Origin of the sequence: Neptuniibacter caesariensis, from assembly GCF_000153345.1 — a bacterium.
Lineage (GTDB): Bacteria > Pseudomonadota > Gammaproteobacteria > Pseudomonadales > Balneatricaceae > Neptuniibacter > Neptuniibacter caesariensis.
In genome coordinates this window covers 249,728-303,760 of record NZ_CH724127.1, presented here as the reverse complement: position 1 = coordinate 303,760, position 54,033 = coordinate 249,728, and the positions used below count along the sequence as shown (strand labels likewise).

46 protein-coding genes (1 of these 46 running past the window's edge) are annotated in these 54,033 nt (G+C 46.0%); 13 read left to right on the top strand and 33 right to left on the bottom strand.

What is annotated here, in order from left to right; translation table 11 throughout:
• The 4 genes from MED92_RS19095 to MED92_RS15195 all read right to left on the bottom strand — a co-directional run.
• A partial coding sequence (locus MED92_RS19095; protein ID WP_007022464.1) for a hypothetical protein occupies window positions 1-356 on the bottom strand: 356 nt, incomplete at its 3' end.
• 426 nt (window positions 357-782) lie between these two features.
• Window positions 783-2,240 carry an NAD-dependent succinate-semialdehyde dehydrogenase gene (locus MED92_RS15205; RefSeq protein ID WP_007022462.1) on the bottom strand — a complete coding sequence of 486 codons (1,458 nt, stop codon included), beginning with the start codon at window positions 2,238-2,240 and terminating at the stop codon, window positions 783-785.
• Between the two features lie 124 nt (window positions 2,241-2,364).
• Window positions 2,365-3,306 carry an AEC family transporter gene (locus tag MED92_RS15200; protein WP_007022461.1) on the bottom strand — a complete coding sequence of 314 codons (942 nt, stop codon included), beginning with the start codon at window positions 3,304-3,306 and terminating at the stop codon, window positions 2,365-2,367.
• A gap of 186 nt (window positions 3,307-3,492) precedes the next feature.
• Window positions 3,493-4,668, bottom strand: a complete 1,176-nt coding sequence (locus tag MED92_RS15195) for a p-hydroxyphenylacetate 3-hydroxylase oxygenase component (RefSeq protein WP_007022460.1) — start codon at window positions 4,666-4,668, stop codon at window positions 3,493-3,495.
• Between the two features lie 350 nt (window positions 4,669-5,018).
• Between MED92_RS15195 and hpaA the strand changes: the two genes are divergently transcribed.
• Both hpaA and MED92_RS15185 read left to right on the top strand, forming a co-directional pair.
• Window positions 5,019-5,945: a 4-hydroxyphenylacetate catabolism regulatory protein HpaA gene (gene hpaA, locus MED92_RS15190; RefSeq protein WP_007022459.1), complete on the top strand. Its 927-nt coding sequence runs from the start codon at window positions 5,019-5,021 to the stop codon at window positions 5,943-5,945.
• A 199-nt stretch (window positions 5,946-6,144) separates the two neighbouring features.
• Window positions 6,145-7,083 carry a flavin reductase gene (locus MED92_RS15185; RefSeq protein WP_007022458.1) on the top strand — a complete coding sequence of 313 codons (939 nt, stop codon included), beginning with the start codon at window positions 6,145-6,147 and terminating at the stop codon, window positions 7,081-7,083.
• 144 nt (window positions 7,084-7,227) lie between these two features.
• Here MED92_RS15185 and MED92_RS15180 read toward each other — a convergent pair whose 3' ends face one another.
• From MED92_RS15180 to MED92_RS15140, 9 genes are all read right to left on the bottom strand, one after another.
• Window positions 7,228-7,668, bottom strand: a complete 441-nt coding sequence (locus tag MED92_RS15180; protein WP_007022457.1) for a MaoC family dehydratase — start codon at window positions 7,666-7,668, stop codon at window positions 7,228-7,230.
• Window positions 7,668-8,894, bottom strand: coding sequence for a multidrug effflux MFS transporter (locus tag MED92_RS15175; RefSeq protein WP_007022456.1), 1,227 nt, complete (start codon window positions 8,892-8,894; stop codon window positions 7,668-7,670). The genes MED92_RS15180 and MED92_RS15175 overlap by 1 nt, the downstream gene beginning before the upstream one ends.
• 98 nt (window positions 8,895-8,992) lie before the next feature.
• Entirely contained in the window at window positions 8,993-9,838 is an 846-nt protein-coding gene (locus tag MED92_RS15170) for a YitT family protein (protein WP_007022455.1), read from the bottom strand.
• Between the two features lie 30 nt (window positions 9,839-9,868).
• Entirely contained in the window at window positions 9,869-11,539 is a 1,671-nt protein-coding gene (locus tag MED92_RS15165) for an AMP-binding protein (RefSeq protein ID WP_007022454.1), read from the bottom strand.
• A 33-nt stretch (window positions 11,540-11,572) separates the two neighbouring features.
• Window positions 11,573-12,340, bottom strand: coding sequence for a class II glutamine amidotransferase (locus MED92_RS15160; protein WP_007022453.1), 768 nt, complete (start codon window positions 12,338-12,340; stop codon window positions 11,573-11,575).
• A 45-nt stretch (window positions 12,341-12,385) separates the two neighbouring features.
• Window positions 12,386-12,748, bottom strand: a complete 363-nt coding sequence (locus MED92_RS15155) for a bactofilin family protein (RefSeq protein WP_007022452.1) — start codon at window positions 12,746-12,748, stop codon at window positions 12,386-12,388.
• A gap of 29 nt (window positions 12,749-12,777) precedes the next feature.
• The gene (locus MED92_RS15150) at window positions 12,778-13,731 is read right to left on the bottom strand and encodes a M23 family metallopeptidase (RefSeq protein ID WP_007022451.1); all 954 of its coding nucleotides are present in this window, start codon (window positions 13,729-13,731) and stop codon (window positions 12,778-12,780) included.
• A gap of 117 nt (window positions 13,732-13,848) precedes the next feature.
• The gene (locus tag MED92_RS15145; protein ID WP_007022450.1) at window positions 13,849-14,637 is read right to left on the bottom strand and encodes a TIGR00266 family protein; all 789 of its coding nucleotides are present in this window, start codon (window positions 14,635-14,637) and stop codon (window positions 13,849-13,851) included.
• A 1-nt stretch (window position 14,638) separates the two neighbouring features.
• Window positions 14,639-15,874, bottom strand: coding sequence for a cation:proton antiporter (locus tag MED92_RS15140; RefSeq protein WP_007022449.1), 1,236 nt, complete (start codon window positions 15,872-15,874; stop codon window positions 14,639-14,641).
• A gap of 430 nt (window positions 15,875-16,304) precedes the next feature.
• Here MED92_RS15140 and putA point away from each other — a divergent pair, with 430 nt between their 5' ends.
• A complete protein-coding gene (gene putA, locus MED92_RS15135) occupies window positions 16,305-19,424 on the top strand; it encodes a bifunctional proline dehydrogenase/L-glutamate gamma-semialdehyde dehydrogenase PutA (protein ID WP_007022448.1) in 3,120 nt (1,039 codons plus the stop codon).
• Here putA and MED92_RS15130 read toward each other — a convergent pair.
• Complete coding sequence (locus MED92_RS15130) at window positions 19,404-20,144, bottom strand: substrate-binding periplasmic protein (RefSeq protein ID WP_007022447.1); 741 nt, start codon at window positions 20,142-20,144, stop codon at window positions 19,404-19,406. The genes putA and MED92_RS15130 overlap by 21 nt on opposite strands.
• A gap of 184 nt (window positions 20,145-20,328) precedes the next feature.
• Between MED92_RS15130 and MED92_RS15125 the strand changes: the two genes are divergently transcribed.
• Complete coding sequence (locus MED92_RS15125) at window positions 20,329-21,621, top strand: sensor domain-containing diguanylate cyclase (protein ID WP_007022446.1); 1,293 nt, start codon at window positions 20,329-20,331, stop codon at window positions 21,619-21,621.
• Window positions 21,622-21,655: 34 nt separating this feature from the next.
• Here the strand turns inward: MED92_RS15125 and ppnN are convergent, their stop codons facing one another.
• Together ppnN and cobB are read right to left on the bottom strand one after the other, a co-directional pair.
• Complete coding sequence (ppnN, locus tag MED92_RS15120) at window positions 21,656-23,047, bottom strand: nucleotide 5'-monophosphate nucleosidase PpnN (protein WP_040663108.1); 1,392 nt, start codon at window positions 23,045-23,047, stop codon at window positions 21,656-21,658.
• Window positions 23,048-23,282: 235 nt separating this feature from the next.
• Window positions 23,283-23,993: a Sir2 family NAD+-dependent deacetylase gene (cobB, locus tag MED92_RS15115; RefSeq protein ID WP_007022444.1), complete on the bottom strand. Its 711-nt coding sequence runs from the start codon at window positions 23,991-23,993 to the stop codon at window positions 23,283-23,285.
• 283 nt (window positions 23,994-24,276) lie between these two features.
• Here cobB and MED92_RS15110 point away from each other — a divergent pair, with 283 nt between their 5' ends.
• The 3 genes from MED92_RS15110 (at window position 24,277) to MED92_RS15105 (ending at window position 28,615) form a co-directional block, all read left to right on the top strand.
• On the top strand, window positions 24,277-25,671 hold the full coding sequence (locus MED92_RS15110; RefSeq protein ID WP_007022443.1) for a PhoH family protein: 1,395 nt from the start codon (window positions 24,277-24,279) through the stop codon (window positions 25,669-25,671).
• Window positions 25,672-25,954: 283 nt separating this feature from the next.
• On the top strand, window positions 25,955-26,260 hold the full coding sequence (gene yidD / locus MED92_RS18890; RefSeq protein ID WP_083774958.1) for a membrane protein insertion efficiency factor YidD: 306 nt from the start codon (window positions 25,955-25,957) through the stop codon (window positions 26,258-26,260).
• Between the two features lie 138 nt (window positions 26,261-26,398).
• Window positions 26,399-28,615, top strand: a complete 2,217-nt coding sequence (locus tag MED92_RS15105; protein WP_007022441.1) for a sodium:solute symporter family protein — start codon at window positions 26,399-26,401, stop codon at window positions 28,613-28,615.
• Window positions 28,616-28,682: 67 nt separating this feature from the next.
• On the opposite strand, the gene MED92_RS15100 is transcribed toward MED92_RS15105, so the two are convergent.
• Window positions 28,683-29,492 carry a mechanosensitive ion channel family protein gene (locus MED92_RS15100; protein ID WP_007022440.1) on the bottom strand — a complete coding sequence of 270 codons (810 nt, stop codon included), beginning with the start codon at window positions 29,490-29,492 and terminating at the stop codon, window positions 28,683-28,685.
• Between the two features lie 223 nt (window positions 29,493-29,715).
• Between MED92_RS15100 and MED92_RS15095 the strand changes: the two genes are divergently transcribed.
• The 3 genes from MED92_RS15095 to MED92_RS19045 all read left to right on the top strand — a co-directional run bounded on the left by MED92_RS15095 (window position 29,716) and on the right by MED92_RS19045 (window position 31,270).
• Window positions 29,716-30,285 (top strand): TIGR04211 family SH3 domain-containing protein, encoded by a 570-nt coding sequence (locus MED92_RS15095; RefSeq protein WP_007022439.1) that lies wholly within the window; start codon window positions 29,716-29,718, stop codon window positions 30,283-30,285.
• Window positions 30,286-30,757: 472 nt separating this feature from the next.
• Window positions 30,758-31,000, top strand: coding sequence for a GrxA family glutaredoxin (locus MED92_RS15090; RefSeq protein WP_007022438.1), 243 nt, complete (start codon window positions 30,758-30,760; stop codon window positions 30,998-31,000).
• Window positions 31,001-31,129: 129 nt separating this feature from the next.
• A complete protein-coding gene (locus MED92_RS19045; RefSeq protein ID WP_007022437.1) occupies window positions 31,130-31,270 on the top strand; it encodes a hypothetical protein in 141 nt (46 codons plus the stop codon).
• 88 nt (window positions 31,271-31,358) lie between these two features.
• On the opposite strand, the gene recD is transcribed toward MED92_RS19045, so the two are convergent.
• From recD to recC, 3 genes are read right to left on the bottom strand one after another with little or no spacing between them, the layout of a single operon-like run.
• A complete protein-coding gene (gene recD / locus MED92_RS15085) occupies window positions 31,359-33,203 on the bottom strand; it encodes an exodeoxyribonuclease V subunit alpha (protein WP_007022436.1) in 1,845 nt (614 codons plus the stop codon).
• Entirely contained in the window at window positions 33,196-36,735 is a 3,540-nt protein-coding gene (gene recB / locus MED92_RS15080) for an exodeoxyribonuclease V subunit beta (protein ID WP_007022435.1), read from the bottom strand. Before recB ends, recD begins: the two co-directional genes overlap by 8 nt.
• Window positions 36,728-40,006: an exodeoxyribonuclease V subunit gamma gene (recC, locus tag MED92_RS15075; RefSeq protein ID WP_007022434.1), complete on the bottom strand. Its 3,279-nt coding sequence runs from the start codon at window positions 40,004-40,006 to the stop codon at window positions 36,728-36,730. Before recC ends, recB begins: the two co-directional genes overlap by 8 nt.
• Window positions 40,007-40,169: 163 nt before the next feature.
• On the opposite strand from recC, the gene MED92_RS19040 reads away from it, so the two are divergent.
• Complete coding sequence (locus MED92_RS19040; RefSeq protein WP_007022433.1) at window positions 40,170-40,340, top strand: hypothetical protein; 171 nt, start codon at window positions 40,170-40,172, stop codon at window positions 40,338-40,340.
• A gap of 3 nt (window positions 40,341-40,343) precedes the next feature.
• On the opposite strand, the gene MED92_RS15070 is transcribed toward MED92_RS19040, so the two are convergent.
• The 6 genes from MED92_RS15070 to ttcA form a co-directional block, all read right to left on the bottom strand.
• Window positions 40,344-40,577, bottom strand: a complete 234-nt coding sequence (locus MED92_RS15070; protein ID WP_007022432.1) for a hypothetical protein — start codon at window positions 40,575-40,577, stop codon at window positions 40,344-40,346.
• An 87-nt stretch (window positions 40,578-40,664) separates the two neighbouring features.
• Window positions 40,665-41,630, bottom strand: a complete 966-nt coding sequence (locus MED92_RS15065) for a sensor domain-containing diguanylate cyclase (protein ID WP_162010873.1) — start codon at window positions 41,628-41,630, stop codon at window positions 40,665-40,667.
• 235 nt (window positions 41,631-41,865) lie between these two features.
• Window positions 41,866-42,648, bottom strand: a complete 783-nt coding sequence (locus MED92_RS15060) for a class II glutamine amidotransferase (protein ID WP_007022430.1) — start codon at window positions 42,646-42,648, stop codon at window positions 41,866-41,868.
• 13 nt (window positions 42,649-42,661) lie between these two features.
• Window positions 42,662-43,831, bottom strand: a complete 1,170-nt coding sequence (locus tag MED92_RS15055; protein WP_007022429.1) for an MFS transporter — start codon at window positions 43,829-43,831, stop codon at window positions 42,662-42,664.
• Complete coding sequence (locus MED92_RS15050; RefSeq protein WP_007022428.1) at window positions 43,828-44,802, bottom strand: GlxA family transcriptional regulator; 975 nt, start codon at window positions 44,800-44,802, stop codon at window positions 43,828-43,830. Before MED92_RS15050 ends, MED92_RS15055 begins: the two co-directional genes overlap by 4 nt.
• 111 nt (window positions 44,803-44,913) lie before the next feature.
• A complete protein-coding gene (gene ttcA, locus MED92_RS15045) occupies window positions 44,914-45,876 on the bottom strand; it encodes a tRNA 2-thiocytidine(32) synthetase TtcA (RefSeq protein WP_007022427.1) in 963 nt (320 codons plus the stop codon).
• A gap of 120 nt (window positions 45,877-45,996) precedes the next feature.
• Between ttcA and MED92_RS15040 the strand changes: the two genes are divergently transcribed.
• On the top strand, window positions 45,997-46,467 hold the full coding sequence (locus MED92_RS15040; protein ID WP_007022426.1) for a DUF302 domain-containing protein: 471 nt from the start codon (window positions 45,997-45,999) through the stop codon (window positions 46,465-46,467).
• On the opposite strand, the gene MED92_RS15035 is transcribed toward MED92_RS15040, so the two are convergent.
• Genes MED92_RS15035 through recQ form a run of 3 tightly spaced genes read right to left on the bottom strand, consistent with a single transcriptional unit; the run spans window position 46,464 to window position 49,803 of the window.
• Window positions 46,464-47,252: a hypothetical protein gene (locus MED92_RS15035; protein ID WP_007022425.1), complete on the bottom strand. Its 789-nt coding sequence runs from the start codon at window positions 47,250-47,252 to the stop codon at window positions 46,464-46,466. The two genes, MED92_RS15040 and MED92_RS15035, sit on opposite strands and share 4 nt — an antisense overlap.
• 11 nt (window positions 47,253-47,263) lie before the next feature.
• Window positions 47,264-47,683 carry a YqaA family protein gene (locus tag MED92_RS15030; RefSeq protein WP_007022424.1) on the bottom strand — a complete coding sequence of 140 codons (420 nt, stop codon included), beginning with the start codon at window positions 47,681-47,683 and terminating at the stop codon, window positions 47,264-47,266.
• Complete coding sequence (gene recQ / locus MED92_RS15025) at window positions 47,680-49,803, bottom strand: DNA helicase RecQ (RefSeq protein ID WP_007022423.1); 2,124 nt, start codon at window positions 49,801-49,803, stop codon at window positions 47,680-47,682. Before recQ ends, MED92_RS15030 begins: the two co-directional genes overlap by 4 nt.
• Window positions 49,804-49,919: 116 nt before the next feature.
• Here recQ and MED92_RS15020 point away from each other — a divergent pair, with 116 nt between their 5' ends.
• The gene (locus MED92_RS15020) at window positions 49,920-50,504 is read left to right on the top strand and encodes a YecA/YgfB family protein (RefSeq protein WP_007022422.1); all 585 of its coding nucleotides are present in this window, start codon (window positions 49,920-49,922) and stop codon (window positions 50,502-50,504) included.
• Between the two features lie 50 nt (window positions 50,505-50,554).
• Here the strand turns inward: MED92_RS15020 and MED92_RS15015 are convergent, their stop codons facing one another.
• The 4 genes from MED92_RS15015 to MED92_RS15000 form a co-directional block, all read right to left on the bottom strand.
• Window positions 50,555-51,217 (bottom strand): haloacid dehalogenase type II, encoded by a 663-nt coding sequence (locus MED92_RS15015; RefSeq protein WP_007022421.1) that lies wholly within the window; start codon window positions 51,215-51,217, stop codon window positions 50,555-50,557.
• Between the two features lie 166 nt (window positions 51,218-51,383).
• A complete protein-coding gene (locus MED92_RS15010; RefSeq protein ID WP_007022420.1) occupies window positions 51,384-51,842 on the bottom strand; it encodes an outer membrane lipoprotein in 459 nt (152 codons plus the stop codon).
• 14 nt (window positions 51,843-51,856) lie between these two features.
• Window positions 51,857-52,972, bottom strand: a complete 1,116-nt coding sequence (locus MED92_RS15005) for a phospholipase D-like domain-containing protein (protein ID WP_007022419.1) — start codon at window positions 52,970-52,972, stop codon at window positions 51,857-51,859.
• Between the two features lie 20 nt (window positions 52,973-52,992).
• Window positions 52,993-54,033 carry the 3' portion of an ABC transporter ATP-binding protein gene (locus MED92_RS15000; RefSeq protein WP_007022418.1) on the bottom strand. The gene runs 738 nt beyond the window's last position, so the window shows 1,041 of its 1,779 coding nt (coding positions 739-1,779); the start codon falls outside the window, past its right edge; it ends in the stop codon at window positions 52,993-52,995.

Sequence of the window (54,033 nt, the reverse complement as noted above, 5' to 3'; positions counted from 1 at the left end):
GATAGAAGGCGGATCTGCCCATAGTGCTTATGACTAAGTGCAAAGTTACTGAAAAATGAATCCAGATAAACTTTTCTCCCCTGTGTTGGAGAGATCAAATACTCTCGAACCAAACGGCTTTGCGAAATAAAATCCAGATCAACTACAGCTTCCCTGAGATCGTTCTGAAGTTGCGCCTGCACCAAACGTGCAGACGACTCGATGCTTGCATCAAGTCGCTCAGCAACCACTTTCTCGAGCAGCACAAAGGCAAGGTATACAGCGATAAGACCTACAAAGGTCAGAGGTAACCAGAAAATCCAGAAGCGCTTACTTGCGCCAGACATCAACTTTCGGGTTTTAGTCAGGTATTTCATTAAACATTTACATCGATACAACCACAAAAAATGCACGGCTATTTTAACAATCGTTCAATAAAAATACCATCCATCAGAAACTACTAATAGATGTAGATCGAATTCGCATCTACTATCATCGTTTAATTGGCGTTTTTCTAATTTATGGTTAACTAAAGCAAAGACTTCAAATACAAGGATACATATGTCTAGCCAAACTGATGAGCCAACGTCCTGCTCAAAGTGCCTGAAACGTTTTTTGGACTTTTCTGGTAGAGATAAAAAAGATTGGGAGCAATTGGGAAGAGGAAAAGCACACTGTGATGCATGCATCGAAGCTCTTAAAAACAACCTTTGTGATGATCAAGCAACTCACCTCAAAAGCTCTGGAAACTAAAAAAGGCGCCTCATGGCGCCTTTTAAAAGCAAGGTTAAGCGATAACCTTTTTATAACCCGCCCATACAGATGTACTTCGTTTCCAGGTAATCTTCCAAGCCGTACTTAGAACCTTCACGGCCCTGACCAGACTCTTTCACACCGCCAAATGGGATCACTTCTGAGCTAATTGCTGTTTCATTAACCCCAACCATACCGTACTCGATCCCTTCAGATACGCGCCAGATACGGCCAAGATTCTGAGTAAATACGTAGGAAGCCAGGCCAAATTCGGTATCATTTGCCATTGCGATTGCTTCCTCTTCAGTACTGAACTTGAAGACAGGCGCAACCGGGCCAAAGATCTCTTCACCAAAGATGCTCATTTTGTCATTCACATCTGTCAGAATAGTCGGCTCATAGAAGCAGTTGCCCAGCTCAGATGGCTTACCACCAGCGACAACATTCGCTCCCTGCTCTACTGCATTCTGAACGATCGCATCGATATCAGACAACGCTTTCTTAGATACCACAGGACCATGCGTCGCTTCTTCATCAAAACCGTGGCCCAGTTTGAATTCTTTAACTGCAGCAGCAAACTTCTCAACAAACTGGTCGTAAATGCCTTCCTGAACCAGTAGACGGTTTGCACAGATACATGTCTGCCCAGAGTTACGGTACTTTGATGCCAGCGCACCTTTTACCGCCAGATCCAGATCAGCATCATCAAATACAATAACTGGCGCATTACCACCCAGCTCCATAGAGGTACGCTTAACGGTATCCGCGCACTGCTTGATCAGCAGCTTGCCGATCGGTGTAGAACCGGTGAAAGTCAGCTTCTTAACTTTAGTGTTTGAGGTCATTTCACCACCCACAGTCGAAGAGGACTTAGTCGGCAGTACATTGAACAGACCCGCTGGCACACCAGCGCGCTTAGACAATTCTGCCAACGCCAATGCAGATAGAGGAGTTTCCGCTGCTGGCTTAAGAAGAATTGAACAACCGGCTGCGAGTGCAGGCGCAGCCTTACGAGTGATCATTGCATTTGGGAAGTTCCAAGGCGTAATCGCTGCAACTACACCCACAGGCTGCTTGATAACGATGCTACGGCGATCACCTGGAGAAGGCAGAACATCACCATAAATGCGCTTACCTTCTTCAGCAAACCATTTCAGATAAGACGCGCCGTACATCACTTCGCCTTTCGCTTCAAACAGCGGCTTACCCTGCTCTAAAGTCATGATCGCTGCCAGATCATCAGTATTTTCAATGATCAAATCATACCAACGCTCCAGGATGCCAGAACGCTCAGCCGGCGCCAGTTTCTTCCATGCGCTCATTGCGGCTTCAGCCAGATCGATAGTGCGCGCAGTTTCTTCTGCACCAACACTGGCTACTTCGGCAATCACTTCGCCTGTTGCTGGGTTAGATACTGGGAATGTCTCACCGGCATCACCATTCACCCATTCACCGTTAATAAACGCTTGTGTCTGTAACAGACTGGAATCATTTAACTGTAGTTTCATAGCCTTCTCTTCTCACAAGGTAGGTCGTTTTGACTTCTACTGAATTGCATTAAGCCTACCTTATTTCAATTTAGTTAACAAGTTAAGTAATTTTATATTTCTTTATTTGCGCGTTAGTTCAGCCTTACTGAACACCCAGTATCCAAATAACCAGATTTATCGTGACAAAAGCCATAAGCGTTGCAGGCAGCAATACAGCAGAGCAAAGCCCACCCATGTTGTAACGCATTCCAATGACCGCATAGATACTGAACATCGGCATACAAGCCAAAATGATTGCAACATTCTGAAACAGCGGTTGCATAGGTGGAAAAAGCATCATCATCGCAAACACAGATAGAGGATGAATAATCAGTTTACCGAGTACGATACTAGAAATATCAGTTAGCATCCCTTTCGGCTTCAATCCGACTAACATGCCACCTATCGCAAACAAGGCGACACCGCCGACGGTAACTGACAACATATCAATCACCCTTCCCACAAATTCCGGCGGTTGCCAGTTGAGCGCTGAACTACAAAGCCCTAGCGCTATAGAGGCAATAATCGGGTTTTTCGCTAATTGCGGTAATGACTTCAGAAGCGCTTTAGTAAAGCTGCTCCCTTGATGCTGTCCGGTATCAGCAAGCGCCAATGCCAAAGGAAGTATGAAAAGGTTTTCAACGATCAGCGTCAAAGCAAAGGGCACCAACGCAGCATCACCAAAAAGCTGCATGATGATAGGAAATCCCACCATAAGGCTATTCGAAATACTCCCCCCCAAACCAAACAGCGCACATTCGGTCAGAGTCTTATTCTTGAATTTTGCTAAAAAGAACAACAGCAAAAAAGAGATCAACGAGCCCAAACCAAAGATCAGAAGATAATCGTAATGCAGAATATCCTGAAACGAACGAGAGCTAAGCGCTTTAAACATGGCGGCTGGCAAGCCGAAGTTCACCACAAACCATGCCAGAGTCCGGACATTTTCCTTTTCCAGAAAACCAAATCTAACCGCGATAAAGCCCAGCAGAATGAGAATAAAGGTTGGACTGGTTAAAGACAGAATATATGTAAAGTCCTGCATGCGGCTCAATTCACCCGAGTAAAGACAAGAAAAGTATCCGTAAAAGATATGAATAAGCTGTTTCAAGCAATTCCAAAGAAACTGTTAATACGAAACAACTTAATTAATATGTTAATTATTATTCTAGCGTAATACGATACAAATAAAAAACCCGCGATAAACGCGGGTTTTTATCAAATCAGAAAGTTAAACCATCGTTGGATCTGCTTCCATTCCCATCAGAGAGCGACCCAGAATCTGCTTACATACGTCGTAATCAGTATATGCATGGGCAGCTGTCATGTTGCAGTCACGCCATAGACGCTGGATTTCATTATCGTGAATCCAGGTGCTTCCGCCCGATACTTCGAACAAGCGGTTAACCGCTTCACAGCACATCTTAACTGCATAAGCCTGATTAGTACGCCAGAACGCCAGCTCATCATCCGTTGGATAACGCTTCTGCTCACCGAATGCTTTGTGCTCATCCCAGGTTTTTTCCATCAGAGCGCGCGCAGCCATAACCTGGTGAGTCGATTCAGCCAGACGCATCAGCGGTGGAATCTCTTTACCAGAAGCCGCCATAGTGTAAGCACGTGTACGGTTCTTAGTCAGGTTTTTGAAGACCTCCAGCATACGTTCAGCAATACCAAGCGCCATGGATGCGAAACCGCATGCAAAGTATGGACGATAAGGCGTGTAGTAGATCTTAGAATCCGGGTAAAGACCAAAACCAGAAGATGCGCCAGTCATCATTGCTTTAGCTTTTTCAATACGGTGCTCAGGGATGAACGTATTATCATTGATTCGTAGTGTTTTAGTACCGGAAGGCTTCATACCTGCAGAGTACCAATCGTCAATGATTTCATAATCAGAGCTTGGAACAACACCAAAGCAGTAATCTTTCTCACCCGTTTCTTTGTTGTCACGCAAGAAGCCAAGAATAGCCCACTCAGCATGATCGCAACCAGAGCTCCACTTCATGTCACCGTTAAAGATTACACCACCTTCGCACTCTTCCACCTTACCAAATGGTGCGATAGAGCTACTTGCTGTTGCATCTGGATTCTCACCCCAGAACTCATCCTGAGCCTGTTTCGAGAACATAGCCATCTGATGATTATGGGTTATTAGAAGGCTGAAAGCCCATGCAGTACCACCACAAGCACCCGCTAATGCCGCTATACAATCAGTCACTTCTGGCAGAGATAGTTCAAGACCACCATAAACCTTTGGCAAGAAAGCACGGTGTAGGTTGATAGATTTCAGAAGACGGATATTTTCGTCAGGTACTCGACGTAGCTTTTCAGCTTCAACAGCATTCTCAGCGATCGTAGGCAGAATCTTTTTCAGCTCATCGAGCATTGGATTTGGTCTTTCCATCGTCTTTACCTTCTCATTGTTTTTTTGTTGTGACAGAAAGCGCATTGCGGTGAAGAAGAAGCGCTGCCTGCCCTATCGTTGGATACATTATTGATGGATAAAACCCTATTTAAAATGGATATTTCACAGCCTTTATTGTACTTTTGATAGTTAATATATAAATCAATTAGATCAAAAAACACACACAACCAGCCAAAAAATAAACCTAACTAATTGATTTAAAAGAATACAGCTTATTAAAAAAGCAACGCCCAATTATAGACTTGCACAAAGGAAAGAAATTTAACTTTATCTCCTCTGTATATTCACTAAACTGTATATAGATGTTTAATAGCAGCGACCGGTATTCTATGAGCAGCGAATCAACCTCTCTGGCCCAGCCTCTGAATTCTTCTGACGACATCCCAAATATCGATATTGGGCATGCATATGATCAGCACTATATAGATGCAGAGATCCACTATGAGCATCTTGAGAAGCTCGCCGATTTTTTTGGACGTAATATGCCAGTTCATCACCACGATCGTTTCTATCAGATCCACGTCATTCTGAGCGGAACGGTCCGGGTACACTTAGATGAAACCAGCTACACGGTCCAGGGACCTATGTTTTTCTTGACCCCACCAACCGTTCCGCATGCATTCGTTACCGATAACAAAGCTAAAGGTCATGTCATTACCGCCAGGCAGCAATTGGTATGGGAATTAATGGGAGGGCTGGTACCCACAGGCTGGGGAAGCAACAGCTTTATGACACATCCCCTTTGCGTAGCACTGGATCCCGATAGAAACACCACAGCAAAGCGGATGCTTCACCTCCTTAGCTTGATGGCTGATGAGAACGACCTGACCAATACAGAACACACAGTCGCGCTGAAAGCATTATTGCAGTTGGTCCTCATCGATATTTTCAGACTAGCGGACCAAAGCCAGCCGCAGTTGAAGACGCGTAAAGAAGATGTACGTATTTTCCACCGGTTCAATGAATTGATTGAGAATCACTATAGAGAGCACCTCACGCTTAAACAGTATTCTGAAATGATCAGCGTGACAGAAGCCAGACTTAATGAGATCTGCCGCCGTTTAGCCGGATTACCTTCGAAACGCCTGATTATGGATCGTCTGATGCAGGAAGCTAGGCGATTGTTAACTTTCTCATCTTCGCCCATTACAGAAATAAGTTACCAGTTAGGTTTTAAAGACCCTGCATACTTCGCACGATTCTTTCGCAGAAATGCAGGCGTAACTGCCGGGCAATACAGAGAGAATAAAAAATAACCATATATATCAATAAATTAAAAAACTAATTACTGTCATAAGAAACATAACAGCCAGATTATTAACTATGAAAAGTACAACCAAAGCAGTGAAAAATATATTTAACCTCTCTGAGAGCACTCTATAATTAGTTAATATGTAAACTTTCTCAGAGAAAGAACGAGAATAATAACGCCCTAAATTACGAAGGTGACACTCTATGTCTACAGAATTTGATCCAAGAGATTTCCGCCGAGCGCTTTCTCAGTTCCCTACAGGTGTAACCGTGATTACTGCACTAGATGCTGATGGTAATCCTGTTGGAGTAACGGCAAGCAGCTTCAACTCTGTATCGATTGATCCAACATTAGTTCTGTGGAGTATTGATAAAGGCGCACACAGCCTTAGCACTTTCGAGAATGCAGAGTATTTTGCGGTTAACGTACTTGGGCGTGACCAGGTTAGCACTTCAAATAATTTTGCCAGCCGCGGTGAAGACAAGTTTGCTAATGCAAGTTACTCAGCAGGTCTGGGTGGCGCTCCAGTTCTTGATGAATATGCCGCACAGTTTGAATGTAAGACCTGGGCCGTGTATGAAGGCGGTGATCACTTGATTCTGGTGGGTGAAGTTAAAGAATACCGCTACAACGATGGTGTTGAGCCACTGGTATTTGCGCGAGGCAGTTACGCTATCTCCAGCCAGCATCCGGAAATGGTTAAATCCTCTCCTTGCGACCCAAGTGCGATTGAAGGCGATTTTGTAGGCGATTACCTGCTATACCTTCTGCGCGCCTCTTATCAGCGCTTCAGCTCCGATCTTTACCCTAAACTGAAGAAAGAGTGTGATGTAACACCAGAAGAATGGCGCATTTTGGCACGCATGATTAGCTGCCCTGCCATCAAAATTAGTGATCTCACCGGCATGGTTCTACAGCCAGAAGTGGCTTTACGTGAAACAGCTGATTGGATGGTGAAGAAAGGTCTTATCGAGTTTCAGGACAATGACACCTTAAAGGTCACCAGCAAAGGTGCCGAGATAGGTTCCCAGATGCAACAACTGGCTTTGTCTGAAGAAGCCGAGCTTCTAAGCGACCTATCCGAAGAACAAACTGATCAGCTTAAAAGCCACCTAAAAACCCTGCTGGCAAAACTAAGCTAAACTGATTTCGGGCTGGGTTTCCAGCCCTTAGCTATCAGCATTAGCGCATATTGTTGCGCTGAAACTTTATCCTTAGATGCTGGCGATACCTGTGCTTCTCGCCAGCCCTGTTCAGGGCATATGTTAGAAAATATGCCCGTTTTTTTACTGTCGCCTGCCCATCATTATGACGATAAAGCTAATCACTTTATCTTTATGCTGGTTGAACCCCGATACCTGAATTTTCAGCACACCCCTATCAGGTTTAGACTTTGACTGTGTCACTGAAACAATCTCAGCCTCTGTATTGATCGTATCCCCCGGTCGCACGGGTGCAAGGAAACGTAGCTCATCTAGACCTGGGCCACCCAGGCTAACCGTCTCGAAGACCCTTGTTTGAATCATCATCCGAAAACACAGAGACAGAGTCTGAAAACCACTGGCGATAATCCCGCCATAAGGTCCTTCAGCTGCATGAAGCGCATCGATATGAATAGGCTGCGGATCATAAGTCAGCGCATAATCCAGAATTTGTCCTTCACTCAGCGTAAAGCCCGGCGCTAAAAACTTATCCCCAACACTGAAATCATCCAGATAACGATCCATTACTCTTTCCCCTCTAAATTAGCCTGCGCAACTGCCCATCGGGTAACAAAAAAAGCGATACCAGGGAGCACCACAAATCCTAACATCAAAGGTACGACCGTGCCGTTAAATGCCTGACCTACAATCATACCGAGAATGACTGCCATCAACGTAGATACGACCCCAACGAAACTGGAAGCTAACCCCGCAATATGCCCAAAAGGCTCCATTGAAAGCGCGTTAAGATTACCAAAAAGTAACCCTACTCCCATCAGCAGAAGCATAAAATAACTCATCAAAAACCACAGAGGCGGAACAGCACCTAGCCAAACCATGGCTAATAGTGCCAGCGCTGAAAGCACAGAAGATCCCACTTGAGCAAACATCACTAAACGCTTCATACCGAAACGCATCACCAGTTTCGCATTCAGGAAATTAGACGCCCCTATCCCCATCGCCAGCACAGCAAAGTAGAAAGGAAACGCGGCTCCCAGCTCATATAGGTCCTGCAAGACTTGCTGAACCGAACTCAAAAAAGCCAGAAAAGCGCCAAAAACCAAACCCAGTGATATCACATAGGCCATCGCAGTTTTATTAGCGATGACTTCTTTAAAGCTATCCGACAATTTAGTAACAGAGAAACTCTGACGCTTCTCTTGTTCTAAGGTTTCGGGAAGCCTTACCCCAAACCAACCAAGAATTAACAGAGCCATTAGGAGAAGAAAGACAAAGATCATCCGCCAATCGGCGATCATCAAAATACCTTGACCGATAATAGGTGCGACCACAGGTACCAAAATAAATACCGTCATGATCAACGACATGACCCGCGCCATCTGTGGCCCTTTGTGTTTATCCCTGACGATTGCTACCGTCACGATTCGCGGACCTGCCGCCCCGAGCCCCTGGAACAGACGCCCAAGCAACATCATTTCCATACTCTGGGCCAGAATCGACATTAAAGTCCCAATAATGAACACAGAAAAACCCAGATAGATCGCTGGCTTCCGCCCAACGACATCTGACAGAGGCCCATAAAGCACCTGCCCAAAGGCCACACCAAGAAAAATGACCGAAATGATCAACTGAGTATCATTTGGCCTTGCAACACCCAGGTCATTGCCGATGTAAGAGAGAGCAGGCAACATCAGATCGATTGCCATAGCGACAAAGCAAGTCACGAATGCCATTAAGGCGACGAACTCGGTAAACCCGATATCCGACTTTGAGGGTTTAATATCAGTCATTTAGAACTTCACAGCACAGAATAGTTAATATATTAATATGTTAATAATTTTAATAAGTGTACAGCTTGTAAGATATTCCAGACAGATTAAAAGGTTCTTTAAACTCTAGCCCCTGTGCCATAAACCTCCATGGCATTCATCACAACCAGGTAAGCTTCCGGATCATGCTTTTCAACCAGTTTACGGATAGGCACTAATTGAGTTTTCTCGATAATCAGAAACAGGATCTCTTTTTCCCCACCGCTTTTCATACTCGTCGCTTTTACGACAGAGCCAGAGATACCCATCTGCTGTTCGATAATTGGCTTAAGGCGGTCCGCTTTCCAGCAGGAGATATGTACAACTTTTATATCTGAAGAGCCCGAAACAATCAGATCAACCATGCGCCCAGTAACGAATACTGCAACGCCACCCAGCATTGCAGCTTCAAAATCCTGAAAAACCACCGCTGATAGTAGAATAACAGCAGCATCCATAAAGAACAGGCACTGCCCAAGGCTGAGGTTCATTTTGTTAGCAATGAGTCTGGCGAGAATACTCCATCCACCTGATGAAGAGCCGGATTTAAACATCAAACCGATACCTAATCCAACCAGCACCCCACCATAAAGCGCATTGAGTAGGCGGTTATCCCCCAGATCAGGAAGTTCAAAAAGAACAGGTAAGCTATCGGTAAACAGAGCTGTCAGGGTTACGACAATAAGCGAGCGTATAAAGAGCTTATTTCCCAGAAAACGGTAACCGGCCAGAACCAGGGGGGCATTCACTAGAAACAGTATAATGCCTGGACTTACACCAAGGGCATAATTACCCAGTATTGCGAGTCCTGGGGGCCCACCAGCAGGCACCTGGCTTGGTGCGAGAAACATCACAATACCAAAGGCGAGACTTGCACAACCTAGAAGAATAAACAGGTAGTCCAATAGAATCTGAAGATTCTTCATAGCCCGCCCCTATAATTAATAAGATATTAACTATATCCGCTTTCTTTGTTTCTGCAAACGGTTCAGTTCTTCTTCCAGAAGGGTACGACGCAGGACTTTACCCACGTTAGATTTAGGTAGGTGAGTACGAAATTCAACTAAGCGCGGAACCTTGTAAGAGGTTAATCGCTCACGACAGTAGTCTCGAACCTGCTTCACAGAAAGTCGATGGTTAGATGTGACAACGAATAGCTTCACCACCTCCCCTGAACAATCATCAGGCAGGCCTATCACAGCACATTCAATAACATCAGGATGGCTAGAGATGATATTTTCCAATTCATTTGGATAAACAGGAAAGCCCGAAATATTAATGATATCTTTTTTTCGATCCACAATTCTGATGCTGCCATCATCGGCTAACCGGGCAATATCACCCGTCGCTAGCCATCCTTCACTATCGGGTATTTTATCATTCGTTTCCCAATAGCCCTGCATTACCTGAGGACCTTTAACATACAACTCGCCGGTTTCACCGGAACAAAGGTCCTCCCCTTGTTCGCCGACTATTTTCACTTCCGTTAAGGGTAAGGGTTGCCCGACAGAACCGAAAGGTTGATGGATATCCGCAACTGAAACGACCGGAGAGGCCTCGGTCAAGCCATAACCTTGCACAATAGGGCAGCCTGTAATCCGCTCCCATTCATCACTCATCGCTTTAGTCAGTGCGCCCCCACCCGATAGTGTCAGTTTTAACCGGGTCATATCCAACTGCGAAAATGCGGCATTACGACAAAGGGAAACAAACAGCGCATTGATGCCGGAGAAAACCGTGAAATCCCAGCGTCCAAGTTCATTCACAAAGCCACTCGTATCTCTCGGATTAGTAATCAGGACAACCTGAGCCCCCATCATTGGCATCACCAGGCAATTCAGGATAAAGCCATAAATATGATAGATCGGCAGAGGGGCTATCGCTATTTCCTCGCCAATGCGAAGAGATTCAGGCAATCGCCCCTTAATCTGCATAACATTGGAAATCAGATTTCGGTGACTTAAAACAGCCCCCTTTGGCTGCCCAGTGGTGCCCACCGTATACTGAATTAAGGCGGGATCGTTAACCGAACACTCAATCGGCTTTAGCTCGAGCTTCGCGCCACGTGTTAAGGCATCACGTAGCTTAACAGCCCCCTTTAACCGATAACGGGGGACAATTTTGCGTACATATTTAGCTGCAAAGTTTATCGCCTGACGTCGGGGAAAGGGATGCAGATCGCCTAATTGAGTGACAATCACGGTTTCCAGAGAGGTGATCGGTAGCACCTTTTCCAGTAAATAAGCCGAATTGGCCAAAACAATAACCGCTTTTACACCTGCATCATTAAACTGTTGAGTCGTTTCATCAGCCGTATATAAAGGGTTAGTGTTGACAACAACCAACCCCGCTTTAATCGATGCAAGTACCGCAACAGGAAACTGCAAAGTGTTCGGCAACTGTATTGCTATACGGTCTCCGGCTTTAAGATCGGTACAATTCTGAAGATAAGAAGCCAGATGATCTGAATAGTGGTCAAGCTCTGCATAAGTCAGACTTGCGCCCATATTGGTAAAGGCATCTTTAAAGGCGAACTCCTGGCAAGCCTCCCGCCACAGTTCTACGAGACTGTTACAACTGTCGATCTCACCCTGCAGCTTTTTTAGAAAGTCCGTCTCTGCTGTCACCGACGTTCTCCTTTGGAATGGATGACGCCACGCCTATTGAACAATACCTTCCACGAAGGTTACCAATTCACCCGGCTCGAGTGCCACCCACTCTTCATTATCGGTCAATGGCACTGTTGCGATAACCGTGACGATATCATTGGGTGTCGTTTCTTTCATAAAATCAACCGTGAGTTCGCAGTCTGTCAGGCTGGCTTCTCCGAAAGGAGCCTTCCGGGTAATCCAAGAAAGCTTACTGCCACAAAAAGCAAAAAGGTGTGTTGATTCGGTCAATAGCATATTAAACACACCCAGCTTGCGCAGTTGCTCGCATCGTTCGTGGATGAATGCCGAAACCTCTGCAAAATTATCAGGCCTTTTAGGGAATCGTTCTCTGATCTGGCCTAATAGCCAACAGAATGCATACTCGCTATCAGTGGTCCCTACAGGTTCATAGGTGCCCAACTCCAGGTCAAAGAGGGACTTATCTAATTGACCGTTATGGGCAAAAGTCCAGGTAAACCCCCAAAGCTCTCGCTGGAAGGGATGGGTATTCTCCAGACAAATATTACCAACATTTGCCTGGCGTATATGACTAATAACAACGTGACTTTTTATTGGGTGTTCTTTGATCAGGTTAGCAATTTTGGAATCAACACTGGGGTTGGGGTCATGAAAACAACGAGCGCCTTTACCCTCATAAAAAGCAATACCCCAACCATCTTTATGGGGCCCGGTACCTCCGCCCCTTTGCATTAAACCTGCAAATGAAAAGCAAATATCAGTAGGCACATTCGCACTCATGCCCAAAAGTTCACACATGTAACAACCCTGTTAAATTCCCGTAACTGTGCTATTTGATGCCTATTAGTCAGACTTCTGATCCAATACCACTTTGTCAGGCAAAGAATCAATTGCGTCCATCCCCGTCTCAATCTTGTGACCGTCATCATTTAAAGCGGTCACTTCTTTAAGACGGCGCTCACCAAGGAAGCAGCCCTGAGGATGAATAGACATCTGCTTACTTTCAACGGTGGCTCTTACCTGACCACCCGCATCAATATGCAGTTCATCGCAGATAACTTCGCCTTCTAATAGCCCACATACATCAACGCTACGTGCTTTGATCAAGCCGCGAACATGGCCTGATTTGCCGATAGAGATACTGTCCAAAGAGGAAACATTACCTTCAAATGCACCATCGATATGCATTTTTCCGACAATGCTCATATCACCACAGAATTTGTTGCCTTCAGCAATTATTGTGATAGCTGACTGTGCTGATTTAGCGGGTACATTTCTTTTAATGATGCCCATTTAACGCCCTTAACCTTTGTAAACAAAGTGTCAAAATTAGTTATATTCCAGGAGAGAAAAGGTTCCGGATTAATCGGGGTAAACAGGTGCCTGATCTCATAATGCAGATGAGGGCCCGTCGATAAACCTGTATTACCACTTAAACCTATCAGCTGTCCTTTACTGACAAACTCTCCACTTTTCACTTTGACTGCGTCCAGATGCGCAAAGTACGTCTTGAAACCAAAATTATGCTGCAAAATGATCAGTTTTCCAAAACCACTGGATTTGTGATAACCGCCAAATTCAACAACCCCATCCGCAGTCGCGTAGATAGGAGTTCCACGGTTCGCTTTAAAATCGATACCGTGATGCATCACCCGTTTCTTCTTAACCGGATGAATCCTCGAACCAAATTTATCCGAAATACGGATCGCCTGAATAGGCACACCGTTGGGAATACTGTGTAAAAAAAACAGCCTTTTATTTGCTTCGATGGTTAACTCTTCAGCCCGAAGCGCATCTATCTCGCCTTCATCGCTCAAACCCAACAACTCTTGAAGTCCATACAGGGAGTTGTCTAACGATGCATTGAGTTCACCTATTCTCAGGTTTTCCTCTTTGAGCTGATTTTTCTCTTCTTTGAGCGAGCTGAGAGACAAACTCAGGTCTTTCAACTCTTCAATATAAAGCTGCTGAGAACCCACCATAAGTTCATAGTTCTCAGTCAGTACCTGATGATCTTCTTCCAAGTCAGCTAAGTCATCAGTTTTTACAACCAATAAGGCATTAGAGACGAAAAAACTGATCGCGGACAGGACAATAAAAATAGCCAAAAGATATTTGGCTACCTGATTAAATGTATATTGGCGTGACCCATAAACCGTTGTCAGGGTAATGACCAGTTTGTTTCTCAAGATAACACCTGTAACAACACAACAACCCCATGCTTACGCTACCGGGTAAACTAAAGCAGATAAATATACCTACTTTTATTGTCATTGTCATAGCTGTTACAGGGTTATTAAGGCGACTCAATCACCATCTAACATACGACCAATACCACCTAATACAGAACCCTCGCCTTTATCCGAACCACCAGAAGCTGGCGCAGAAGCGATCAGTCGATCAGCAAGCCTCGAGAATGGCAGGCTTTGAACCCAGACAGACCCAGTCCCCTTAAGGGTGGCTAACCATAATCCCTCACCACCAAAGATCATAGATTTTAGTCCTTTAACCATCTCTATGTCGTACTCAATTCCTTCGGTAAAGCCTACCAAACACCCTGTGTCCACACGCAATGTTTCATTGTTCAATTCTTTGCGCACGACTGTACCACCTGCCTGCATGAAGGCCATGCCATCGCCTTCCAACTTTTGCAGAATAAAACCTTCACCACCAAAGAAACCTGCACCAATTTTCTTAGAAAATGCGATCTCAACTTTGGTGCCTAATGCCGCACAAAGAAAAGCGTCTTTCTGGCAGATGACTTTCTCACCAAAATCAGCAAGGTTGAGCGGAACAATGCTACCAGGGTATGGAGCAGCAAAAGCGACCCGTTGTTTACCTTGGCCCTCGTTAAAAAAATGGGTCATAAACACAGACTCGCCCATGACCATTCGTTTACCAGCAGAAAACAGCTTACCCATCAGCCCCTGATCAGGCTCCGAACCATCACCCATTTTGGTTTCGAAAGATATTCCCTCTTCCATGTAGTTCATCATGCCGGCTTCGGCAATCACCTTTTCACCTGGATCAAGTTCAACTTCAACTACCTGGAGTGACTCACCGATGATTTCATAATCCACTTCATGACAACGCATTTTATTTTCCTTCCTTTTCCTTTCGGGCTAGCTTCGTCAACAACCAAGGTGTTGACGTTGCCTGAACACAGAGTGAGAACATTACCACACCGTAAGCAATAGACTGAATGGTAAACCAGGCATCTAATTCAAGCGGTAGAGATAATGCCAAAGCGATAGTGACCGCACCACGCAGCCCTCCCCAATAGATGATGCAATGGTCTTTCCAGTTTAACCTTGTTCCGGGAATAACGTTAATCAGCGGTCCGATAATGACAAGCCCCACCCCTCGGGCAATCAGTACAGCTGCGATGCCTAGCAGCATTGCCAACCATTGCTGCTGAAACATGGCCAATGTGACCGTAACACCTAACAATAGAAAGATCATTGCGCTGGATAATTCTCCGGCGAACAACCAGTGGTTAGACAACCTTATCTTCTGCTCATCACGCGAGTAACGGCGGATCAATTCACCAAAACCGACCCCCGTAACCAATACACACATAACCCCAGACACATGTAGAACGGACTCCGCAATCACATAACCGGCATAAGCTCCGCTGAGCATAAAGACCATGCGACTAAAACTGTCTTTAACCAGATAAAAGCAACCTCCAAGAATCACTAAAACAGCGCCACCTACCGCAATACCACCGAAGAAAATCTTTGCGAAAGAGAGGGCTGCATAACTGAAGGAGAAATCGCCCTCAGGCATTAACAATAAACTGGAAATCAAACCAAACATCATAATGGCGCTGGCATCGTTAAACAGGCTCTCACCTTCCATCAGCAAAATAAGATCCTCTGAGACGCCAGCCTTCTTCAGTAAAGAGATCACAGCAGCAGGGTCGGTAGCTGAAAGCAGAGCACCGGTGAGCAACGCCGCCAGCACAGGGTAGTGATTAGGGTAACCGATACCATAGTAGAGAAACACAGCGCTGACCGCCGTAGCCAGTAGCATAAGGGGGGTCGATAAAAGCAGAATGGGGAGTAATTTTTTACAAAGGCGTTTCGCATCAATATGCAGCGCAGCCTCAAAAATTAATACAGGGAGAAAAATATAGAACACTAGCAACTGGAAGTGTTGCCATCGTAGCCCTGTATCGTAACCCAGAGATGTGATCACTTCCGATCCAATAAAACCGGCAAAAACCAACACAAGGCTATATGGCAGATGCAAACGGCTAGCCAAAGGGCGAAGCAACGCTGCTAACATAAGCATAATCAGAAACATAATCAGTATGTTAACAATCTGCATCAACCTCACCCTATATAGCGTTAATTCAGTTAAGAACGAGAAATAGCGTAATTAGTTCCCAACAGAATTTTAGACTCTAGGTTCTAGCTACTAGATTCTAGAACAGATCCACTTCTGGCATATAGCCGACGTTACCGTTCACTTAAAAAACATTGTTGCGAGCGATAGTTTAGTCATTTCGGCACGAGGGCTTGCCTCGCTACGTTATTTTCTTTCACCCTGTTGTCTATACACGAAGCAACGCCCTGAAATGCCCCCCGGTTTGGCAGATCACCATTTCGTGATTTATAAACAACACCCCCTCGTGTTAGTAACTTATTAATTTACTTAGTTAAAAAAGACCAAACCGATCTATTTTTTATAGGTCGGATTATTCTTTTCTTCCTCTATTCGTCTAAACTGAGAGGAAATTTACCAGGGCCCCAAGCCTATGCTTTCAGTAGAAGAACTGTTATCTAATGAGTTTTCACCCGCGCAGCAGTCTGAGATCTGGCAAACCATCTCTGATTACTATTGCCACAGTGAAAACAGCTTAGTAGATCAGTTACTTATATCGGCTCCAAAAAGCACTCAAGCTCAACAAAATGCCCGTAACTGGATTGAAGAGATCCGCAGCCTTCCCCATGACCTTCTCTCTGTGAATGATCTGATGAGCCGGTTCGGACTGAACAGTGATGAAGGGATCGCACTTTTATCACTGGCTGAAGCACTCTTGCGTATACCTGATGCAGATAGCGCCGAATCTTTGATTGAGGACAAACTAGAGCGTCTGATCCCTGAGAAACTTCTCTCCGATCCGCAGATCGATCTGATCGGTAACACTACCCTTTGGGGAATTGCCCTGAGCCAGCAGCTCATATCAACCGATGTTTCATCCGCTAATCTAACGCAACGCCTGATACAAAAGCTGGGAAACCAAAGTGTACACAAAGCCATAAGTTATGCGATGAAAATTCTGGGTAACCAGTTTGTTTTTGCTGAAACTATACAAGACGCCCTACGCTCGAGATGCGATTACTCGATCGACAACACCGCATTTTCTTTTGATATGCTCGGTGAAGCGGCCATTTGTGATTCTGATGTCGATTATTATTTTAAAGCTTACCTTGAAGCAATTCAGGCCGCTGGCGAACAAAATCATGATCAGAATACATCGATCTCAATCAAACTCTCTGCACTTCACCCAAGATTAGAGAATGCCCATCTCGAAGAGATACAGCGCAGTCTGTTTAATCGATTGTTACAACTGTTAGCCACAGCAAGACAACTCGATATAGCCATCACAATCGATGCGGAAGAATCAGAACGATTAGAACTTTCCCTTCTCATTTTTGAACAGTTGCTTCGTAGTGAACTCTGCTCTGGCTGGGGAAAGCTGGGGCTTGCAGTGCAGGCCTACAGTAAACGTGCCTTACCTGTGCTCCGTTGGTTATCCCTACTGGCCGAAGATTGCGACACTCAGATTCCCGTTCGACTGGTAAAAGGCGCATATTGGGATAGTGAGATCAAGAAGGCTCAGCAAGCAGGTATAGAAGATTACCCTGTCTATACCAGCAAGAGCGCAACAGATCTTTCTTACCTGATTTGCAGCCGCTTTTTGTTATCTGCTCAAAGCCCATTACTGCTACCACAATTTGCCACTCATAACGCCCTGAGCATCGCGCAAATTTTAGAGACTGACTCAGATAAAAGCTTTGAGTTCCAGCGCTTACATGGCATGGGGGATAGCTTATATGCGCTGATACTGAGATCTTTACCTTATAAATGTCGCATCTATGCACCTATAGGCAACCAATCAAGCTTACTGCCTTATTTAGTAAGACGTTTACTGGAAAATGGAGCCAATTCCTCCTTTGTATTCCAGATTAATGACTCCGATATTCCGCTTGAAGAGATCACCCGATCACCCCAGGAAATACTACGTTCAATCGTTTCACCGGTTATTAAGAAACCTAACGCGATTTATCTACCGGTGCGTGATAATTCTCAAGGAGAGAACCTTGGCAGCCTCGATACCTGGGAAGCATGGAAAACAACGATCAATCACTACAAGACGAAACAGTGGTATTGCCAACCGATTATTGACGGTGAAATAAGTGAAGGCGTTCAGCTACAGCCAATTTACCCGAGCTACCAATTAGACAGAACCCTTGGCTACTACAGTGGTGCGAGTATTGAACAGATCAAACAAGCTCTGAGTATTGCGGAATATAGCCTACCCCAATGGAGAAACAGCCCATTAAGTCAGCGCTGCGATATGCTGCGGACTTATGCGCAAACACTGCAGAACAACAAAGCAGAACTAACCTGCCTGTTAATGTACGAAGCGGGTAAAACCTTGCGGGATGCACTAAACGAGATCCGCGAAGCGATCGATTTCTGTTACTACTACGCTAACTTAGCTGAACAGAGTTTACACGCTGAGACACTGGTTTCAGTAACAGGCGAAAAAAACACGCTTAGCTATCAAGGCCAGGGGACCTTTCTCTGTATCAGCCCATGGAACTTCCCTCTGGCGATATTTACAGGCCAGATAGCCGCCGCCCTGGTATGTGGCAATACTGTCATAGCGAAACCTGCATCAGTTACATCACTGATAGCCTTTCGGGCGACTGAACTTTGGTATACCGCAGGTTTACCTGGCTATGCATTACAACTCCTTCCTTTCCAACGGGGAGAGCAAGCTGAAGCGGTGTTAAAGGACAGCAGAATCGCTGGGGTTGCCTTTACCGGCTCCACCCAAACTGCCATGGCGCTGCAACAGCAATTAGCAAGCCGGGGTGACGGGGCTATCTCTAAGCTCATTGCTGAAACCGGTGGCATCAACGCAATGATCGCGGACAGTACCGCATTACCTGAGCAGGTCATTCTTGATGTAATACAATCTGCATTTAACAGTGCTGGACAACGCTGCTCAGCCCTCAGGGTTTTATATGTGCAGGAAGACATTGCCGAACAGATCGAACGCAGACTGGTTGGTGCAATGGACACGCTGGTCATCGGCTCGCCTGAAAAGCTAAATACCGACATTGGCCCTGTCATTAACAAAGCGGCAATGGATCGGTTATTCGATCATATTGAGCTTTGCCGTGCTCAGAATAAATTAATTCACGAACTTCCTCTCCAAGAACAGCACAATCAAGGCTATTTCGTCCCTCCAACCCTAATTAAGCTGCATTCAATAGATGAACTTCCGGACGAAGTTTTTGGGCCCGTGTTACATATCATCCGCTATGCACGTGAAGATATCGATCGAGTAATCAATGAGATTAATCGCAGTGGTTATGGCCTGACCTTCGGTATTCATTCCCGTAATGATCACTTCATCAATAAAGTCATTGCAGGCATTGAAGCAGGGAACATCTACATAAACCGCGATCAGGTAGGGGCTATTGTCGGCTCACAGCCGTTTGGCGGTATTGGCCTATCCGGCACAGGACCTAAAGCAGGCGGCCCAAACTATCTGAAAAGTTTTAGCCGGGAAATGACTGTATCTCGTAATACCACGGCTCAGGGAGGAAACAGAGAATTACTCAGCCGCAAATCTTAATTCTGGAGAATAAAGATAGGGTGATTTTTCCAAACCCGCAGCTATAGTTTCCAGCTTACGCATGGTTTTCTCTGCGTCAGGGTAGTCTTTATGCAGGATCAGAAAAACGTCAGTCTGTTTTAGTGTACTAAAGCGGATATTAGAAATTGGATTCTCAGCCAATACCTCTGCTGCAGGATAGGCATAATCCAAAACATATTCGGCCCGCCCTCTTTGCAACATGCCAAATGCGGAAAAGTGCCCCTGGGTCGACATATTAGTGATTCCGTTGTCAGGATCATCAATGTATTTTCGATAACCTGCATAGCTGTAGCCGGCAATGGTAATAACCGACTTTCCACGCAGCTCTTCTATCGATGCAACAGGTTCGCTACCTTCACGATAGAATATATTGATCTCTACCTTAGCAACCGGCTCTTTACTGACCAGACAGCAATCCTGTAAAAGCGATTTGGCGTTCACAAGCATTGAGAATTTAGAGGTGCCATTACGAAGATTGGCAAACATACGCTTGGCTGGATAATCCTTGGGATGCCATGGAATTCCAGCCGCTTTGAAAAGAGGTTCTGCAAACTTCACTAAGGGGTTTTTCAATTTACCCTTTTCATCACGCTGCGTAGTCCAGACCGAAATATCCGGGTAGGCATACTCCAGCTCTTCCTGAGCAAATGCAGAGTGACTGATAGCAACCATGAGCGTAACCAGCCAGATCCTGAACATATCCTGTTCACTCCCTAGTCAACGTAAATTAAAGCGATAAAAAAGTTTTTCCTGACACTTATCAAGAATAACCTACTAAAAATTGTACCTTTAGACTAATTGAAATAAGAATACTGTAAACTGATACTGTTGTATCGGTAAAAAATCAGATTTTTACAGCCATACCACCTTTTCAGTTGCTCATATGACCTCATCGATTGATAAAAGCCTAAAAGATCTTCCCCTCCTTGACCTACTTAGCAACAATCTGATGGATGGGGTTTATCTGATCGACCCTGCATCCTCAAATATATTATGGGTCAACCGTGCAGGCTACGAAGCCTTGCAGATGCAGGAAGAAGAACTGCTTCATCACTCGGTCCTCAGCCTACAGAAAGATGTCATTGGTATTCAGCAATGGCACAGTATCGCAGAAGTAATCAGGCAGAATAAGCAATTCACCTTTATTGGCCGGCACATGCGTAAAGATGGCACGGAACTGCCGGTAGAAGTAAACACATCCGTTTTTACCCATGACGGTTGCGAATTTTTCCTTTCTATCGCACGTGATATAAGCAGGCGCCGTGAACAGGAAGCCGAGGTCCAAGGTCGTGAAGAACAGATCTGGTTAGCTTTAAACTCCTGTACAGACGGCTTATGGGATTGGGACATAAGTAGCGGTCATGTTTATTTCAGCCCGCAGCTGAAGCGTATGCTGGGCTACGGACCTGACGAGATGAAGCCAGTAGTGGATACCTGGAAAAACAATGTTTTTGAAGAAGACCAGCCGATGGTGCTGCAAGCTTTGGAGGAACATATCCAGGGTAAACGTGACCGCTATGAAGCGGTCTATCGTATGCGTAACCGCAACGGTCATATGATCTGGGTACACGACCTAGGTTCAGTTTCACTTCGCACATCAGAGGGTGAACCTATCCGCGTCACCGGAATGGTCAAAGACATTACTGATTACAAACAACAAGAGTTCAAACTTCAGGAACTGGCTGCCTATGATGAGCTAACAAAACTTCGCAACCGTCGCGAATGTACACGCATTTTTGATAAGCAGCTTAATTTTGCGCAACGTAATGACCAACCACTCAGCCTTTGCTTTTTTGATTTCGACTATTTTAAATCAATTAATGATCAGTATGGGCATATGGCAGGTGACTATGTCCTGAAAGAAACAGCCAAATTTCTCACTGAAAATCTAAGGGTATCTGACTACCTGTTTAGATGGGGTGGGGAAGAATTCATACTCATAAGCGCAAACACAACTCGGCAAGAGATGCAGGTCCTGGCGGAAAACCTTCGGGCCAAACTTGCAAACCTGCTCTTAGACTATGATGGACAATCAATCCATGTGACAGGCAGTTTTGGCATTGCCAGCTACCCTCAGCATGGAGAGAGCCAATCAGAGCTTATACTGGCTGCTGATTCAGCTCTGTACCAAGCTAAGTCGGACGGCCGAAACTGTGTTCGGCTTTTCCAACAATAACCCTGTTCACTTGTAGCAGCATATAAAGCAGGGATTAGCTAACCTCTTCCAAAGCCGCGGGTTTAATCTTGTAACAAGGCTGATATTCCTGATAGTTGATCTTCATTCGTCTCTGCTCAACAAACGAAGCGAGTAATTGGTCCATCGGTTCCATAATCGACGTCTCTCCGCTGATTTCGAACGGACCATGTTCTTCAATAGCACGAACACCGGGTTCTTTAACATTCCCTGCCACAATACCGGACAACGCTTGTCGTAGATTTGCCGCTAACTCAAAGTCGGGTAATCCATGGACCAGATTAAGTGAGGCCATGTTTTCGTGGGTTGGCTCAAAGGGCTGCTGGAAAGCTTCGGGAATATACAGTTGCCAGTTATAGTGGAACGATTCGCTGGTCGCTTTCCGATAGCGAGTCACCTGCTCGAGACCATCACGCATAACTTCCGCTACCTCATGGGGATCATCAACAACGATCTGATAACGTTCAGCCGCCGCATCACCCAGTGTTGCACGAATAAACTTATCCACTGTCTCGAAGTATGCCTCACTTCCTGCAGGACCTGTGAGCACCAGAGGGAAAGGCAGATTATGGTTCTTTTCATGCAGGAGAATGCCAAGAATATAAAGGATCTCTTCAGCAGTACCCGCACCACCAGGGAAAACCACAATCCCATGACCAAGACGGACAAACGCTTCAAGACGCTTTTCAATGTCCGGCATGATAATCAGCTCATTAACAATCGGGTTAGGGCTTTCAGCGGCGATGATTCCCGGCTCAGAAATGCCCACATAACGACCGTCTTTAATGCGCTGTTTAGCATGAGAAATAGTCGCACCTTTCATGGGCCCTTTCATCGCGCCGGGTCCGCACCCCGTGCAGATGTTCAAACCACGAAGGCCCATCTCATAGCCCACTTTCTTAGTGTAATCATATTCAACGCGGTTGATCGAGTGTCCACCCCAGCACACGACTAGATCCGGCTTAACATGCGGCCTGATGGCATCAGCGTGACGTAAAATGTGGAAAACCATATTAGTAGTGGCTTCTGATTCGTTAGCTCCCGGACAACACACATCAAGCTCTGTCCCGACATAGAGCAGATCCCGCAGCACAGAGAAAAGGTGCTCACGGATACCCGTAATGATTTCACCATTTACAAATGCTGTAGCCGGCGCATTGACTAATTCCAACTGGACGCTGCGATGCTTCTGGCTGATCCGGATATCAAATCGGGAAAATTTATCCAGTACCTGTTTGGTACTATCCAGTTCACTACCTGTGTTCAGTACCGCCAAAGAGCATTGTCTGAAGAGTTTGTACAAACCTCCCTGGCTGGCATCCTGCAGCTTATTAACCTCATAAGGCGATAGCGTATTCAGGCTATCAATAGGAGTAATACTGGTGCTTACAAATTGTTCTGTCATCATAATAGCTACCTCCATGAACCGAGAAACACAGATACAGCGTACGGTTCATTTAAACATCCTTATTCTTATCCAGCGGTTGTTAACGTTATGTGAATTACGGAGGGGCAAAGACAATAGATTAGTAGAAGAAATTCACAGACAACGAAAGTAACAACGGCACTACTTAAGTGAAGATCTAAGTAGAAATATAGACAACAAATTATAATAAAGCCAAAAATGCTTAAAAATCAGGCAGCTAAAGCTGCCTGATAATATCATTCACAAACTCAGGCACGACCTCTGTTCCCTGCCCGTAAATATGATGATCAAAAGCGGATTCGACTCGCGAAGGCTCAAGATTTAATTCAACGGTCAATGCACCTGCGGCATTAGCCACTTCAACAAATCCAGCTGCCGGGTATACATGCCCTGAAGTCCCGATGGAGATAAACAGATCACAGCCCTCCAACGCAGTATAGATCCTATCCATGTACATTGGCATCTCACCGAACCAGACGATATCTGGTCGCAGGTTGCCTGATGATCCACAGCATTGGCAGATATCCTCAGGCAGGCTCTCCTCCTCAATCCGGTAAACAACCCCTGAATCGCTACAGCGCAAATTTAGAAGTTCGCCGTGCATATGCAGTAGATTTTTGCTGCCCGCCCTTTCATGTAAGTTATCAATATTCTGGGTAACCAGCAGAAAGGAACCTGGAAATTTAGCTTCCAGTTCAGCAAGCGCCTTATGCCCGGCATTTGGCTTTATTTCATCAGAAAGAAGTTGGTTCCTGCGCTCGTTGTAAAAACGGTGTACCAAACGTGGATCACGAACAAAAGCTTCAGGCGTGGCTACATCTTCAACACGATGGTCTTCCCAAAGCCCATCCGCTGCCCTGAATGTTCTGATACCTGACTCCGCTGAAATACCTGCACCGGTTAATACAACGATGGACTCAATTGCCATGATTTTCACCTGCTAATAAATTTGCCTCTTGTCATCATACAGCAACCTATGTATTACTAGACTAATCTATAGGATATCGGCATCACTCTCAGCAGGTATGACAGCCTAAAGATGAGTGCCGGTCGTTCAGAATCGATCTGAGATTTGGTAGTGACTAACAGTTCACACGGTATTACCACCCAACAAATGAACGACTGCAGAATCCCAAACACCTGCAGTCTTCAGTACAAACAAATCTTCCCCAGATTTGTCAGACTCCCCTCGGCTATAGAAGGAATCGGCTATGACCGCCTCTAAACTCTATATTCTCGACACCAACGTATTGCTTCACGACCCGAAGTGTCTTTATGAATTTAAGGAGCAGGACATCACCATCCCGATGACTGTTCTTGAAGAGTTAGACGATATTAAGGATAGAAAGAAAAATGTTTCTCAGGAAGCACGTGCTGCGATTCGTGCCATTGATGAAATACTCAGTCATGCAGAGGATGCCGCAACCATCACTAAAGGCGTGGATATTGTTATTCCGGTAACCGCTGCCAATAGTGAAATGAAGCTAGGGCAATTGAGCATCTTCCCTGATCATGAGCTCACAGCAAGACAGGGTTTTTTGCCTCAAAACTCAAATAAAGATAACCATATTATTAACTGTGCTCTGCACATTCAGGCAACCAATCCGCACCGTGAAATTATCCTCGTAACCAAAGATATCAACATGCGCCTGAAAGCTCTGGGGGCAGGCTTAAAACGTGTTGAAGATTATCGTACTGACCAATTGGTTTCAGATATTGATCTCCTTCCCGCTGGCCACGACAATCTGGAAGGCAATTTCTGGGAACGGGTCGAAGATGTGAAGAGCTACCAGGAGGGCAGCCATACGTACCATACGGTCTCTAAAAGCCTGTTACCCAATACTTACCCTTGTGAGTACATCTACGATGATTCCGAAGAGTTTGCTGCACGGGTAGCAACAATTAGAGATGAACAGATCACGCTTCGTGATTTGGGAGTCGATCGATTGATGCAGCAAAACTGCTGGGGAATTGAGCCGATCAATATTTTCCAGGCATTTGCGATGGATGCAGTCCTTGATCCCGATCTGGATCTGGTCATTCTAAATGGTGCGGCAGGTTCCGGTAAAACGCTGATTGCTCTGGCCTGCGCATTGGAGATGGTTATTGAACAACGCCGCTACAATAAAATCATTGTCACTCGTTCTACTCCACCCGTAGCAGAAGATATCGGCTTCCTTCCGGGTACCGAAGAGGAGAAGATGACACCTTGGTTGAGTGCGATTCAGGATAACCTGGAGGCGATGCATGAGCATGATGAACGCCCTCAAAGCAGCGTTAAATATGCGATTGAAAAAGCCAATATCCAGTTTAAATCGCTTAATTTCATCCGTGGACGGAGTATTCAAGAAGCGATCGTATTGCTCGATGAAGCTCAAAACCTGACGCCATCCCAGCTGAAAACGATTGTAACCCGATGTGGTAAAGGCTCTAAGATCATCTGCTTGGGTAACCTTGCCCAGATTGATTCTAATTACCTGACGCCGCTAACCTCCGGTTTGACCTATCTGGTCGAACGATTCAAGGACTATGAAGGTGCAGCCAATGTGCATCTGGAAGGAATTTTCAGGTCCCGGCTGGCAGAGTATGCAGAAGAACACCTCTAATCACGCATCCGCAAAACCATAGAGACTAAAGTAGCATACCGCTTTAGCCCCGTAGCCATAAGGCTTCGGGGCCGAAGTGAAAACTGTTCACCTTTTAACCAGCCGTTTTTCTTTTAATCTGGTTAATTGTCTATATAATGGATTCCCTTAACATTTTTATGCAGTAAATCTCGACTGCAAAATTAAGACAGGAATATGTATCTACTGTCTTAATCCTCCCCTGAGATATTGCCGGGCATCTTGAAAGTGCCCGGTATTTTTTTATCATCCCGCAGGTAAGACAATGATCCAGCGTGTGAAAGGCCTCCTCAGCTACCTGCTGATAGGCTTAGTTAATATCTATCGCTATATGATAAGTCCTGTCATTGGACCCCGATGTCGATTCCACCCTACCTGTTCCAGCTACATGATCGAAGCCATAAAGCTACATGGCCCTTTTAAGGGAACATGGCTAGGATTAAAACGCCTGGGACGTTGCCACCCCTATAATGACGGGGGCTACGATCCGGTTCCTGGCTCAGAAGAAACAACCCAATGTGGTTGCAGCCATCACGAAAGCGATAAAGAGACAAGCACAGAGAAGAGATAATCCCTCTTGTTAATCAGTTTTTCTTCACATGTTCGACTTTTTTATTGCAGATCAGAGGGTTAATTAAATTGACACCCTTTAGCCTACTGACTATAGGGTTTAGAATACCTTAAAAATTGACCGTTCAAGATCAAGATTATGTTTACACCGCTGTCCGTAATTCTGTACGTCACTGTTTACATGGGCTTGCTGTTTGCCATCGCTCAGGTGGTTGAACGCAGAATAAAAACCTCCTCAGAGGTCAATGCTGGCAATCCAGTGATCTATGCCTTGTCTTTGGCGGTATACCACACCTCGTGGACCTTCTATGGAAGTGTCGGATTTGCTGCTTCATCGGGTCTTTTGTTTCTCGGTGTTTATGGTGGTGCCTTAATCGGTATATGTCTCTGGTGGGTGACCCTGAGACGGATGGTTCAAGCAAAAGAGACTTTCCGTATCACCAGCATTGCTGACTTTATCTCTACACGATATAACCGCTCCCAGAAAATTGCTGCGATGGTGACGATCATCGCACTGGTCGGCATACTCCCCTATATTTCATTGCAGCTTAAAGCGATTATCGATTCATTCGAATTAATCACTAACTCACCCCGTAGTGGCGCCTCCCATGAACTATCAGGATGGGTTGTAACGCTCTTCATGATTGGTTTCACCATCATTTTCGGTGTCCGACGGCTCGACCCTACCGAACGCCATCAGGGTATGATTGCCGCATTAGTCGCCGAGTGTTTGGTTAAGTTAGTCGCTTTCTTAGCCGTTGGCTTCTTTGTCACTTACACCCTCTTTGATGGTTTTGGCGATATCATGGGGCGACTACAAGAAGCTAACCTCACTCATCTGACCAGTTTCAGTGCAGTAGAAAACAGCGGATCAATGTGGCTCACCCTACTGGTTCTGAGCTTTGCTGGCATTCATATGCTGCCGCGCCAGTTCCACGTTGCTGTGGTAGAGAATTCCAGTCGAAAGCATATAAAAACCGCAATGTGGCTATTCCCGCTCTATATGCTACTGATCAATCTGTTTGTCGTCCCCATTGCAGCAGCCGGACTGCTACAGGGCCTGCCCGCAGAAAATGCCGATTATTTTGTACTGATGCTTCCACAACTTGCAGGTAGCGAAGCCCTGACTCTGCTGGTGTTTATCGGTGGATTCTCTGCCGCTACCGGCATGATTATCATTACCACTATGACGTTATCGACGATGGCGTCTAACCATCTGATCCTGCCTACGATAGAACGGGTTAATGCTTTACAACCACTACGTGCCTATCTATTGCAACTACGCTGGGTGGTGGTTGCGCTTATCTTATTGAGTAGCCTGTGGTTCGCCCGCGAGTTTGCAGAATCCTACATCCTGGCAGCGATCGGATTGCTGTCATTTGTGGCTGTACTCCAGTTTGCGCCGGCTATGTTTGGCGGTATGTTCTGGAAAAAAGGTAACAGCCTGGGCGCTTTTCTGGGCCTGACAGTCGGGTTCATTATCTGGACATACTGTCTGTTAATTCCAACCTTTATAAAGCAGGGCTGGTTTTCGGAAGCCCTACTGCTGGCAGGCCCCTGGCAAATTGGCTTACTTCGCCCGGAAGCCCTTTTTGGCTTGGAAGGTTTGAACCCGGTCACGCACGCAGTTTTCTGGTCGCTAATCTTTAACATCGGCAGCTATATTATCGGCTCCCTGATCTTCAGCCCGAACAAGAGCGAACGCAATCTGACGATGGAGTTTATCAGTGCAATGAACTCATCAGGTTCTCGCCGGGCAAGACCTACAGGCCTGGATGCTTATATCCTTCTGCAACCTAAACTGGAAGAAGCGAAAAGCCTGCTTAGCGACTACCTGAATGACGACAAAGCAGAAAGCGCTGTTAAAACCATTGCTGATGACCTGCAGGTTTCTGAAAAGCCTAAAATCACCATTATCGAGCTGGTTGAATTTCACCGCATGGTTGAACATGTATTGGCAGGCTCCATCGGAGCCGCCAGCGCACACAAAGCTATTGAAAATACCATCCGGTATAACAGCAGAGAAGAAGGCGACCTTAAAGCGCTGTACAGTCATATCGTGACTGAGCTGCAAACAACCGAAAAAGATGGCAATGAGAAAAACGGATCTGAGCAGAGCGGCTACGGACTCATTGAAGATCTTCAAAATCAGATCGATGATCTGGAAGACCGGGTAAAAGACCAGCAGAAAACCATCTCAGAGATGGAATTGAAACTTGAAGCCCGATACGAAGAGATTTTCAAATATCGAATCGAATCGCAGAAGACCAAACAGGACAATACGATGCTCAAAGCCGAACTCCAGCAGATACTGGGAAATCGGGCAGAAGAGGGATTTGTGGATAAAAGTAATTAGCAGGCAATCGTAGATATAAATAAAAAAAGAGCCCGATGGGCTCTTTTTTAAAATGTTGGAATCACAATTATTCCGCAGCTTCCTGCTTATGCAGATGAACATCCATCTGTGGATAAGGGATACTGATACCTTCTTCGTCAAAACGCAGTTTAACCGCTTCAGTCGTATCCCATAGCACTGCCCAGTAATCCGCAGAGTTAACCCATGGGCGAACCACGAAGTTAACACTGCTGTCGGCAAGCTCAGATACAGCAATAACCGGTGCAGGGTCTTTCAGAATACGCTCGTCTGCAGCAATGATCTCGTTAAGAACCTCTTTCGCCTTACGCAGGTCATCGTCATAACCGATACCGAAAACCATATCCACACGACGAGTGTCACGAGCAGAGTAGTTAGTGATAACACCACTGTAAATTGCACCATTCGGGATAATCATCTCTTTGTTATCACCGGAACGCATAACTGTGTTGAAAATCTGAATATCTTCCACAACACCTGCAACACCGGCAGCTTCAACAAAATCACCCGCGCGGAACGGTTTGAACACGATCAGCATGACACCGGCCGCAAAGTTTTTCAGGGAATCCTGCAAAGACAGACCGATTGCTAAACCAGCGGCACCGACCAAAGCAATCAGCGATGTTGTATCAACACCCAGTTGATCTAACGATGCGACAATCACGAACAGTAGCAGAACAACACTAGCAATCGAAGAGATGAAATTAACCAGCATGTCGTCCATCTTCGCTTTGCGAAGCAGACGTTCAGCTACTTTCATTACCTGCTTAACCACCCAGCGACCAACAAAAAAGATTGCCAGCGCCAGCGCAATATCCACGATCCATGGAAATACGTAAGCATCAAAGAAATTTTCCATTTGGGTTCCCCTGAAAAAATCGAAAAAAAAAGTGAACGAATTTAAACAAACGCAATCTGAACAACAGCCAAACAGGCTTGCTGAGGCTGTCTCCCTTAAGTAGGTATTGCAGGAATTTCACTTCGCCCTGATGAAAGCTGCACGAATACCTTAAAACAACCTGTTAAGCGACCAGTTTAATCCGTACAATATGACAAATTCTAGTGTTCAAACAAATGTATTAATGAAAAAGTTAGCCCTCATCTCTTTACTACTATTTTCTGTATCCGCCCAGGCACAGAAAGGCCATATCGCTGACGATGCTATGGTGTATGTCCATAATGGACCGAGCAATTCGTACCGGATTATTACTCGTATAAAAAGCGGCACCCCTGTCACTATTCTTAAACGAGATGCCTCATCTAAGTATGTTCAGATCAAAATGCCCAAAGGGCGTATTGGCTGGGTAGAGCCTACCGCGGTAGATCCTGGCGATAGTATCTCTGTTAGATTACCTAAGCTGCAGAGTGACCTTGAACAGAGCCAGACAATGGTAAAAGAGCAGGCTGAGAAGATTGTTGAGCTCCAGCAGGAATCTAAAAACCTGAAGAACACCAACGAGTCACTCAATTCTGAAGTTCAGCAGTTAAAAGCAAAGATTAAAGATCTGAATTTTCAGATCGAAAGTAGCGATGAAAGCAACCTGATGCGCTGGTTCACCCATGGCGGCCTGGTTGCCTTAGGTGGGGTTTTCTTAGGGCTTATCCTTCCGTACTTCCCTAAGCGACGCAAACGCAAAGACGAGTGGTTTTAATCCACTGTCAGCCGCTCATAAAAAAAACCGAACTTTGTTCGGTTTTTTTTTACTTTTTCACTTGCATATTTCGATTTAGTAATAAATTAACGTTTTATTAAACAACGGCATTAATTCGCCTATAAAAACACAGAAATATTTAGCTTTTCCCTTAAAAATCATAAAGATAGCTTATTGATTACTTTTTAACCAATACGTCATATCCTAGCGTAAACTGGGGCTTTTGGACGGTTCCTAAAAGCTTTTTTACAGAGTTATCCACAGAGTTTGGGGACAACCTCAGAAAGGCCCCAGACAACGCCTTTTCGAGCATTTTCGCAGCGCACAAAAGTATTCACACTGTTACTCATTAGAGTGTTCAGGTTATTGCTCATAAACAAAACTAATCACCCGGATTAACAGATCCAATTAGATAGTTCTAATAAGGCTTGATTAAATAGACACATCCAAACGGTATTGAGAGAGAAAAGCGATGAAGCGTATTACTATTTTTGGTCGTGAAGGTTGTGGTTTCTGTAAGCGTGCTAAAGAAGTCTGTGAAGCTAAAAATCTTGATTTTCGCTACGTCGACATTCACAAGGAAGGGATCAGTAAAGCAGATCTTGAAAAGACAGTTGGCAAACCGGTAGAAACAGTTCCTCAGGTTTTCTGCGGTCAGGAGCACATTGGCGGTTATACAGAACTTGCAGCATTTCTGGAAGCAGAAGGGGTTTAAATTCCGGATTCAGCCCCCACTACTTACTTAAGACAAAAGCTCAGTTGCCGATATTTAGTGTTAAGCAAAAAATTTCGGTTATACTGCTTAAAGGTTGTAGTTGGTATTCGGCCAACTTAGGAGTGAGTTATGATGACATTTGCTACCCTTGTTGCTATTGCTGCCGGCGTAATCATGCTGCAGATGTGGGAAAGCAACACCAAACGTGCGCAGCCAATTCGGGTTGAAACCGAAGAGGAACTGCAAAAACGTTACCGCGGTCGACGCTAACAACGACTTTATCCCGTAGCCCGAGTTTCCCCTTCCCTGGCTACGTTGATAACGGTAGCCCCTGTATCACGCAGGGGCTACTCTATATTTAATTCGCTTCTTTCCATAAACGTAGCGCCAGCCCACCAGCCCTTTCAGTTTTTCTTTCAGTCGCTGCTGTAAGTATTCCTTTTGTAGTAAAAAGTGCCAGGGATTCACGGGCACGGGTAATGCCCGTATATAAAAGCTCGCGGGTCATAAGCGGTGAATCTACTGGGGGCAGGAGCAACGCCACTCTGGTAAATTCAGACCCCTGACTCTTATGGACGGTCATCGCATAGACGGTTTGATGTTCAGGCAGACGACTTGGCAGAACACTGCGCACCTCCCCTTGCTGCTCAAAAAACACTTTGATTCTTCCGTCGGGCTCCCTGTAGGCAATACCTATATCACCGTTAAATAAACCGAGGTTTTGATCATTGCGGGTTATCATTATCGGTCGCCCTGGATACCATAGCCCCTCTTCTTTGATCAAACCGCGACTTTGCAGCCCTTGTCGAATCCTATCATTCAAGCCAACAACACCATATGGGCCTTCACGCAGGGCACAAAGTAACTGGTAGTTCGATAGATAATCCAAACTCTGTTCAGGCGTTAACCCCTGAGCAATATCTCGCAACAACTTTGCATGGAAATTGACGGTTTCACTGATCATTAACTCATAACTATCAGCGCTCAGGTTATGTTGTTGCAGATCAGAATAGCCTGCCTTTAGTACACAAGAAACAGCCTGCTTATTGCCGAGATTAACCGCACGCGCTAATTGCCCTATACCGCTGCTTTCATCAAAACGATAACTTTTACGCAGTAAAGCAAGGCAATCCGCAAAAGGGGTTCCCTCCGAAATAGGCAGTACTTCAGGTAACTGGCATAGATCAAACAACTGATCAGCCTGCTTAGGGCCATAATCTAATTGCCCAGGCCAACTACAGATATCACCCAAAACACTGCCCGCCTCAACTGAAGCCAGCTGATCTCGGTCACCTAATAATATTAAGCGAGCCTCTGCAGGCAATGCTGCCAATAAACGGCACATCATAGGCAGATCAACCATGGAAGCTTCATCCAGTACAAGCAAGTCCAGATGCAGTGGATTTTCCTGGCTATGTTTAAAGCGAATACTGTTGGGAATGACACCTAAAAGGCGGTGCAGAGTCCCCGCTTGCTCCGGTATTAGTTCTGCGATATCAGCGTCTAGTGATAAGCGTTGTTTAGCACTACTTATCGATTCGCCTAGCCTCGCAGCCGCTTTACCGGTCGGAGCAACCAGTTTAATGTTTATATTTCTGCTATGCGCTTTTGCTTGTGCGATATAGAGCGCAAGTAATTTGATCACTGTGGTGGTTTTTCCCGTGCCTGGTCCACCACTGATCACTGAAAAACGTTTTTGAACGGCTACCGCAGCCGCAACTTTCTGCCAATCAATTTCCTGATTAGCCATTGGAAAAAGCTCAGCCAGCCCCTCTTTAAGCAACGCCCGGTCGACATCGACAGTCTGAGCACGGTTAATTAGCTGAGAGGCTATCGCTGATTCGTACTCCCAATACCTTTTAAGATAAAAGCGCTCCTGATCGAACAATAACAGAGTATTAGAATCCAGTTCCGGTTGCCCAAGGATAAATGCTTCGGCTTTCAGAGAACTCCAGTCTTGTTGATTGATAACTGATTCTATCTCTTCATCCCAGTAGCCTTTGGCAGATAACAAGCGCAGCTTGGGAAGACAGACATTGCCTGAAGCTAATTCGAAACTAACCAAAGCAGCTAAGTAGATCAATTGCGGTTGTGAAGGCTTTTGCTCAGCTACCAGCTTTGCAAACTGGAAATCCACATTGCGTATCAGCCCATTCTCGGCCCATCCCTTCAAATCGATTAACGCTTTATTTATTTCAGGCATTGATCAGTTCTCCAGCAAACAACTGATCCATCTTCTCGATAAGCTCACGCTCGGGGCGGTTACTGAAAACCCCTAAAGTGGTGTTACCGCTATCCTTCCCGCAAGCAGTCATACCTCGTAGGAACAGATAGAAAACTCCACCAAAATGCTTGTCATAGTCATAGTTAGGAACACGCTGCATCAGTAAGCGATGAACTGCCAGTGAGTAGAGCAGGTACTGAAGATCGTAACGATGCTCAGCCATAGCTCGCTCTAATGCTTCCTGGGTATAACAATCAGCACGGTTACCCAGGTGGTTAGACTTATAGTCCAACACGTAATAACGATCATCTACCCGGAATAAAAGATCGATAAAACCTTTCAACATCCCTTTTAAAGGCTCAAAAGCGACGGGGCGGGTCTGCGCCGAAAGCGCATCGTAACGGCGAATCAAGCCTTCCAATTGAGCAACCTGCAGGTGATCCGCTTTGAGCATAAATTCCATCTCCACCAGCCTGTCTTTATCCCGCACCTGACCCAGGGAGAAACCACCATCGCCCAATTCAGTTTGCAACACATCCACGATAAGTTGATCAATGACAGGCTGCCAGGCCTCTTCATAACCTGCCAGGATGAGCTGCTCGGAGATCTGTGCCTGATACTCGATTCTGCATTCAGGGTTATGCAGATAAGTATAAAAATCGATCTCCTCAAAGACTGAGTGAAGGAAGGTCCCTGCATTGGCACCCTTCGGAAAGTTAAAAATAGTCATGCCATCATCACCGACCTGTTCCTCTCCTGACTCTTCAACCACTTCGAGGTCCAGGCCCGGTAATACAGGAAGATGCTCTGCAGAATGTCTGCTCAAAGCAGAGTAACTACTTACTCTCCAGCTACGATCAATTTTCCCAGAGAATTCCCGCACGGATAATGCTTCCATTTCAGGTTCATCAACAAAAGCAAACATGTCCTTTTGTGCACCATGATCCGGTGGCGAGCAGATCTGAATGGCATCAGAAACCTGACTTAATTGCGATAGGGCCTCATCCAGGTTATCCCCGTTTTGCAGTAACAGATAACCTATCGCGCTGTCACTCAAGCGGGATTTTTTGCTGTTTCCAAGACGTATATCCGCAAGCCCCAGATAGCAGCGGTAAACCGAGCGGGTAAGCGCAACATATAGCAGACGTAACTCCTCGGCTAACCGCTCCTTATCGGCTTCTTCCAGCGCCCCTTCCCCCGAAGAAAGATCTAATACAGCAGTTCCCTCATCATCATGATAGAAAGCCGTTTTCTGCTCCCGAAAGTTAGCGATAAACGGCAGAAAAACGATGGGGTATTCTAACCCCTTAGATTTGTGAATCGTAACGATCGTTACCAGATTCCTTTCGCTTTCCAGGCGCAGAATTTTGTCGTCACTGGCCCCAGAAGGATTAGCTATCTGTTCATTGAACCAGCGAATAAGACCCGATGTTCCCTCAACCTCACTACTTGCCTGTTGCAGTAGCTCCGCCAGGTGTAACAAATTTGTCAGTCGACGTTCCCCACCCATCTGTTCTAGCAAGCGAGCAGAAAGGTTACGCTGATGCAGCATCCGGCTTAGACAGGGTAGTACCCCAAGTTTAAGCCAGATCTCTTGATATTCAGTAAACTCCGCAACAACGCCCTCCCAGGCATTCTCATCGTAGTTGAGCTGGTCCAGCTGCTGTACGTTCTGTAAGAGTATCTCCGTGGCTAAAGCCGCTTTAAGTGCTCTCTCATTTTGTGGCTGCTCGACTGCTGCCAGAATCAAAGATAACTCGAGTGCTTCCTGGGAATTAAAAACTGAATCCTGATTACTCAGATAAACACAGGGGTGCTCATAAACGGCTAGAGCCCGCCTTATCTCCTCCGCTTCAAAGCGGTCACGGACCAGTACCGCAATATCGGAGCCTTCAACAGATCGGTCGCCTATAGAGGCATCACCACTCAGCAACCGGTCAATTTCTGAAGCGGTAGACTGAGCAAAAGCAGATAAATACTGCACTTTATTAAGCGGTTCTTCGCTCTCTAAGTGCCAGATATTTAATGCCGCGGGTTCATGCTGTTGAATCGTTAATTTCTTAGCTGATTTACCCGCTGCTTTTACTGGGGTAAACGGGATATCTTCATCGTAGATAAATGCGGAGTCCGCAAACTGAAACAATTTATTGACCGCATCAACCATACCGGACGTCGATCGCCAGTTTGTATCTAGCGTATAAGTTTCGCTGACTGATCGGCGCGCCTGAATATAGGTAAAGATATCCGCACCGCGGAATGCATAAATTGCCTGTTTAGGATCTCCGATCATGACCAATGCAGAATTGAATGGATCCGAGTACAAGTGTGAGAAAATCCCATACTGAAGAGGGTCAGTATCCTGAAACTCATCAATTAGCGCTACTGGAAACTGCTCCCGAACCGCACTCACCAGCAAACCCGTTTGATCAACGCTCAATGCTGCGCTGAATCCGGTTAATAGGTCATCAAAGGTTTGCAGTTGATACTCAGCTTTTGTTCGCGCTAAACGTGTTTCAACCTCTTTGAGAGCACTGGTCAGTAAGATTTCTCTCACAGGAACAGAGGAAGCTAACAGATCATCTATCTGAACAAAAAGTGGATGTTCAGGGGCGGCCCCCTTAGTGGTTTTTTCAATCAAAACAGACTGAGTAAAGCGCTGCAGAATACCCTTTAAGGTTTTGCCCGGCTCTAACTGCTCAGACGCAGCATATTGGTCTATTTGCGCCAACCACTTTGGCAGGCTAGCTTTAGTGTAACTCCGTTTATTCACATCCGAAGCTTGAATTAAAGACTGAAGGTCATCGCTGTTTGCAAGCCAAGCTTGCTTAAAATTATTAAGTGTTTCAATCCACTCATCATAGGCTTCCTGAAGATTCACCCTGGATAGATCAGGTTCAAGGCGAATCTGTCTACCAATTAACCCCCGCAGGTCCATAATCAACTGTTCCGGGGACTGCCAACAGTGGTTAAAGACAAGATCTGCAACAGCGCCTTGCATTGGATAGATATTGTTGCGCCAATAATCTAGTACGGCACTACGAACCAGACTTTGATCATCCTGTGTAAGCTCTGTATCAAACAGGGATCCACTCTCAAAAGCATGCCGTTTCAGCATGCGTTGGCAAAAACCATGGATAGTGAAAATAGCCGCTTCATCCATCTGCCGGATCGCCTGGTCTAACAACTTAACAGCCTGAGCGATATCATTAACCTGAGCTTTCAACGCGGCAAGGAAGGGATCAGATACCTGATCGGTTAGGAAACTATTTCGAGCATCAACAATACGCTGTCTGATTCGATCCCGCAGCTCCTCCGTGGCGGCTTCAGTAAATGTTACTACCAGAATTTGATCCGGCCCCAGGGGTTTATCACCCACCTGGCCTAGCCCTAACAACAGCCTTAGATACAACGCTGTAATAGTGTAGGTCTTGCCCGTTCCGGCACTGGCTTCGATTAGTTGCTGTCCGACCAAAGGAAAAGTGAGCGGATCCAGGGCATGTACTTTAGTCATCTTTGCCCTCCTCAACACAGCTCAATAAAGGCTCGTAGATCCGTTCCGCCAGCGGTATAAACTGAGTTACAAATGGCTCAAAGTCAGAGAAAGCTCTACGTAGGTAAGGATTATCTTGCAATCCATTGCTGTAAGCAGATCCGTAGAACTGGTTTTCCAATGCCGACATCACTTTGTCCGGATCTTTAGCCTGCTGTTCAAAGTACTTATGCGCCGATCCAGCATCAAATGCTTGTGGCGCCGTTTGCCCCTGTTGATAAAAGCGAATCAGATCCGCTAATAGTTCGGTCGCTTTCTCAGCGGGCACGGCTTTATAAAAAACTTTACCCGACAAGCCTCGGTAGACCGTATTCCGACAGGCTTGATTGCTTGCGCACAACGCCAGATGTTCTACCCAAGTAGAAAGACGGTCGCGCGCGTTCACCTGGGCCGGACGATAACGCAACAAGTGATCCGGATAGCAGCTATCCAACCACCCCTGAAGCTTAACTTCACCTATGCTGAGATTAATCTCTATCCTCTGTGGAGTACCCTCAGATAAGGGTTTTAGCTTCTCTGCCAACTCCAGAGAATCATGGCGTAGCTTGTTCAAGTTAAGTTCACCCGCTCGCGCTAATGGAAGGCGGCCTTCAGCTAGAATCGCCTTATCCAGGCGTTCCAGATCCCTGTCTTGTAGAGCAGATTGCAAGTAGCGTTGTTTCAGCAGGTATGAAGAGAGGTTGTCGAGAGAAAAGGGTTCTTCATCCTGAGCCTCTATCTCTGAGTTACCGAAATAAACCTTTAAACGGTTATTAAAGAAGCTGCGGCAGGGGTCGCGCAGAAAGCTTATTAATTGCTTTAGTTCTAACTCTGGAAGCGCTTCTGAGGTAAGGTCTTCGGTTAAAAACACCTCAGCGGCACGACTTTCCGCCTGGGCAGCAGGCAACCACTCTGAAGCAAAACTGAAGTAGTCCCCGGCAGACTTAAAATATTCAGGACTAAAAGCCACCAAAGGGTGTTGAGTTTTTATGTGCGCACGTAATTTTTCACCACTGTTACTACAACTTAGCTCCTCATCCCCCTCCAGTACATACCCCTGCTCAGCATAATCAAGCAGTTCACTGACCAGTACAGAAGGAATCTTTTCATTGTTATCTCTGATCGAGCGGCCGATGTAACTGATATAAAGCTTTTCTTGCGCTGATAACAGTGCCTCCATAAACAGGTAGCGGTCATCATCTCGTCGAGAACGATCACCACGCCGTGGATAATCTGTCATCAAATCGAATCCTACAGGCGGAATCGATCGTGGGTACGTACCATCATTCATTCCTAATAGGCAGACAACGCTGAATGGAATTGAACGCATTGGCATTAAGGTACAAAAGTTAACCGAACCGACCATAAAACGCTGGCTTGAGCGTTGCTGATTGATTCCATCGATCAGGTAATGGGCAATAACGGAAGGCGACAAGGCCTGGGAGTAATTGGCATCTTTCAACTGTTCCTGAAGGCCCTGCAAAGTTTTACGGATAGTATTCAGGCTAATCTCATCCTGCTCATCCGCAGTAAAATAATTTTCCAGAATCTGGTTAATCACTTCGATCCAGGTACTGAATTCATGATCCTGAGTAAAGTGAAGCCTTGTTTCATCGAGCAGATCTATAAAACCGGCTAATTTCCCTAACAGCTCAGATTCAAGTCCTTCTATCTCGGTATAGGGAGCTACACCTTGCCAATATTCACTCCCTTCCCCCAGTGCGTAACCCACCAGCATACGCTTAATACCAAAGCGCCAGCTATTTTGCTCAAAAAGAGGCAGTTCCCATATAGAACGTTGCTCAGAATCCATCCCCCAGCGGATATTTACCTGATCTACCCAGAAGCGTAGTTTCTGAAAACTTTTTTCATCCAGACCCACCCGGCGCATCACCGCGGGTACCTCTAACAACTCTAAAACATCTGATACCGTAAAACGGGAGCTATTAAGTTTGAGGATCTTTTCAAAACTGAGCAATAATGGGTTTTCCTGACGATTGCTTCGGTCAGAAATTGAATAGGGTATGTACCGCTCTGCTGGGGCATTTGCAAAGACTGCCTCAATGTAGGGTGCATAAGCAGCCACATCTGGCATCATGACAATCACATCGCGCGGTTTTAAGAGTGGATTCTTCTCGAACATGTCCAGCAACTGATCATGAAGCACTTCGATCTCACGAAGCGCACTATGACAGCTATGCAGCTCGATGGAACGATCTTCACGATCAAGCCGATGCTTGCCGTGACTATTATCTATCTGTTCAGGCAAGCGGGTCGGGTTTTCCAGATCCAGAATATCCTGTTGGATCGCACTCAACAGAGAGCCGCGTTCAGGATCAGCGTAGGCATCTATCTCATCCAGAGCGTTGTCTTGCAACTGGTACAGATAGTCACGACCTAATTTACCCATTGAAGCCAACAGCGGGTTGCCTTCTGCATAATCTGAAAAATCCAGATCCGGTTTACTAAACCAACGCCGATTGAGCCGGGCAATCTGCGACTGATCAAGTATATCCCCCCAATAGTAGCGGCAAGGGTTCATCACCATTAGGTGGACATCGATACGCTTCCCCAATGCCTGAAGCGCATGGACATAGTTTTGCGGCAATGCTGAGATTCCAAAGACAAAAAGACGACGAGGTAACTTCTCTGCCGCCGATGGATTTTTGAGTCCATCAACAAAGGCACTGAACATATTTGCACGATGCCAATGAGATTGCTGAAGGTCTTCCGTATAAGACTTCAACTCCCTCCACAACACGGGCTGCCAGGGGTGGCGTGCAGCGGCTATATCTCCACCCTGCTCCCAGTCCTCTATCCAGTCTGGGCGATAAACCAGATACTGATCGTAAATATCGGCAATTTTGTTGCACAACTGATACAGGCGGAATCGATCATCATCGTCGGCAAGGTATTGTTGTAAAGCGGAAAAAACAGGTTGCTTTAGCATAGCCGGTAGCACAGCCATCAACTTCCAACTCATCGCCTCTTTGTTATATGCCGACCGCTCGGGTACATCAGGAAGAACCTCAGAAAAATGCTTCCAAAGAAAAGAGGCAGGAAGAGGAAAATCAATCGAAGCGGCTATGCCCGACTTATCTGCAAGCTCAAGTTTCAGCCACTGAGCCATTCCCGGACTCTGAACAAGAATCTGTTCTGCAACAAAAGGATCTGAAATCGGATCTCTGCGTATCAGTTCAGTAAGCAGGTCCTTCAGCACCAATAGAGAGTTTGAATGATATACCTGAAACATCCGTGCCTTGATTCAGTATTGATTAATTTGTCGGGTGAGAAACTCTACTTTACTGAAGTCGATCTTTTTTGTCAGAAAAATAATTTCTCGCTGTAACAAGGATGCAACATCGATTTATAGAATAGGCGTTCCATTTAAAACGACTCGCCAAGTGAGGCTAAGTATGTACCCTATCCAATGCATCGAAGTAATACGAGTTGAAGACGAATTCACTGAGGCCGAGCTGAAATTCAAGTTACCCATTCGCTCGAATGAACAAGAACAACAGGATTACACCTTAAGGCTAAAAGAGATCGAAGCACTTAAAACACAGATTGAACTGGAAGTTGCATGAGCATTAGCGGGCTAGATCAGCGGAACCGGCTTGACCCGCTTGATCGCCAGGGATCTCATCTGGCACGGGTAAACTGCCAAAACCTTCCTCTTCGGACCAATAATCTCTTCCTTGCTCTACACGAACAACACCTTTAAAACGCTGCTTCAGGTATTCAACCGCTTCAGGAAGTGTGTCGATATCACAGAGAATTACACCACCACGGTCATTATCAGTAGAAAAAAGAAAACTTTTCATATCTATCCTCAAAGTTGAGGGCAGATCATTACATAGAGTAAGGTAGGTTTAAAGACTAATCGACATAAACACTGATGCCAATAAAGGCTAAATTGAAACCACGCAATTTTTCCCCTTACGCTTTGCTTCATAAAGCGCCGAATCTGCTCTGTGCATCAGTGCCTGAACATTATCACCGTTTTTGAAACTTGTGATTCCTATACTCACACTGGCCTGCAATTTTTCGCCACCTTCCAGAACAAACTGATAATTCTGCAGGCTTTCACGGACGCGTTCCGCAACAACTGATGCGCCCTCCACATCGGTTGAAGGCAGTAAAATAGCAAACTCCTCGCCACCATATCGATAACCACTATCCAGGGTACGCAACGAAGATCGAACCAGGGTACCAAAAGTTTCCAAAACCTTGTCTCCTGTCAGGTGACCATGGTTGTCATTGAGCTTTTTAAAATCATCCAGATCAAAGAAACAGAGGGTGAATGGATGGTGATAACGTCGAGCTGTTTCAAGAGCATCTTCAAGCTGGTTATAGAAATGCCTTGAGTTATGCAGGCCCGTCAGGCTGTCCGTGATACTTAGTTCTTTATAAACCCTTTCTCGCTCAAGTAACTCAAATTCTGCCTTCTTCCGTGCACTGATATTCTCCAGAGTTTCAATCGCACCAATCATCTCTCCTGATGAGCTGTATATTCCGGCAGCAGTGAAGTGCAACCAAGCTCCCTCCTCACCACAATCCGGGAAATAATCCTCACCTTCATAAGCATCTTCAATCAGTTCAGATCGGGTACATTTATTGGTGTAATAGTGCTTCACATCCTGATCTTTACCGCCTTGTAGAATAAGGTCCGCAAGACAAGGACGATTACTTGAGTAGAAAGGCTTCCAGTGATCACGGGTTCCAATCATATCAGCTCGATTAAAACCACTAAGCGCTTCCAGTGCGGAATTCCAGTGAATAACGGTATGGTCTTTATCCAAAACAAAGGTAGGCAATGCAATTCTGTCAAACATCTGCATCAGCATCGCCTGATCGACTGTTTCGGAGATTTTCATCTTTGGTTCCAGAGAGAGCGGTACGACTTTAGATTCCATGTATAGGTCAACATCCACAACTGATCGTCTATGTAAATTTCAAACAAAATAATCAGTAACAAGAGTGCATTAGGAAATCCCAAACATCAGCACAACTAACGATTATTACTTTAAAAGTAGACGACTTTACGAGTAAATGAAGGAAAATTCATAAATCCAAATCAAACAAACTGTAAAGTTAGACTAATTGCCCGGTTTACTCCTCTAATCCAGTCCAGAAATCAACCGGATCACAACGCTCAACGAGTTCCCCCTGACGAAAACATAAAGTTGAACCCAGACCAATCACTTGAGCTTCCGCAGGTAATAGCGACTGACTGCCTATCACTAATCTTCTACATGGTTCATCTGCACCTATTTTCAAACAAACCTCACCTTTCAGCTCTGTGACCCTTTCCTCATACTCAATAAAGGCGATTGGCTCGTGCTCTGTTTCAGTTGCAGAGTAAGCAAAAAGCATTTCACCGTCCCAGTGAATAAAACTATGCGAACTAAGCCGGTTTAATCTTCCTGCATAATCAGACACAAGCGCCAGACGCATCTCAGGATCTGGCCAGCCTTCACTCCAAAGCTTGCGAATTCGTTCCTGTAATAAACAGAAAGCCCGTTCCTGCGGCATACAACTAAGTGGCCATTGGTCCCCTATAGGATATCGCTCATTATCCTCGATACCCGGCACTTCACCATTCATAGAGAACAAACAAGGTAGCCCTCTTTGAGGCCGAAAATAAGGCTGGATATCACCAGCTTCAAGGGGCATTTCATCCATATAAAACGCAAGCCCCAGGACCTGAGCATTCTGGCCTGAAAAAGGCGTAGTATTAATAAGCTGAGATATTGACGCAGAATCCTGAGCTGTATGCCTGTGCACATTTGAATCACAGATGCTGGCCACTCCAACAGCTAGAGGAGAACGCTCCATATCCATCTCAATCTGGACCGGTAATTCGCTATATACCGTTAAGAACTTAGGGACCATCTACCCTTCCTATTTACGCCGCTTGCTTCAACTGCTCTTTAGCACCAACAAAGTAGATCACCCCGATTGCCCAAATAATCAGCGGCAATACAATCCAGTTCATCGCTTGCCACCCCAACGCAGCTTCCATCCAGCCCGATGACAGCGCCGAAACCGTCACCATGCTAAATACAATAAACTCATTTGCAGCCTGAGATTTAGCCTTCTCAGCAGGTCGATACGCAGTTGTGACCAACTGGGTAGCGCTGATAAACATAAAGTTCCAGCCTATTCCCAAGAATAGTAGTGCGGTCCAGAAGTGCCACTCTGATACGCCCATCAAGTTGATGCCAATACAGCCCAGCATAAACAACGAGCCAGCATACATTACCCGATTAAGCCCAAAGCGGCTGATCAGGCTACCGGTAAAGAACGAAGGTACGAACATACCTAAGACGTGCCATTCAATCACATGTGCAGCCTGAGAAAAGCTAAACCCACAACGAGCCATTGCAAGCGGTGTCGCGGTCATCAACAGATTCATGACTACATAGCTCACCATGCCGACAATCGCCGCTACAATAAACTTCGGCTGGGCGAGAATGCTTAACAGAGGCCGCTGCTCTCCATCTACGTCTGCACCTGCGTGAGGGATATGCGTAAAGAACAACATGACAAGTGCAATAGTATAGAGAATCAACAGGCCGAAAAATGCCCCCATAAACTCAGCTTCGCCGAGTATATCCTGACTAATAATTGCCAGTTGAGGGCCGATTACCGCAGCGATGACACCACCTGCCATCACAAAAGAGATTGCTTTGCTACGCTGCTCTTCCGGACAAACTTCTACAGCAGCAAAACGGTATAAAGTTCCGAAGCCAATTCCAATCCCTAACAAGAAAGTACCAAAAGAAAACAGATAAAACTGTTGCCAATTTAAGGCCTGAATGCACACGATTGCGCCAAGAATTCCTACCGAGTTACCAAGATAAAAACCGTTCTTACGCCCAATTCTGCGCATGATGAGTGAAGCAGGTATTGTTGCCAGCATCAATCCAATAAACTGTGTGGCCACTGGAAACGTCGTCAGGGCGGGGTCTGCTGACAGACTCTGGCCAATCAAAGCCACTACTGATACTAAGAGAATATTCCCAGTAGTCAGCAATGCCTGACATCCAGAAAGAAGAAAAACATTCCTGCTCATAATGAAGACTCCTGAATACTACTACCAAAACGTCGTTTATATTCACTGGGATTGATCCCTAAACGACGAACAAAAACACGCCTTAAGTTATCCGCAGTATAAAACCCTGACCTTTCAGCGATGTTTTGTAAGTTTAATTGCCCTTCTACCACCAGTTGCTGAGCAAGGTTCAGTCGACAGTTCTCAACATAGGCTGCGGGAGAAAGGTCAAAGATGTTTTTGAAAAGACGAAAGAGGTGCCTTTCACTGATACAACCTACCTCGCATAACCGTGCCAAGCTCAGGTCATTTGCCAAATTCATTTCTATATAAGCGACTACTTTGGCAACGGCACCTGTGGCTTTTTCCTGCGCCTGAAGCTGGATACTGTATTGTGACTGCCCTCCTGGACGCTTCATAAATACCACCAGCTCCCTGGCGACTTCCATGGCGATGCGGTGCCCGTAATCCTCTTCCACCAAAGCCAGTGCCAAGTCGATACCTGAAGTAACACCCGCTGAAGTAAAGAGATGGCCCTGCTTAATCCAGATCGCATCGTCATCTACTTCCAGCCCATCGTACTCTTTGGCAAGTAACTGGCTACAGCGCCAATGGGTCGCTACTTTCTTTCCCTTAAGCAGCCCGGCTTCGGCCAGTAAAAAAGCGCCACTACAGACTGAACCTAAACGTCGTACATTTCGCTCTTGTGCTTTAAGCCAGGCGAGTAGAACATCATTTTTCAATTGTTCCGAAATACCCCGACCACCGGCAATCAATAGGGTATCCAGCTCGGGTGCTTCGTCATAGCCGTAATCAGGTAATAGCCGCATACCGGAATTGGTCCGTACCGGTGTATCCTTATGCGGGCCCAGAATCAGGATCTCGTAAGCATCACGCGCCAAAGCAGTATTCGCCGAAGCAAACACCTGCAAAGGCCCCGTAACATCAAGGATCTGGCAGTCAGGATGGGCGTAAACAGCAACAGTCTTCACAAAGTTACTCCAAAGTCGGTTACTTCAGAGTATCTCTTGATTCACTTATGTCAGCAATGACAAAGATCCGGCAAATTCCGCCATGTAAACTATGAAAGGAATCAAACCAGCTTACAGTGACAACACATCGATCTTTTGCGGATTAAAGCTTTGCACCGCTTCTGAAGGGTCGACGGGTTTCTCCAGGTTAGCCGCCTGAGCACTATCTGGCGCAATACCATGTGGGAAACCATGCTGCAGACCTTTAAAGTCAAACAGCGCAGTATCTGCAAGATGCGATGGGACAACATGTTGAAGAGAGCGGAACATCGTTTCAATCCGCCCAGGGAAACGACGATCCCAGTCCTGAAGCATCTCTTTAATCACCTGGCGCTGCAGATTCTCCTGAGAGCCACAAAGGTTACAAGGAATGATCGGAAACCCTTTCAGTTCGGCAAAAGCGGCTATATCTTTCTCTCTGGAGTATGCCAGCGGCCTGATCACCATGTTCTTGCCATCATCAGAAACCAGTTTAGGCGGCATGGATTTTAGCTTTCCACCATAGAACATATTCAGGAACAGGGTTTCCAGAATGTCATCACGGTGGTGGCCCAGCGCAATTTTATTCGCGCCAATCTCTTCAGCAAATCCATACAGGGATCCACGGCGTAATCTGGAGCACAAGGCACAGGTGGTTTTCCCTTCTGGCACCACCTCTTTGACCACTGAATAAGTATCGCGCTCCAGAATATGGAACGGTACACCAATAGATTCCAGATAAGCAGGTAAAACATCTTCCGGGAAGCCTGGTTGCTTCTGATCCAGATTCACCGCTACCAGTTCGAAATTAACCGGCGCGCTGCGCTGTAAGTTCATCAGGATATCGAGCATAGCGTAAGAATCTTTGCCTCCTGACAGGCAAACCATGACCTTGTCACCCTCTTCAATCATATTGAAGTCCTGAATCGCACGACCCATTTCGCGGCGCAGACGCTTCTGCAATTTATTCAGACGCGTTTTCTGCTTCTTTTGCTCGGCAATTTCGGCTTCGGTGAGAGATGATGTTTGGCTTTCAGGGGTAGTGCTTGTGGTCATGACGTTACGCTCAATTTAGGAGCAGGAATTATACATCATGGCTGGACCTGATACACTGAAATCTATTCGTGTAAAAACAGCACTATTCTAACGAAATAGCGAGAGGTGAAAGGAAGCAATATGAATAGATTGATCAGATCACTCCTGGGCGGATTAATACTGCTTTTCTGCTTTGCTGTGCATGCTTCACCTGTTGCAAAAATCACGATGAAAGGCGCATTCGAAGACCACTATGATTGGGTCAGCCAGTCTCTTGAAGAGCACCGTTTCTACGTTATCCTGGAGCCAAACATCGGCAGATCCCTTTCCAACTTTAAAGAACGCTGGGGTGAAGATTATAACCGTAATGGCTACGAAGAGATCCGCAGTCTGGTTTTCTGTAACCCATGGTATGTTAATCAGGTTGTAAATAAAGATCCGGAGATGGCTGCACTCTGCCCTTTATCGGTCACACTACTCCATAAAGGGGGAACGACAGACGTTCTGCTGCTTCGACCCAGCCAGCTCAAACCCAACAGCCCTGCCCAGGCTATTCTTGAGGAGCTGGAAACAGATATCATGAAAGCGCTAAATGCGGCGCAGAAGCCTTAAGGTAGCTGAATCCAGTTAATCTCTGCCGCGGTTTCCGGGCCGACTACGACCTGCTCCAGGCTATTTGGTATCAGTGAAAACGAAGTTGTCTGGGGAACCCGGCCGCCCATCACCTCTGCTCGATATTGAGGCAATAACGGTGCCTGGTGCGGATCAGCATAGCCCTCAGGCCATATCGGCTGGTTAGTTTCCAGCCGGTATTTATCACTCGCCCCCAGCGTGTGCAGGATTTCGTGGACAGTAACAAAGTTGTTCTGAGCCTGATAATCAATACTGGCAAAGCCATTAACCACACCAATCATACCTTTCTGCAAGCCTAAAGAGTGCTCGAGAACCTGACGATTTTTCGGTGAGAAAAGCCGCAAATAAATCTTGATATCGGGGTCTACACCCTCCCAGCTATCATTCTTCCATCCCCAATAACGTAGACTCAGGCTCCAGATGACACTATCAAGGATACTTGGATTGCGAGGAGGCTTAGGGGGCTGTGCGACAACAGGTGGCGCAAGCTTTACTTCGACAGGCTTAACATCAACAACACCGTAACGTTCAGCCTCACGGACAAAAAAGTGCTCTATCTCTTCAAAATGTTCAGGTTGCAGAACATCCAGATAGACCTGCGTATCAGCACGCTCATCAGCGTTGATCGGGTAGATTACAATCCAGAGGGTGTCATTCCAATCGGTCGTTCTTACTTTAGATAAGTAAGTATTCAGACTGACCACGAGCAAGAGAAGTACCAGTATAAACAGTCGCAACTTGCTCCAGATACTGCGTACCGCCATATTGAGTGACCTCAGAAAAGACCGATAATCAGAAGATAACGTATCGCTTTTCCAAGTGTAATCATTAGAAGGCTTAAAAGGAAACGGGTTTTGACCCAGCCTGCCACCAGACAGAGTGGATCACCTATCAAAGGCAACCAGGAAAGCAACAAAGCAAAAGCTCCGTATTTCTCCAACCAGGCTTTAGCTTGCAACTGACGGGGTTTAGTAAATTCCCTCATCGGGTAATAGTGAGCAATCGCCCAGCCCATTAGAAAAGTCACAATACCACCCAACGTATTGCCCGCTGTAACCGATCCCCAAAGCAACCAGGGATCATGAATGCCTTCGTTTAGTTGCCAGGCTAAAAGCACTTCGGAGCCGCCCGGCAGCAACGTCGCTGAAATAAAACCGCTGAGAAATAAACTGGTTAGGCTGAGCTCCTCACTCATGCCTGCTCCATACCAGCCTTAATGCAGCGTAAGACTCCCATCTCATAAACACCCGCTAAGGCATCATGAACCGGTTTCAGCGCCTGCCCAAACTCTTGCTGAGTCTCCAGAATCACCTGTTCAATATGACTAAATTCAGTTGCTGGAAGTTCAACCACGTCATGTACAGACAGCTCACCTTTCTGGATGTATTGGGCCAGGTGCGCATAAATAGCATTTTCAGATAAGTGTTGTTGCCGAGCCACTTGTGCGACTGTCATGCCCGCTTGATACAAGGCTACCGATTCCTGTGCCTGGGTAGCAACATCACTGTCCTTCCCCTCTTCATGAGCTTCAATAACAGCTAAGAAGTCAGAACCGTAGAGATCAAGTTTGCGCTCCCCCACCCCGTTCAGGCGCTTAAACTGATCGGCAGTTTGCGGGCGGTACATAACCATCTCCATGAGGGTGGCATCATGGAAAATCACATACGGAGGAACACCCTGCTCATCTGCCAGCTTCTTCCGCTCAGCCTTAAGGTCATTCCACAATGCATATTCTGCAGCTTCAAGCTTACTCTGTGGAACCTGGTTCTTAGTGTACGCAACCGACTTACGTTGATCTTTACGCAGTTGGATCTTCTCTTCACCCCTGAGAAGCGGGCGACATTTATCGGTTAGATGAAGCACCCCATGCTGGTCAACATTCACCCCTAGCATTCCTCTGGCAACCAACTGACGGAAAACAGAGCGCCACTGGTTTTTATCCAGATCCTTGCCTATGCCCCAGGTTGAGAGCTTATGGTGAGCAAAACGATCTGTCTTCTCATTGGGTTTCCCCATCAACACATCGACCACATGATTCACACCAAAACGTTGCCCGGAACGATATACTGCTGATAAGGCCTTTCGAGCCGCTTCAGTACCATCCCAAACAGGGACCGGTTCAAGACAGGTATCACAGTTTCCGCATGGCTGATGCTCTTTTTCACCGAAGTAACTGAGTAGCACCTGACGACGACAGCTAGTTATCTCACACAAACCCAGCATCGCTTCGAGCTTTTGCCGCTCTATCGCTTTTTGCTCATCCGCAGCCTGCGAGCTCTCGAGCATCTGGCGAAGAAACATAACATCTTGCAGGCCATATACCATCCAGGCATCTGCAGGCTGTCCATCTCGTCCAGCCCTACCTGTTTCCTGGTAATAGGCCTCGATACTTTTAGGCAGATCCAGATGGGCTACATAGCGGACATTCGGCTTATCAATGCCCATACCGAAAGCTATGGTTGCTACCATGATGATGTTCTCTTCATTAAGAAAACGGTGTTGATGATGGCTTCGTAAGTCCGCAGGGAGCCCGGCATGATATGGCAAGGCATTAAAGCCCTGATCACAGAGCCACTGGGCGGTATCCTCTACCCTTTTACGTGACAAACAGTAAATAATCCCCGAATCTTTTGGGTGCTCATCCTGAAGAAACTTTAACAGCTGTTTCTTAGCGCTGTCTTTTTGTCCGATACGGTAACGAATATTGGGTCGGTCAAATCCCTGAATAAACAGATGCGGTTCGCGTAATTCAAGCCTTTCAACAATCTCAGTCTGAGTTCTACTGTCTGCTGTTGCGGTTAATGCTATACGCGGCACTGACGGGAATCGGTTCGCCAATTGACTCAATTGCAGATATTCAGGCCGAAAATCATGCCCCCATTGAGAAACACAATGCGCCTCATCAATCGCAAACAAGGCTAATGAAGAACCTTCTAACAAACTCAATGTTCGAGGCTGTAATAACCGCTCTGGGGCGATATAAAGTAGGTCGAGTTGTCCACTTCTGAGTTGATGCTCGGTTTCAGCAATCAAGGAGAAGTCCATACTGGAATTGAGGCAACCCGCTCTGATCCCCCACTGAGACAGTGCCGTTACCTGATCCTGCATAAGTGCAATTAACGGAGAGATAACGATTGCAGTACCCGTTCTTAACAGGGCGGGGAGTTGGTAACAGAGGGACTTGCCGCCTCCTGTAGGCACAACAACAAGCGCGTCATGACCATGCAATAGACTTTCGATTACCTCTGCCTGAGGCTCTCGGAATTGATCATATCCGAAGACGTCTTGCAGGATCTGTAGGGCGCGTTGATTCATGCGCAGGATTATCCAGAAACCCAAGGAGCTTGTCACTTGAATTAGCTGATAAAAATACTGCTAATTGAATGGAAGCAGGCTAAAATCATGGGCTTAAACCTATATGGAATAAATTCATGACACTCACCACTGCTAATGCATTAACCGATGCCGAATTAGATCAGCTAGACGACTTCTTATACTCAGATCAGGTTTCTGAAGATTGTCTGGATCTGGTTGGTGTTCACGGTTTGTTTTGTGCGCTTAATATCAGCCCATCCCCAATTGCTGAAGAAACCTGGATGGAACTGGTATTTGACGGTACGCCTAACTGGACTTCTGAAGAACAACAGAAGGAAATTATGGGTCTGCTGAAGCGTTTTCATCAGAGCATCGGCGCAAACCTTTATAGCGACGGCGAGATTGAACTCCCTTGTGAACTCTCTCTCGATGCTGAAGACGATGAAGATATCTCTCCATTGGCATGGTGGTCACAAGCCTTTATGGAAGGCGTTTTCAATCAGGAAGAGCTGTGGTTTGGCAGTAAATCGGAAGAGGAAGTGGCTGAAATGCTACTGCCAGTAATGGTGGCATCTGATCTTTTCGATGAGGATGACATCAACAAAATCCGTGACGATGAAAAGCTCTGTGCCGAGATGTGCTCACAAATACCGGAGCTTCTGGTCGATCTTTACCTGTTCTTCCATGCGCCCGAGAAATAAGTTTATTCGCTTAGAGCCCGGCCTGCCGGGCTTTAAACTTCCCCTTTCTTTTAATTAATCCTCTCTGCCAACTCCGGCAAGGAAGCAACAATCAAATCAGGCTCTACCCCCCAGGGATCAAAAATGGCCTTGGCATCGCGCTGAACCCATGCAGTATTAAAACCAGCGCTTTTCGCGCCAATCACATCAAAGGGATTACTGGAGATCAGCCAGGTTCTGTCTGCTTTAGCATTCGTACGCTTCAGAAAATGCGCATAAGTTTCCGGGTTAGGTTTAAACGTCTGTATCTCATCCACACTGATAATATCTTGGAAAGCTTGGCGGATCCCTGCGTTGCCCAACAGATTATCAACAGCACCAGCGGCACCATTAGAAAAGGCAAACAGATGATGATCCGATAGATTTTCTAACCCAAGTTTCACATCTTCAAACACGGGAAGCTTGCCGTATGAAATCAGCAAAGCATTTTTCTGTATATCACTCATTTCCACCTGAAAAAACTGACAGGTATAGTCCAATGCTTGCTGGGTACAAACGCTAAACTGCTCATATCTGTCCATTAAGCCTTTACGGAAAGAGTACTCTAGCTGTTTATCCCGCCACATCTGAGAAAAAGCCTTAGCGTGATCACCCACAGTTTTCTCTAGCTCAGTAACTAAACCATGGGTGTTTATGAGCGTTCCGTATACATCAAAGGCAAATGTAAGTGACATGCATCCTTCCTTTTACACAGTACAAATAATAGGCAGGCAACATTATTAACATTTATTCAAAAATAAAGTAAGTAGTTACCCCTATGAAAAGGAAGATTTTTTGACCAAATGATCCAAAATAAAAGCCCTTCATAAAGAAGGGCTTGAAACTAAGCTTAGCTATAAATTAGTAAGTAACGCGAGCAGTGCCATTACCATTTAGCACGCGAACACGATCACCGGCTCGGAAGAGAGGACCTTCTCCTACTTCCTGAACGATCGAAACCAGATTGCCGTTATCCAGACGAACAGTAATCTCCTGCCCCTGCGAACGTGTCACAGTCTCTTCTACCTGCTTACCTGCGATTCCACCTGCAACAGCGCCAAGAACGGTCGCTATATCTTTACCACGACCACCACCAATATTGCTGGCTGCAATACCACCTACAACAGCACCGGTAGCACCACCGACAATGCCAGAAGTGCCTTCAAGCACAACAGGCACAGCAGACTGAACCACCCCGTATTGTACCTGTTGAATCTGACGTGCTTCGCTTCGTGAATAGGTATTTCCGCTTAAGCTGTTTACACAACCCGTTAACATTGAGGTGCACAAGACTGCCACAATGATAGATGTTTTTTTCATAGTAACTCTCCTTACTATCTGATCTTGAGCACCAGATGGCTGATCCATGCCCATATTGCTTCCTTTAATCGACGATGCCAGGGTCTACATGACCAAACTGCGGGAATAACTTCCTGACAATGATGCAAGTCGTCATAAAATACCTGCGTCATCTGTCGGACAAAATCAGAATCTTCCAGTTCAATATTAGCTTCAAGATTCCAACGAAGATTCCAGTGATCAAGGTTACAAGAACCCATCGTGCCCCAATCATCTACCACTGACATTTTAGCGTGCAAAAAACGGGGCTGATACTCATAAATTTTTACTCCAGCCTTTAGCAATCTCGAGTAATAGCGCTTCGATGCATGGAAAACCCAAGGTTGGTCCGTATAAGGACCGGCAATAATCAATCTTACATCCACCCCTCTTTTTGCCGCACGCCTTAAGGCATAGCGCATAGAAAATGAGGGAAGAAAGTACGCGGTCATTAGCCAGACTTTATCCTGCGCACTGTTAACCCGGTTCAGAAAACTGCCTTTGATATCCTGCTGGTATAGTCCCTGAACCGTTCTCACTCTAACTCGGGAGTCACCTCGATACTCCAGCGTACCGCCAGGGGATAGTACCTGAGCCGTACAACGTTGCCATAACTGATTGTACATATTGACCAGATCAGTGACGGCGGGTCCTTCTACCCGAGCCATTATTTCATGCCACGGACAACCTTGTTCTTCTGACAACCAGTATACATCGCTTAAGCCTGTACCCCCGATGAACGCGATTCGCTGATCAACGACCAGAAGCTTACGATGGTCTCTGGCAAAGTTACGAGTCAGCTTACTGAGATGGAGAGGATTGTAAGTGACGATTTGCGCACCCACCTTTTCAAGGCGAGATCTATCTGCGCTAGAAAAACGGTAGGAACCAAAACCATCGACAATCAGCTTAACCATCACACCCCGCTGGGCAGCAGAGATAAGCTCAACTATGAATTTATCTGCGATAACACCTGATGTTACGAAATAAAATTCCAGAAGCAGACTGTGTCTGGATTTTTTAATCTCATCCAACATCACAGGAAAGAAGGCTTCACCATCGACTAAAAGGTCAACTTTATTGCCCTCTCGCCATTGAAACTGATTACGCATATAAGGCCTCTGGACAGGCCCTACTGATATTCACCATATAAGCGCGCATATAAACCGCTGCCATTGATTAGGTTGTCATGATTTCCCTGCTCGCATATACGCCCATCTTCAAATACATAGACATGATCAGCCTGCTTAACCGCACTCAAACGGTGGGCCACAATAATTGTTGTCCTTCCTTCGAGAAACGTCTGTAATGCCTGGTGTAAGGTAAATTCAGTTTCTGAATCCAGCGCTGATGTCGCTTCATCCAGAATTACCACTTTAGGATCGGTCAGCACCATCCTGGCTATTGCAAGACGCTGACGCTGCCCTCCAGACAGTCTTATCCCCTGTCTCCCCACCCTTGTATCCAAACCGTTTTCCAGGGATTCAACAAAGGACTTCAACTGAGCGACGCCCAGTGCATTCCAAAGTTCAGACTCGGAAAAGTCTTGACCCATTTGCAGGTTGCTGCGAACAGTGCCATTAAACAACGAAGGTTGTTGCAAAACTGTTGCAACATGCTGCCTAACCTTGGGTAGACCTATCTGTTTCACAGAAATATCATCAAAATACACCTCACCCTGAGTGGGGGTGTAAAGACCTAATAACACCTGAACCATCGTGGACTTACCCCCTCCGCTGGCACCTACCAGTGCAATTTTCTGCCCGGCAGGAATATCAAGGCTTACCCCTTTGAGTATTTCCTGATCTTCCAGATAACCAAAATGGATATTTTCCATTCTTACCGATACTGTGGGCTTATTCGAAAATGGGTCTTTAAGGGCGGGATATTCAGGTTCTTCGCGCAGATTCATCAGCTCATTGATCCTGTTCAAGGCAGCTTTAGCGCCGAAATAGCTGTACTGTATTCCCAATATTTCCTGAACAGGCCCCATCATGAACCAAAGATAGCCAAACACCGCCATCATTTCCCCTATTGAAAGGTCTGAGAAAACAACCATCAGCATGGACAGCGCGCGGAACAGATCCACACCGATCATAAAGACAACAAAACTAAACCGGTTAGCGGCATCGCTTTTCCACTCAAACGCACTAGAACGATCTCTTACATCCCT

Bases quoted from the DNA above. Each gene is read 5' to 3' on its own strand.
- MED92_RS15205 (WP_007022462.1), bottom strand. From the start codon at position 2,240: ATGAAACTACAGTTAAATGATTCCAGTCTGTTACAGACACAAGCGTTT.
- MED92_RS15200 (WP_007022461.1), bottom strand. From the start codon at position 3,306: ATGCAGGACTTTACATATATTCTGTCTTTAACCAGTCCAACCTTTATT.
- MED92_RS15195 (WP_007022460.1), bottom strand. From the start codon at position 4,668: ATGGAAAGACCAAATCCAATGCTCGATGAGCTGAAAAAGATTCTGCCT.
- hpaA (WP_007022459.1), top strand. From the start codon at position 5,019: ATGAGCAGCGAATCAACCTCTCTGGCCCAGCCTCTGAATTCTTCTGAC.
- MED92_RS15185 (WP_007022458.1), top strand. From the start codon at position 6,145: ATGTCTACAGAATTTGATCCAAGAGATTTCCGCCGAGCGCTTTCTCAG.
- MED92_RS15180 (WP_007022457.1), bottom strand. From the start codon at position 7,668: ATGGATCGTTATCTGGATGATTTCAGTGTTGGGGATAAGTTTTTAGCG.
- MED92_RS15175 (WP_007022456.1), bottom strand. From the start codon at position 8,894: ATGACTGATATTAAACCCTCAAAGTCGGATATCGGGTTTACCGAGTTC.
- MED92_RS15170 (WP_007022455.1), bottom strand. From the start codon at position 9,838: ATGAAGAATCTTCAGATTCTATTGGACTACCTGTTTATTCTTCTAGGT.
- MED92_RS15160 (WP_007022453.1), bottom strand. From the start codon at position 12,340: ATGTGTGAACTTTTGGGCATGAGTGCGAATGTGCCTACTGATATTTGC.
- MED92_RS15155 (WP_007022452.1), bottom strand. From the start codon at position 12,748: ATGAGCATTGTCGGAAAAATGCATATCGATGGTGCATTTGAAGGTAAT.
- MED92_RS15145 (WP_007022450.1), bottom strand. From the start codon at position 14,637: ATGCGTTGTCATGAAGTGGATTATGAAATCATCGGTGAGTCACTCCAG.
- MED92_RS15140 (WP_007022449.1), bottom strand. From the start codon at position 15,874: ATGCAGATTGTTAACATACTGATTATGTTTCTGATTATGCTTATGTTA.
- putA (WP_007022448.1), top strand. From the start codon at position 16,305: ATGCTTTCAGTAGAAGAACTGTTATCTAATGAGTTTTCACCCGCGCAG.
- MED92_RS15130 (WP_007022447.1), bottom strand. From the start codon at position 20,144: ATGTTCAGGATCTGGCTGGTTACGCTCATGGTTGCTATCAGTCACTCT.
- MED92_RS15125 (WP_007022446.1), top strand. From the start codon at position 20,329: ATGACCTCATCGATTGATAAAAGCCTAAAAGATCTTCCCCTCCTTGAC.
- ppnN (WP_040663108.1), bottom strand. From the start codon at position 23,047: ATGATGACAGAACAATTTGTAAGCACCAGTATTACTCCTATTGATAGC.
- cobB (WP_007022444.1), bottom strand. From the start codon at position 23,993: ATGGCAATTGAGTCCATCGTTGTATTAACCGGTGCAGGTATTTCAGCG.
- MED92_RS15110 (WP_007022443.1), top strand. From the start codon at position 24,277: ATGACCGCCTCTAAACTCTATATTCTCGACACCAACGTATTGCTTCAC.
- yidD (WP_083774958.1), top strand. From the start codon at position 25,955: ATGATCCAGCGTGTGAAAGGCCTCCTCAGCTACCTGCTGATAGGCTTA.
- MED92_RS15105 (WP_007022441.1), top strand. From the start codon at position 26,399: ATGTTTACACCGCTGTCCGTAATTCTGTACGTCACTGTTTACATGGGC.
- MED92_RS15100 (WP_007022440.1), bottom strand. From the start codon at position 29,492: ATGGAAAATTTCTTTGATGCTTACGTATTTCCATGGATCGTGGATATT.
- MED92_RS15095 (WP_007022439.1), top strand. From the start codon at position 29,716: ATGAAAAAGTTAGCCCTCATCTCTTTACTACTATTTTCTGTATCCGCC.
- MED92_RS15090 (WP_007022438.1), top strand. From the start codon at position 30,758: ATGAAGCGTATTACTATTTTTGGTCGTGAAGGTTGTGGTTTCTGTAAG.
- MED92_RS19045 (WP_007022437.1), top strand. From the start codon at position 31,130: ATGATGACATTTGCTACCCTTGTTGCTATTGCTGCCGGCGTAATCATG.
- recD (WP_007022436.1), bottom strand. From the start codon at position 33,203: ATGCCTGAAATAAATAAAGCGTTAATCGATTTGAAGGGATGGGCCGAG.
- recB (WP_007022435.1), bottom strand. From the start codon at position 36,735: ATGACTAAAGTACATGCCCTGGATCCGCTCACTTTTCCTTTGGTCGGA.
- recC (WP_007022434.1), bottom strand. From the start codon at position 40,006: ATGTTTCAGGTATATCATTCAAACTCTCTATTGGTGCTGAAGGACCTG.
- MED92_RS19040 (WP_007022433.1), top strand. From the start codon at position 40,170: ATGTACCCTATCCAATGCATCGAAGTAATACGAGTTGAAGACGAATTC.
- MED92_RS15070 (WP_007022432.1), bottom strand. From the start codon at position 40,577: ATGAAAAGTTTTCTTTTTTCTACTGATAATGACCGTGGTGGTGTAATT.
- MED92_RS15065 (WP_162010873.1), bottom strand. From the start codon at position 41,630: ATGAAAATCTCCGAAACAGTCGATCAGGCGATGCTGATGCAGATGTTT.
- MED92_RS15060 (WP_007022430.1), bottom strand. From the start codon at position 42,648: ATGGTCCCTAAGTTCTTAACGGTATATAGCGAATTACCGGTCCAGATT.
- MED92_RS15055 (WP_007022429.1), bottom strand. From the start codon at position 43,831: ATGAGCAGGAATGTTTTTCTTCTTTCTGGATGTCAGGCATTGCTGACT.
- ttcA (WP_007022427.1), bottom strand. From the start codon at position 45,876: ATGACCACAAGCACTACCCCTGAAAGCCAAACATCATCTCTCACCGAA.
- MED92_RS15040 (WP_007022426.1), top strand. From the start codon at position 45,997: ATGAATAGATTGATCAGATCACTCCTGGGCGGATTAATACTGCTTTTC.
- MED92_RS15035 (WP_007022425.1), bottom strand. From the start codon at position 47,252: ATGGCGGTACGCAGTATCTGGAGCAAGTTGCGACTGTTTATACTGGTA.
- MED92_RS15030 (WP_007022424.1), bottom strand. From the start codon at position 47,683: ATGAGTGAGGAGCTCAGCCTAACCAGTTTATTTCTCAGCGGTTTTATT.
- recQ (WP_007022423.1), bottom strand. From the start codon at position 49,803: ATGAATCAACGCGCCCTACAGATCCTGCAAGACGTCTTCGGATATGAT.
- MED92_RS15020 (WP_007022422.1), top strand. From the start codon at position 49,920: ATGACACTCACCACTGCTAATGCATTAACCGATGCCGAATTAGATCAG.
- MED92_RS15015 (WP_007022421.1), bottom strand. From the start codon at position 51,217: ATGTCACTTACATTTGCCTTTGATGTATACGGAACGCTCATAAACACC.
- MED92_RS15010 (WP_007022420.1), bottom strand. From the start codon at position 51,842: ATGAAAAAAACATCTATCATTGTGGCAGTCTTGTGCACCTCAATGTTA.
- MED92_RS15005 (WP_007022419.1), bottom strand. From the start codon at position 52,972: ATGCGTAATCAGTTTCAATGGCGAGAGGGCAATAAAGTTGACCTTTTA.